The organism is Bradyrhizobium sp. 33ap4 (assembly GCF_032654765.1).
Classification (GTDB): Bacteria; Pseudomonadota; Alphaproteobacteria; order Rhizobiales; family Xanthobacteraceae; genus Bradyrhizobium; species Bradyrhizobium australafricanum.
In genome coordinates this window covers 1-54,105 of the sequence record NZ_JAUMTJ010000064.1, presented here as the reverse complement: position 1 = coordinate 54,105, position 54,105 = coordinate 1, and the positions used below count along the sequence as shown (strand labels likewise).

Here is a 54,105-nt window from a genome sequence, read left to right as displayed (position 1 = left end):
AAGCAAGTGCCCGGCGAGTGGATGACGCGAAAAGGGATTGACTAACCAAGGCCCGTTACAGAAGCCCGGATGGAGCGCAGCGAAATCCGGGGCCTGTATCCGCGGACAGGCCGCCCCAGATTACGCTTCACTCCATCCGGGCTACGGGACGTGGGTAGTCACACGCGACAGCCCTGCCGTCGCAGGGGCGCGCTGCCAAAATATCGAAAACAACCCCATGCAAAGGAGCCGGTGCGGCCGGCGAGGCGCATGCTGTAATCACGCATTCGGTGTCGTCCCTGCGAAAGCACGGACCCATAACCGCAGGGCCTCGTTGTTGCGAGGGCTGTGGCCCCAGCGCTGCAAGGCAATCCGCATTTGTGGGTACGGGTCCCGGCTCAAGGCCGGGACGACGATGTGGCGAGGTCCTGCTCTACTTCTTCCGTCGCGCCTGCTTGCGCCAGTCGGCGACGAATGACACGAACGCAGCGAGCGCCGGCGGCGGCTGGCGACGGCTCGGATAATAGAGGAACGGTCCGTCGAATGGCGGGCACCAGTCGTCGAGCACGCTGACCAGCGCACCGGATTTGACGCCGTAGCGGACATAGCCCTCGAACGTCGCCCAGTAGCCGACGCCGTCATGAACCGCACGCAGCGCGAGGCCGAGATGGGTCGCGGTCAGCCTGGCCGGCGGCGAAATCTTCACCACGCGGCCGTTCTTCTCGAACTCCCAATCGAACATCACACCGTTGCTGAAGCGGCTGCGGATGCAGGGGTGCGCCAGCAGATCTTTCGGATGCATCGGCCGGCCGTGCTTTGCGACATACGCGCTGGACGCCACGATCGCGTAACGTTGCGGCGCGCCAAGCGGAACCGCGACCATATCCTGTGCCAGGTGCTCGCCGTAACGCACGCCGGCGTCAAAGCCCTGCGCGACGATGTCCACGAACGCACTCTCCGCAACGACGTCGAGCTCGACCCGCGGATATCTGGCGAGGAACGGCGCGATCATCGGCGCCAGCACCAGATCGACCGCGGGCGGCGGCGCGTTGATGCGCAACCGCCCCGACGGCTCGGCGCGCAGGCCGCGCACCTCGGTGATCGCATCGGCGACGTTGACCATGGCCGGCGCGACACGGGCAAGCAGCAGTTCGCCGGCCTCGGTCAGCGCGACGCTGCGGGTGGTGCGGTTCATCAGGCGGACGCCGAGCCGCTCTTCCATGTCGCGCAGGCGCTGGCTGAGGCTGGAAACCGAGACGCGCTGCTCGAGCGCCGCACGCCGGAAATTGCGCGTGCGCGCCACCGCCACGAAGCCGTCGAGGTCGCGAAGGTCGAAATTCTGCATTGTTCGATATAGTGAACAAGCCATTCGTGATTGTCCAGCTTATCGGCGAAAGCTGGCCGGCCCATATCACCTCGGCATTTGGCGACGGATTTTCCGCCGCAAACGCTCGAGGAACATCCACATGGACACACGCAAACTCGGCTCAACCGGGCCCACCGTCGCGGCCCTCGGCCTCGGCTGCATGGGCATGTCCGAGGTCTATGGCCCGGCCGATCGCGGCGAGAGCATCGCCACCGTGCACGCGGCGCTCGATGCCGGCATCACGCTGCTGGATACCGGCGACTTCTACGCCATGGGCCACAACGAGATGCTGGTGCAGGAAGCCCTGAAGGACGTCGCGCGCGACCGGCTGCAGATCAGCGTCAAGTTCGGCGCGTTGCGCGGCCCCGCGGGTGAATTCGCCGGAATGGACACCCGACCGGCCGCTACGAAGAATTTTCTCGCCTATTCGCTGCAACGTCTCGGCACCGACTACATCGACATCTATCGCCCGGCACGTCTCGATCCCAACGTTCAGATCGAGGAGACGATCGGCGGCCTCGCCGATCTGGTGAAGTCCGGCTACATCAGACATATCGGCCTGTCCGAGGTCGGCTCCGACACCATCCGCCGTGCTCATGCCGTGCATCCGATCGTCGATCTCCAGATCGAATACTCGCTGATCGAGCGTGGCATCGAGCGCGATATCCTGACGACCTGCCGCGAGCTTGGCATCGGCATCACAGCCTACGGCGTGCTGTCGCGCGGGCTGATCAGCGGCCACTGGTCGAAGGAGTCCGGCAAGATCGGCAGGGACTACCGGCTGATGACGCCGCGCTTCCAGGGCGCGAACCTCGATGCCAATCTCGCGCTGGTCGAGCAGTTGCGCGCCGTTGCCGCCGAGATCGGGGCGACGCCGGCGCAGGTCGCGATTGCCTGGGTCGCGGCGCAGGGCAAGGAGATCGTGCCGCTGGTCGGCGCCCGCACCCGCAACCGTCTCGCCGAAGCGCTCGGCGCGACCAGGCTGACGCTGACGCAAGCTCATCTCGCGGCGCTGGCGAAAGCCTTCCCGCCGGATATCGCTGCCGGCACGCGCTATGCGGCCGAGCAGATGGCGCATCTCGACAGCGAGAAGCCGGCCAGCAGATAACGGCAGCAATCAGGTGCGATGGGCGCTGAGGTCAGTGATGACAGGCCCATCGCCATTGAGCGGGTTCTGCGGATCGCGCGCGTAGCGCAGGGTTTCGAACCGCATCGCGCGCGCATCCACCATCAGGAGGCGGCCGACCAGGCCCTCGCCGAAGCCGACGATCTCGCGGATCGCCTCCAGCGCCATCATCGATCCCAGGACGCCGGCGAGCGCGCCCATCACGCCGGCCTCGGCGCAGGCCGGTACCGTGCCCGGCGGCGGCGCCTCCGGAAACAGGCAGCGATAGGTCGGATTGAACACGCCGTCCGCATTCTTCTCGTGCGCGCGGATCGTGGTCAGCGAACCGTCGAACTGGCCCAGTGCGGCCGTGATCAGCGGCCGCTTCGCGAGGAAGCAGGCATCGGCGACGAGATAGCGGGTCTCGAAATTGTCGGAGCCGTCGAGCACGAGGTCGTAGTTCGCGATCAGCGCCATCGCATTGTCGGCGGTGAGCCGCATCGAATGCGCCTCGAACGTCACATGCGGATTGAGCGCATGGATCTGTGCCGCCGCGCTGTCGACCTTGCGCTTGCCGATATCAGACGTCGCATGGATGATCTGGCGCTGCAAATTGGAGAGCGAGACGATATCGTCATCGATCACGCCGAGCCGGCCGACACCGGCTGCCGCCAGATACATCAGCACCGGCGCGCCGAGGCCGCCGGCGCCGATCACCAGCACGGAGGCCTGCTTCAGCGCATTCTGGCCGGGGCCGCCCACCTCGCGCAGCACGATGTGGCGGGCATAGCGTTCAAGTTCGTCGGCACTCAGCATTGTCTCATCTATCCTACCCGTGACCCTCATGGTGAGGAGCGCGGCACGCGCGTCTCGAACCATGAGGCCCGGTCCGTGGCCCTCATCCTTCGAGACGCGGCTCTCGCCGCTCCTCAGGATGAGGGTTGACGCGCTCCCTGAACCGGAGCGCGGTTGTTGCCGACCAAGCAGATGTGCTTAATTGCCTGGACGTCAATGGTGTCAGTCATTCCCCCCGGATTTGTCATGAGATCGGTGCTTTCGGCAACATTGATGGCCGCTTCCATTGCGGTCACGGGGATGGGCATGGCGCAGGCCCAGATGACCCCGCCCTCGACGGCGGGGGCGAAACCGAAGACCGTGGCGACGGTGCCGATACGCCCCGGGCTGCAGAAGCCGGAGGATACCGCGGGCGCGATGGCGCAGGCCGAGCGGCTGGCGCTGCAATCCGACCTCGCCTGGGTCGGCGAATATAACGGCGCCATTACCGGCGACGTCAGCGAGCGCATGGTCAATGCGATCAAGGAATTCCAGAAGAAGCGCGGCGGCAAGCCGACCGGCGTGCTGAACCCGCAGGAGCGCGGCGTGCTCGCCGACACTGCGCGGCGGAAGCAGGAAGGTGTCGGCTGGCGGATCGTCACCGAGCCGGCCACCGGGGCGCGGCTCGGCATTCCGACCAAGCTGGTGCCGCAGCTCACCAGCGACGCTTCCGGCGCCAAATGGACCTCGCCGACCGGCACCGTCCAGGTGCTGCTGACCCGGCGCAAGGAAGCCAGTCCGACCACCGCAAAGCTTGCCGAGCAGGAAAAGAAGGAACCGGCCGGCCGCACCATCGACTACACCGTGGTGAAGCCGGATTTCTTCGTGCTGTCTGGCATGCAGGGGCTGAAGAAGTTCTATCTGCGCGGCACCTTGAAGGGCGACGAGGTCCGCATCCTCACCATCCTCTATGACCAGGCGATGCAGACCACCATCGAGCCGGTGGTGATCGCGATATCGAGCGCCTTCAACGCATTTCCGTCCGCCGTGCGGGCCGGTCCGCCGCCGCGCAAGACCGTCGAATATGCCACCGGCGTCGTGGTCAGCGACGACGGCGCCATCGTGACCGATCGCGTGGCGACCGACGACTGCATCGCGCTGACGATCCCGGGCTACGGCAATGCCGATCGGGTCGCCGAGGACAGGGATCACGACCTCGCGCTGCTGCGCATCTATGGCGTGCGCGGGCTGAAGCCGCTCAATATCGCAGGCCAGGCGACGCAGACCGCGCTCGACATCACCGGGATCGCCGATCCGCAGAACCAGGGCGGCGGAGCGGCCGCGAGCAGCGTGAAGGCTTCGGCCGCACAGATCGGCGGCGGCGATCAGGCGCTGTCGCCGGCGCCGGCACTCGGGTTCTCCGGCGCGGCGGCGCTCGACGGCGGCGGCAGGTTTGCCGGGATCGCGGTGCTGAAACCCGTCATCGTCGCAGGCCCCGCAAACGCGGCGCCGCCGGCGCAGGCCGCGCTGGTGCCGGCCGACACGGTGCGCAGCTTCCTGAAGGCGCATGGCGTCACCGCGTCGGGCGACTCGGCGGACGCCAAGGCGGCCGTGGTCCGCGTGATCTGCGTCAGGAAGTAGAGCTACCTCGCCCCGCTTGCGGGGAGAGGTCGGATTGCATCGCCAGATGCAATCCGGGTGAGGGGGTACAGGTCCATCAATGGACACCACCTCGTGGAGTGAGCCCCTCACCCCACCCTCTCCCCGCGAGAGCGGGGCGAGGGAGCCTAACCAACCTCACCTCAACGCAAAGCGCACCCCGGCGCGGGCGAGGCCGCCGGCAATGCCGACCGGGGTGCCGTCGGCGCGCCAGCAGGCTGCGCCCGACATCGTGCCGTCGGCGTGAAACTGGATCGCGTTCATGCCGCCGGCCACCGTCGGCACGACCTGCACCTTGTGGCCCTTGGCTGATAGCGCGGCGCGGACAGCCTCCGGCACCGCCGGCTCGACCTCCAGCGCATTGCCCTCGGTCCAGACCCGCGGCGCCTCGACCGCCTCCTGCAGGCTCATGCCGTGGTCGATCAGATTGATCAGCGCCTGCATCGCGCTCGGGAAGATGCGCTTGCCGCCGGGCAGGCCGAGCGCGTAGGCGAGCTTGCCGTCGCGCAGCGCCATCATCGGCGACATCGAGGTGGTGACGCGCTTGCCGGCGGCCAGCGACAGCGCGTGTCCCGGCCGCGGATCGAACAGGTTCATGTAGTTGTTCGGCACGGTGCCGAGGCCCGGGATCAGGATCTTGGCGCCGAACAGATTGTTGATGGTCTGGGTGGTCGCGACCACATTGCCCATCGCATCCGCCGCGGTCATGTGCGTGGTGTGCGCGCTTTCGAGCTGGGTGACGCCGGCGCTCCAGGCTTGCGCGCGGTCGGGATCGATCGCGCGGCGGCGCTCCTCGGCATAGGCCTTCGAGGTCAACCGCTCCACCGGCACGTTGATATAGGCGGGATCGCCGCTCGCGGCCGCGCGGTCGGCAAAGGCGATCTTCAGCACCTCGGCAAGATAATGGATCGTCTCGGTCGTGCCGAAGCCGAGCCGCGCGATGTCATAGCCTTCGAGGATGTTGAGCATCTGCGTGATATGCACGCCCGATGCCGCGGGCGGCGGAGGCCCGAGGATTTCCCAGCCGCGGTAGTCGCAGCGGATCGGCTGCCGCTCGACGGTCTTGTAGGTCGCGAGATCCTCCTGCGCGATGAAGCCGCCGCTCTTTTTCATGTAGTCGACCAGGATGTCGCCAAGCGGCCCCTGGTAGAGCGCGTTGTCGCCATGATCGGCGATGTATTTCAGCGTCTCGGCATATTCCGCCTGCACCACGCGCTCGCCGGGCTTCAGCGGCGTGCCATCAGGCAGATAGATCGCCGAGATCGGCTTGTCCTTCAGCATCTCCTCGGCGCCGTCGGTGATGCATTCATGCAAATAGGGCGTCGCCGCATAGCCGCGCGCGGCGTGCTTGATCGCGGGCTGCATCACATCGGCAAGGCTCATGGTGCCGAAGCGGCGCAGCGTTTCGCACCAGGCTTTCAGCGAGCCCGGCACCGCGACCGCTTTCGGCCCGTTCAAATTCTCGTTGCCGACGGTGTCGAACACGTCGTGCGCCGATCCTGGCTTCGAAGTGTAGGTGTCCGGCCGCACCGCGTTCGGCACCGTGCTCTGGCCGTCGATGAAGCGATGGCTGCCGTCGGCGAGACGAATATGCGCCATGCCGCCGCCGATGATGCCGACCATCATCGGCTCGACCACGGTCAGCGTGAACAAGGTGGCGATCGCCGCATCGATCGCATTGCCGCCGGCAGCCAACATCTCGGCGCCCGCGCTCGATGCCAGCGGATGATTGCTCACCACCATGCCGCGGCTGCTGGTGGCCGGCTGCTTCTCGCATTGAAAACTTGTCGCGGCGCGGTCGCGCCAGGCGTCATTCATCGACATGCCGTTCATCGCCATTGTGTTCTCGTTCTTGATGGAGCGATCGGAGCCATGTTCTCCGGCCGCGCGTGCACGGTCAAGGCGCCGCGATTTTCCTCGCGGCGGTATTCGCAAATAACGTCACGGCTTCGCGCGATCGCGCAACCAGGTCTCGCGCGTCACCTTCCACTTCTCCGCTCTGGATTCGCCATTGTGGTGCGGAAGCTCGACGAAGCCGACGAATTCGGCTCCGGTCTTCTGCTTGACCCGGCGCGAGCCGACGTTGGACGGCGCGTTGCAGACATGGAAGTGATCGAGGCCGAGCGCCAGGAAGGCGAAATCGTTCACCGCCGCGATCGCCTCGGTCATGAGGCCCTGATTCCAATACGGCTCAGCGAGCCAGAATCCGCGATTGCCCTTGCGGCCGTCGGCGCGCGGCCGGAAATTGATGTTGCCGATCGCCTCGCCATCGCGGGCACGCAACACCAGTGACCATTGATAGCTTTCCTCTCCGGCCGCGATCTTGTCGAGCTCGCGCCTGATAAAGCTTTCCGCGCCGTCGCCGGGATAAGGCCACGGCACCACCGTGGCGAGAGTCTTGATCACATTCCAATTGTTGAAGTGACTCTGGATCGCCGCGGCATCCGACAGCGCAAGCGGCCGCAGGATCAGGCGTGGCGTCTCGATGCGCGGGGTCTCGAACATTGTTACTTCTGGCACTTCGGGCACCAGAACGTCGAACGGCCGTTCTGGGTGAAGCGCCTGACAATACCTTCGCAGCCCGACGTACGGCACGTCTCGCCCTCGCGGTCATAGACCTGGAACGAATGCTGGAAATAGCCGAGATCGCCGTTGGTCAATCGATGGTCGCTGATCGAGGAGCCGCCGGCCTTGATCGCCTGGTTGAGCACCGAATGGATCGCGTCGACCAGCCGCCTAGCGTGGTCGGTCGGCTCGCCCCCGGCAACGCCCTTGCGTTGTCCGGACTTGGTCGCGAGCGTCGCGGCCAATCGCCGCGGCGACAGATGCGAACGAAACAGCGCCTCGCAGACATAGATGTTGCCAAGTCCCGCCACCACGCGCTGATCGAGCAGCGCGGCCTTCAGGCTGGTCTTCTTGTTGTGACAGGAGCGCGCCAGCATCGCCGCGTCGAACTCGTTGCCGAGCGGCTCGGGACCGAGCCCTTTCAGGAGCGGCTCATCCTCGATCGCGTTGCGCGCGATGATCTTCATATAGCCGAAGCGCCGCGGATCGTTGAAGACGACGGCCGCGCCCGACGACATGTGGAACACCACGTGATCATGCACGCGATCCTCGCTGCGCGGATGGTGGAATTGCCCCGGCGTCGCCGCGCCGTCCTGCTTCAGCACGCGGAACGAGCCCGACATGCCCAGATGCATCAGCAGCACGTCGCCGGAGTTCAGGTCCGCCATCAGATATTTGGCACGGCGGCCGAGCCCGGTGATGGTCCGGCCCTCCAGCCGGGCGATAAAGTCTTTTTGAAACGGAAACCGCAAATCCTTGCGGCGAGCCTCGGCCTTGAGGATCCTGGACCCCTCCATGGCCGGTTGCAGGCCGCGGCGGACGGTCTCGACTTCGGGTAATTCCGGCATGGCAGGCATTCACCTTTTGGAAGTGACGTGATAGCGCCATTGCGGCCGCCGCGCTATGGTTTGGCTGGAGCGTTTTTCGAGCGAAGCGGCTACCGGTTCGCGTGAAGAAAACGCGACCAAAAAGGGTAAGAGTTCTGAGTGATGGATCGGCCGGATCAAACCACCCATTTCGGCTTCAGGGATGTGCCCCTGGGCGAGAAGCAGACGCTGGTGAACGACGTGTTTCACAGCGTGGCGTCCCGCTACGACCTGATGAACGATCTGATGTCGGCGGGCCTGCACCGGGCCTGGAAGGACGTCATGATCACGATGCTCGATCCGCCGAAGGGCGACCGGCCGTTCGCGCTGCTCGACGTCGCTGGCGGCACCGGCGACATCGCGTTCCGGGCCGCCAAGACCGCGGGCGCGGGCTTTCATGCCACGGTCTGCGACATCAATGCCGACATGCTCGCCGTCGGCCGCGAGCGCGCCGCGAAGCAGCACCTCGATGACCGGGTGTCGTTCGTCGAGGGCAACGCCGAAACGCTGGGTTTTGCCGACCGCGCGTTCGACGCCTACACCATCGCATTCGGCATCCGTAACGTGCCGCAGATCGACCTCGCATTGCGCGAGGCCTATCGCGTGCTCAAGCCGGGCAGCCGCTTCCTGTGCCTGGAATTCTCCACCGTCGACGTGCCCGGCCTCGACAAGATCTACGATCTGTTTTCCTTCAAGGTGATCCCGCCGCTCGGCCGCGCCGTCACCGGTGACGCCGAGTCCTATCAATATCTCGTCGAGTCGATCCGCAAATTCCCGCGGCCGAACGCGTTCGCCGAGATGATCGGCGCCGCCGGCTTTGCCCGCGTGAAGTGGCAGAGCCTCTCCGGCGGCATCGTGGCGCTGCATTCGGGCTGGCGTTTGTGATCTCTGCACTGACCCACATCACGCGCCTCGCCCGCGCCGGTTTCGTGTTTGCGCGCGAGGGCGTGTTCGGCGTCGTCGATCCCGCGCTGGTGCCGCCGCCCGGGCAGCTCGCGCTGAAGCTGGCGCGGCTGATCGAGCGCCGCTCCGCCAAGTCAGGTCCGCGGTTGTCGCGCGCACTGACGCGGCTCGGACCGGCCTATCTCAAGCTCGGGCAATTCCTCGCCACCCGGCCCGACGTGGTCGGCGTGGCGATGGCGCGCGATCTCGAAGCCCTGCAGGACCGGCTGCCGCCGTTCGCGCAGGAAGCGGCCGAAACCGTCATCACGCAATCGCTGGAACGGCCGCTGCCGCAGGCCTTTGTGCATCTGGGCCCTGCGGTTGCCGCGGCCTCGATCGCGCAGGTGCATCGCGGCGAAATCGAGCGCGACGGGGTCCGGCATCAGGTTGCGGTCAAGGTGCTCCGGCCCAACGTCGCCGCGCGCTTCCGCCGCGACCTCAGCGACTTCTTCTTTGTCGCGCACAAGGCCGAGGCGCATTCCGCCGAGGCGCGGCGCTTGCGCCTGATCGAGGTCATCAACACGATGTCGCGCTCGGTCGCGATGGAGATGGATCTGCGGCTCGAGGCGGCCGCGCTGTCCGAGATGGCCGAGAACACCCGCGGCGATCCGGACTTCCGCGTCCCCGCGGTGGATTGGGATCGCACCGCGCACAGCGTGCTGACGATGGAGTGGATCGACGGCATCGCGCTGAACGATCACGTCCGGCTGGCGCAGGCCAAGGTCGATTTGCCCGATCTCGGCCGCAAGGTGATCCAGAGCTTCCTGCGCCACGCGCTGCGCGACGGCTTCTTCCATGCCGACATGCATCCCGGCAATTTGTTCCTCGACGAGGCCGGCCGGCTCGTTGCCGTGGATTTCGGCATCATGGGACGGCTCGGGCTGAAGGAGCGGCGCTTCCTGGCCGAGATCCTGCTCGGCTTCATCACCCGCGATTATCGCCGCGTCGCCGAGGTGCATTTCGAGGCCGGCTACGTGCCCGGCCACCATTCGGTGGAGAATTTCGCGCAGGCGATCCGCGCGATCGGCGAGCCGATCCACAACCGCACCGCCGAGGAAATCTCGATGGCGAAGCTGCTGACGCTTCTGCTCGAGGTCACCGGCCTGTTCGACATGCAGACGCGCCCCGAGCTGATCCTGCTGCAGAAGACCATGGTGGTGGTCGAGGGGGTGGCGCGCGGCTTCGACCCGAAGCTCGACATCTGGAAGATCGCCGACCCCGTGGTGCGCGAATGGATCACGCAGAATCTCGGCCCGGCCGGCCGCATCCAGGGCGCGATCTCAGGCGCGGGCGAGCTCGGCCGCATCCTCGCCAACTTGCCGTCGATCGCCAACCGCGCCGTCACGGTGCTCGAGCAGCTGGAGACCATGACGCTGGAGGGCCACATGCTGTCTTCGGACTCGATCGACGAAATGGCCCGCGCCGAGGCCCGCAAGGCGCGGGTGCAGACCGTCGGCCTCTGGGTCATTGCGATCGCCTCCATCGCGATCTTTTTCGCGATCCGGGCACACTGATTGCAATGCATGCACCATGTGATAGCATCGCTATCATATTTATTTGAGCATGATGCCTGAGGGCACGCCATGGCCAGCCTGACCATCCGCAAACTCGACGACACGCTGAAGGCCTATCTGCGGCTGCGCTCCGCCAGGAACGGCCGCTCGGTCGAGGAGGAGGTCCGGGTGATCCTCCGGGACCTCGCAGACGGCGGTACGGAGCCCTCCGAGGCGCCCGGCCCAGGTTCCGCGACAGTGGCAGCCCCTGCTCCACGGGCCGCCAGCGTGGCCGGCGAGCCGCGCGTCACCCTGATCATCGGCGGGGGGATTGCGGCCTACAAGGCGCTGGATCTGATCCGGCGACTCAAGGAACGGCACATCCAGGTCCGCTGCGTGCTGACCAGGGCGGCCCAGCAATTCGTCACCCCGCTCGCCGCCAGCGCGCTGTCGCATGAGCGCGTCTACACCGACCTGTTCGACGCCGAGAGTGAGTTCGACGCCGGCCATATCCGCCTGGCGCGGGACTGCGACCTGATCGTGGTGGCGCCGGCGACCGCCGACCTGATGGCCAAGATGGCGCAGGGCCATGCCGACGACCTCGCCACCGCCACCTTGCTGGCGGCCAACCGGCCGATCCTGCTGGCGCCGGCGATGAACCCGCTGATGTGGAACAATCCGGCCACCCGCCGCAACGTGCTGCAGCTCCGCCGCGACGGCGTCCACACCGTCGGCCCCAATGCGGGCGAGATGGCGGAAGCCGGCGAGGCCGGCGTCGGCCGGATGGCCGAGCCGACCGAGATCGCCGCCGCCGCCGACCGCATGCTGCGCCCGCCGCAGCCACGTCCGCTAGCCGGCAAGCGGGTGCTGATCACCGCGGGCCCGACCCATGAGGCGATCGATCCGGTCCGCTACATCGCCAACCGCTCGTCCGGCAAGCAGGGCTTTGCCATCGCCGCCGCCGCGCGCGCCGCCGGCGCCGAGGTGGTGCTGGTGACCGGCCCGGTCGAGCTCGACGACCCCCAGGGCATTTCGGTCATGCGCGTGGAGTCCGCGCGCGACATGCTGCACCGGGTCGAGGCGGCGCTGCCGGTCGACGTCGCGATCTTCGCCGCCGCGGTCGCCGACTGGCGGGTCGCCACCGAGGGCAGCCAGAAGCTGAAGAAGACCGCGGCCGGCATGCCGCCGCTGCAGCTGGTCGAGAACCCCGACATCCTCGCGACAATTTCCAAGCTGAAGGAGCAGCGGCCGCCGCTGGTGATTGGGTTCGCCGCCGAGACCGAGCATCTGATCGAGAACGCCAAGGCGAAGTTCGCGCGCAAGGGCTGCGACTGGATCGTCGCCAACGACGTCTCGCCGGCAACCGGGGTGATGGGCGGCGACCGCAACACCGTTCACCTGCTCTCGCGCGAGGGCAAGGACGTCACCGTCGACTCCTGGCCTGTCATGACCAAGGAGGAAGTCGCGACCGCGCTGGTGTCGCGCATCGCAAGAGCGTTTTCGAGCGAAGTGGTCACCGGTTCGCGTCAAGAAAACGCGACCAAACAAAAGGATTAGAGCATGATCCGATTCAATCGGATCATGCTCTAGAGCCGTAGGAACCGCATCGTGAGCGCCACCATCAAGGTCGAAGTCCATCAACTGCCGCACGGCGCCGATCTCCTGCTGCCGATCTATCAGACCGCCGACGCGGCCGGGCTCGACCTGCTCGCGGCGGTGCCGCAGTCGGCGCCGCTGCTGCTGCTCCCGGGCCGCTACGAGATGGTTCCGACCGGACTGACGATCGCGCTGCCGCCGGGCTACGAGGCGCAGGTGCGGCCGCGCTCCGGCCTTGCCGCCAAATACGGCGTCACGGTGCTGAACTCGCCCGGCACGATCGACGCCGACTATCGCGGCGAGATCAACGTGCTGCTGATCAACCACGGCCACGAGGTGTTCTCGATCCGGCGCGGCGAGCGCATCGCGCAGATGGTGATCGCGCCGGTCACACGGGCCGAGCTGGTTCCGGTCGACGTGCTGCCGGCGACCGGGCGCGGCAGCGGCGGCTTCGGCTCGACCGGACGCTAGTGCGCGACGACTTCACTCGAGCGGCGGCGCCACTTCACCTCGCCCCGCGTGCGGGGAGAGGTCGGAACGCATCGTCAGATGCGTTCCGGGTGAGGGGGAGTCTCCGCGAACGCAGCTATCACCGGATATGCGGAGACGGCCCCTCACCCCAACCCTCTCCCCGTAAGAACGCGTAAGAACGGGGAGAGGGAGCCAAGCGCCTTCGCATCGGAGAAGTGTGCGGACGAGCTCGGGAAGATCACGCTTCGTGCGCGCTCTCCGCACCAATACGGAGTCAATTCGCGTAAAATCCGCCCCACCCGGCGGCATTTTTTCACAGGGGATTCTGCGTTCACGGTCTGGACTCTTACTCGCCGAGTCCCGTTGGGACTATTCTGTCTTGATTCGAGCGCGACGGGGGGTCTTCGTCGGGCTGACTGGTCCTGCTTGGGCATGATCGGCGGACAAACGTCGTACGTTTGCCGTGAGGGAACACCGGTCTCCTCTTTTCCGGATCATGCCTTAAGGTTTGTGCGTTCTGGGGCAACATATGTCGGGCGTAGTCGCGGCAATGCGTCGAACCCTGCTGTCATGCACCTCACTGGCGCGCGACGGCATGATTGGGCTCGCCATCACCGCATTGCTGCCAGCCCGCACCGCGTTTGCCGCCGAGAGCCCGGTCGCCCAGGCGATGTCGGATCATTTCGGCTTCAATCACCAGGAGGTCGCGGTCCTCGCGACGTCGCTTGCGCTGGTCGGCTTCTCGGCCGTCGCCGCGATCCTCTTGATGCGCACCCGGGTCCGCGCGACGAGGAACGAGGAGCAGCTGCAGTCCGAGATCACCGACCTGCAGGCGCAATCGGACCGGCTGCGCGCGCTGCTGTTCGTCGAGCCGCAGGTCCTGATCTCCTGGGCCGCCGGCGACAACCGGCCGCAGATCTCGGGCGACATCTCGCTGGTGATGTCGCAGGAAGGCTCGCCGCAGCGCGTCCTCGCCTTCGGAACCTGGCTGCCGCCCGAGCCGGCGCTGCAGATGGATCACGCCGTCGACGCGCTGCGCGAGAAGGGCGAGGCGTTCCTGCTCAACCTCTCGACCTCGGCCGGCCGCGCCATCGAGGCGATGGGCCGCGCGATCGGCGGCCAGGCCATCGTGCGGATCCGCGAGCTCGGCGGCCTGCGCCGCGAGCTCGCCGAGTCCAACCTGCGCTACAAGGCGCTGCAGGAGGAAACCGAGCTGCTGCGCGATTTCGCCGCCGCCGCGCCATGGCCGATCTGGGCCAAGAGCCTCGAGGGCAATCTGCGCTATGCCAACGCGGCCTATGTCCGCGCTACCGAAGGCAAGAGCGTGTCGGATGCGCTGCAGCGCAATCTCGAACTGCTCGAAAGCGACCAGCGCGGCGAATTGACCCGCGCGCTGAACGACAATGCCAATTATGCCGCGCGGCTGCCGATCGTCGTCAGCGGCGAGCGGCGGATCTACGACGTGCAGGCGCTCAAGCTCTCCGGCGGCAGCGCCGGCATCGCGATCGACGCCAGCGAAGCTGCGGCGTTGCGCGCGGCGATCGCGCGGATGGTCGAAGCGCACCGGCGTACCCTCGACCAATTGTCGTCGGGCGTCGCGGTGTTCGATGCCGACCGGCGGCTCACCTTCTACAACGAGTCCTATCGGCGGCTGTGGGGCCTCGATCAGGCCTTCCTCGACGGCAACCCCGACGATTCCAGCGTGCTGGACCGGCTGCGCGCCAACCGCAAGCTGCCCGAGCAGCCGGATTTCCGCGCCTGGAAGGCCAAGCTGCACGAAGCCTATCGCGCGGTCGAATCCGAGACCTATACCTGGTTCCTGCCCGACGGCCGCGCCATCAGCGTGGTCACCACGCCGAACCTCGAGGGCGGCGTCACCTATCTGTTCGACAACGTCACCGAGAGCCTCGACCTCGCCCGCCGCTACGACCGCCTGACGCGGGTGCAGCGCGAGACCCTGGACAATCTCGGCGAAGCGGTCGCGGTGTTCGGCAGCAACGGCCGCGCGGAACTGTTCAACCCGCCCTTCGCCAAGATGTGGAAGCTGCCGGCCGACGCGCTGCAGGGCGAGCCGCATATCGAGGCGGTGGAAGCACTGTGCCGGCCGCTGTTCGACGACGCCCTGACCTGGCGGACGCTGCGCGAGCAGATCACCGCGATCGAGAACCGCGCCCAGGTCGCGCTCAAGCTCGAGCGCAAGGACGGCAGCGTGCTGAATTGCATGACCATCCCGCTGCCCGACGGCAAGACCCTGCTCGCCTTCCAGGACATCACCGACACCGAAAATGTTGAGCGGGCGCTGCGCGAGCGCAACGAGGCGCTGGAAGCCGCCGACCAGATGAAGGTGGATTTCGTCCACCACGTCTCCTACGAGCTGCGCGCACCGCTCACCACCATCATCGGCTTCGCGCATTTCCTCAGCGATCCCTCGACCGGACCGCTGACGCCGAAGCAGGCCGAATATCTCGACTACGTCACCAAATCGACCAACGCGCTGCTGGCGCTCACCAACAACATTCTCGATCTCGCCACCATCGACGCCGGCGCGATGAAGCTCGAGCTCGGTCCGGTCAATATCGGCCAGGCGATCGAAGCCGCCGCCGAAGGCATCCAGGATCGCCTCGCGACCGACCGCATCACCCTCAAGGTCGATATCGAGCCCGACATCGGCGCCTTTGTCGGCGACGAGCGGCGCGTGGTGCAGGTGCTGTATAATCTGCTCGCCAACGCGGTCGGCTTCTCGCCGCACGACGCCACCGTCACGATCAGCGCGCACCGCACCGAGCACAGCGTGGTGTTTGCGGTGACCGATGCCGGTCCCGGCATTCCGGCGGAGATGCGCGACAAGGTGTTCAACTGGTTCGAGAGCCATTCGCACGGCTCGCGGCACCGCGGCGCGGGCCTTGGCCTGTCGCTGGTCCGCTCCTTCGTCGAACTCCATGGCGGACGGGTGCGCGTCGATTCGACCGTAGGCCGCGGCACGACCGTGACCTGCGACTTCCCGATCGACCAGACCGCACACCGCAACGCTGCTGAATGACGGCGACCTCGACATTCTCGGTGGCGCTCGCGAACGAGACCGCGACAGCAGAGCTGATGGCCGACCTCGCGCTGCTGATCGGCGCCGGCGACGTCATCACGCTGTCCGGCGACCTCGGCGCCGGCAAGACCACGGCCGCGCGCGCGTTGATCCGTTACCTCGCCGCCGACGACGCGCTGGAGGTGCCGAGCCCGACCTTCACGCTGGCGCAGAGCTACGAGCTGCCGTCGTTTCCGCTCGTCCATGCCGACCTCTACCGCATCAACGACGCCGGCGAGCTCGAGGAGATCGGGCTGTCGCCGCTGCCCGACGACATCGTGGCGCTGATCGAGTGGCCGGAGCGCGCGCCCGACGCGATGCCCGCCGACCGCATCGATATCGCGTTCAGCCATCGCCCGGCGCTCGGATCGGCGGCACGCGCGGCCGAGATCACCGGCCATGGCAAGGGTGCGGCGAAGGTCGCGCGGCTCAACGAGCTGCGCCAGTTCCTCGACCGCGCGGGCTTTCTCAATGCCCGGCGCGAACGCATGCCGGGCGATGCCTCGACGCGCTCCTATGCGCGGCTGCGCAACGACGACGGCACCGTCATCCTGATGAACTCGCCGCGCCGTCCCGACGGCCCGGCGATCTACAGCGGCCAGTCCTACAGCGCAGCGGTGCATCTCGCCGAAGACGTCAGGCCGTTCGTCGCGATCGGAAACGGCCTGCGCAAGCATGGTTTCTCGGCGCCCGCGATCCGTCACATCGATCTCGGATCCGGCTTCCTCATCACCGAGGATTTCGGCGCCGAGGGCGTCATCGAGGGCGACCCACCGCAGCCGATCGCCGAGCGTTACGAGGCCGCCGTCGACATGCTGGCGGCGCTGCACCGCGAGGTGCTGCCGGAGCAATTGCCGCTGACGTCGGACGAGAGCTACGACATCCCGGTGTTCGACATCGACGCCTGGCTGATCGAGATCGGGCTGATGCTGGAATGGTACCTGCCAGACCGCGGCGCGCAGCCGAGCGAGGAGCTTCGCGCCGAATTTCTCGGGATGTGGCGCGGCCTGCTGGAGAAGCCCGCAGCCGCACCGCAGACCTGGGTGATCCGCGACTTCCATTCGCCGAACATCATCTGGCTTGCCGAACGCACCGGCATCCTGCGCGTCGGCGTCATCGATTTCCAGGACGCGCTGCTCGGCCCCGCGGCCTATGACGTGGTGTCGCTGCTGCAGGATGCCCGGATCGATGTGCCCGAGCAGCTCGAGCTGTCGCTCTTGACCCGCTACATCAAGGCGCGGCGCGCGACCGATGAAAGCTTCGATCCGGCCGGCTTCGCCGAGCTCTATGCGATCATGTCGGCGCAGCGCAACACCCGCCTGCTCGGCACCTTTGCGCGACTCAACCGCCGCGACGGCAAGCCGCAATATCTCAAGCACCAGCCGCGGATCTGGACCTATCTCGAGCGGTCGCTGGCTCACCCCGCGCTGACCAGCTTCCGCATCTGGTACAAAGCCAACGTCCCTCCTCCAGTACCGTAGTTTACGGGTTATTAGCCTCGCCTCCCCTAAGGTTGCGGAGCCCGCACCTGATCCATGGCGCGGCCGGATCTGGAGCGGGACCACACGATGGGGACGGAACGACGCAAGGGCGATCGTGTCACGTTTGAGCGCGGCATAGCAGCGCACATGATGGGCATCGACGGCACCTGGCGGCGCGACTGCACCATGGAAGACGTGTCGGAGACGGGCGCCAAGCTCTCCGTCGACGGCTCGGTCGAGGGCCTGAACCTGAAGGAGTTCTTTCTGCTGCTGTCGTCCACAGGATTGGCCTATCGCCGCTGCGAGCTGGCATGGGTCAATGGCGACCAGATCGGCGTCAACTTTCTCAAACAAGGCGACAAGAAGAAGAAAACCGCCAGACGCGGCACGCAAGCTGCCGACGTCTAGGCCAGGGTCGTCATTGCCGTCTTACGGCCGTCATGTCTCGTGACTATGGCGTCTGATTGATGTGCTTGCCGAATCGCCGTGATATGATCGGCGCATGAGAGATGATGACCGAGAATATCCGCAAGATGCCCGTCACTCCCCATAAAGCCATGGTGCTCGCTGCGGGCCTCGGCGTGCGCATGCGCCCCCTGACCAACACGATGCCGAAGCCGCTGGTCAGCGTCGCCGGCCAGCCGCTGCTCGACCATGTGCTCGACAAGCTCTCCGGCGCCGGCGTCAGCGAAGCGGTCGTGAACGTGCACTATTTGCCCGACCAGATCATCGAGCACGTCAAGCCCCGCAGCCGTCCGCGCGTGATCATCTCCGACGAGCGCGACCAGGTGCTCGGCACCGGCGGCGCGGTGGTGAAGGCGCTGCCGCTGCTCGGCGATGCGCCGTTCTATCATCTGAACGCGGACACGATGTGGATCGACGGCGTGCGCTCCAATCTGGCGCGGCTCGCGGAAACCTTCGATCCCGCGCGGATGGATATCCTGCTGCTGATGGCGCCGACCGCTACGAGCATCGGCTATGGCGGGCGCGGCGACTATTCGATGTTGCCGGATGGCGCGTTGCGCAAGCGGCGCGAGCACCAGGTGGTGCCGTTCGTCTATGCCGGCGCCGCGATCATGTCGCCTGCGCTGTTCGCCGACGCGCCGGCCGGCGAGTTCTCGCTGACCAAGATGTTCGACCGCGCCAACGAGCAGGAGCGGCTGTTCGGCCTGCGCCTCGACGGCGTCTGGATGCATGTCGGCACTCCGGACGCGATCCAGGCTGCGGAAGAAGCTTACCTGGAAAGCGTCGCGTAGGCGGCGCCTTCGTCAGCCATCGGCGTCGATCGCGAGCACCGCGAAGCTCGCAAGCCAGTGTTCACCCATATAGTCGCTGGCGATATGCGGCAGGCCGGCGTCGAGATGCCGGCGCGCGGCATCCTGCAGGATCGGACGGCGCGCATCGGCCGCCGGCAACGCACCGGCCAGCGCCCGCCAGCACCATGCGCGGCTGAGATTGAGCCCGTCGAGATGTGCCAGCTTGCCATCCGAGCGATCGGTGACCGTGGCGGGCCGGAACAGGGTTGCGGGTTCGCGCAGCTCGAGCCGCGGCAGGAAGCGGTCGAACCAGGGCAGGAAGTCACCCGGTGCCAGCAGCCGGCGCATGCACTCCGCTTCGATCAGCGCGGACGACTGGAAGTCATCACCGCTCGGCTCACCCCAGGCGGGGCAGTCCTGATCGGCGCCGTACCAGCGCAGCGCTGTGTCGCGCAACAGCGCACTGAGCGCATCGTCCTGTGTCACCGCGGCGTAGTCGGCTGCCATGCGCAGTCCGAACGCGGTGTTGAAATGGGTGCCGACCCGCACCGGATAGGTGGCGAGCGGCAGGAAATCGCGGTAGCGCTGCGCGAAGATCTCGGCGAGCGGAGCGATCCGATCGCGCCAGTTGGTGTTCTCGACGAGCGAGAGCTCTGCGGCGAGCTTCAACAGCCAGCCCCAGCCGTAAGGCCGCTTGAAGCCGCGCGCGGTCGGGGCGGCGAGATAGCTGCATTCGGCCGCGATCTTCTCCGCAACGAACTGCGCGTCGAACAGCGCGCGGATATCGTCCGCCGCCTCGGATGAGGGATAGCGGCGCAGCAACCGGGCAAGCATCCAGTAGCTGTGGACGCAGGAATGCCAGTCGTAGCTGCCGAAGAACACCGGATGCAGCTCGCGCGGCGTGCGCGCATCCTGCGGCCCCGCCAGCACGTGATCGGGCTTGTTCGGATATTCGCGCGTGACATGGCCGAGCGCGATGCGCGCGAAACGGACGGCGAGGTCTTCGGTCAGGATCGTCGCGCTCATGGTGAGGCATTCTCCTTGCGCTCGCGGCGAACAAGCATCTCGATCAGCCGCGGCGTCATATAGATCGGAAACTGCGTGGCGGCGAAGAACAACGCCGTCATCGGCGACACCGCAGCGCCCATCGCCGACCAGACCAGTCCGACATTGCGGTTGCCGAGAACGAGGCCGCTGGTCAGCCGTGCAGCCAGATTGCCCGGCGTGAGCAGCGCGCCACACAATTGCAGGGCAAGATTGCAGGCGAAGGCAAGGCCGACGCAGGTGAACGCGGCGGCCGGTTGCGCTTCGATCTGAGCACGCACCCCGGCCATGGTGGCGATCGCGAACAGCAGCAGCGAGGCCAGCACGAGCGCGTCGATGATGCGCGCATGCTGCACCAATCGTGCAGCGGCCTGACGGCGCAACAGCAACGCCAACGCGCCGGCGCCGCCAACCAGGAGGGCCAGCCGCGTCGCAAGCGCCAGCGGATCGAGCGCGAGACCGGCAAATCCCGCGGCGATCAGCGGCACGGTAACCGGCGCCAGCGCCATCGACAGCAGCGTCACGGCAAGCGGAATGGTCGCATCGAAGCCGAGCATGCGCGCGACGGCCGCCGTGCCGCTCGACGGTGGCGCACACACCGACAGCACCAATGCGACGATCAGCTCGGGTCGAAAGCCGGCGCCGCGCGCGGCAAGGCCGACTGCAAGCGGGCTCGCCAGCATGGCCAGCGCCGGCAACAGCAGCCAGACCAGCGGCCGCCGCAACGCGCGCCGGAACGCCGTGCCGTCGACCTGGAGGAAGGTGCCTAGCACCAGAACGAAGATCGCCGCCGCCATCAGCGGGCGGGCGCCGTCCGCCAAGGCGGGGAAAGCCAATCCTGCCAGCACGCCGATGATCAGCAGTGTCGGCCCGCTTGGCACCAGCCTCGCAAATCTCGCCAAATTCCTGGGTCCCGTCGTCATGTCCGACCAACGAGCATAAGCCGGGGCAAATCATTGTTGAAATCGATTATTCTTATAAGCATTATTGCTACGATGAATTTATCCGCCGTCGATCTCAACCTGCTGGTCGCCTTCGAAGCGCTGATGGAGGAGCGCCACGTCACCCGGGCGGCCGAGCGCATCGGGCTCGCCCAGCCGTCCATGAGCAGCGCGTTGCGAAGGCTGCGTGCGCTGTTTGCGGACGAACTGTTCCTGCGTGCCGGCGCGGGCATGCAGCCGACCGAAAAGGCGCTGGCGCTGGCCGGGCCGATCGGCGACGCGCTGCGGCAAATCCGGAGCGCGCTGGTGCCCGATCAGGGCTTCGATCCGGCGATCGCGCGACGGCGCATCACCATCGCCGCGACCGACTACGGCGATCTCGTCGTGGTGCCGGAATTGACCCGGCTGCTGCGCATCGAAGCGCCCGGCATTGACCTTGCGGTGCGCCCGCTCACCGATGCGACGGTGGCGCTGGCGAAGCTGGAGCGCGGCGAGCTCGATGCCCTGATCGGCGGGCACCTGCCGGACTCGCCGCGCTGTGTCCGGCACCGGCTGTTCGAGGAACGCTTCGTCTGCGTCCGCGATGCACGCGCGAACCGATCGGAGCGCCTGGATCTGAAAGATTACGCGACCCTGCCGCACGCGCTGTTCTCGGCGGCCGGCGGCGACGGCCTGCCGAGCGTGATCGACGCGCTGCTGGTGCGCCATGGACTGAAGCGACGGGTGGCGGTGACGCTTGCGCATGTGGTGGCCGTTCCGTTCGCCGTGGCCGGCACCGATCTCATCGCCACGATGGCCGAGCGCGTCGCCCGGCGCTTCACGCATCTGGCCGACATTGCCGTCGTCGCACCGCCGATCGACATCCCCGCCTTCGCGATCGACCTGATCCATACGAGCCGCGCTGCCCGGGATCCGGCGCTGCGCTGGTTCCTGGATGCCGCCGATCGCTGCGCCGGCCGATTGCGATATTGAGCGGTGACGGTTCTCCGTCAGGGGTGGCTAACGACGGCCGCCGCTCCCTATATTGGCGCCGGATTCGAATCAGGCAGCCCATGCGCGTCTTCAGTGTTCCCGTTTCTGCGCCGTTCCTGCGCGCCGTCATCTCGGCGCTGGTCGATGGCCGGCTGGTCGCGGGATTCGAGGCGCAGAGCGATCCGGCAAGGCTCGCCAACGCCACGCTGTATCTGCCGACCCGCCGTGCCGGGCGGCTGGCGCGGGAAATCTTCCTCGATGTGCTCGAGTCGGACGCCGCCGTGCTGCCGCGCATCGTCGCGCTTGGCGACATCGATGAGGACGAACTCGCCTTCGCCGACCAAAGCGAGGACGTCGGCGGCGCCGCGCCGCTGGAGATTCCGCCAAGGCTGGGCGAGCTCGAGCGCCGGCTGACGCTGGCGCATCTGGTCGCCGCCTGGGCGAAGACGCCGGTATCGGCGCCGCTGGTGGTCGGCGGGCCGGCCTCGACGCTGCAACTCGCCGGCGATCTGGCGCGGCTGATGGACGACATGGTGACGCGCCGCGTCGACTGGCGCGCGCTCGACCGCCTGGTGCCGGACCAGCTCGACAAATACTGGCAGCACTCGCTCGACTTCCTGCGCATCGCGCGCGACGCCTGGCCCAGCTACCTCAAGGAGATCGGCCGGATCGAACCCGCCGCGCGCCGCGATCTGCTGATCGAGGCGGAGGCGGCGCGGCTGACCGCGCACCACGCGGGCCCGGTGATCGCGGCCGGTTCGACCGGCTCGATGCCGGCGACGGCGAAATTCCTGCACGCGGTGGCGAAGCTGCCGAACGGTGCCGTGGTGCTGCCCGGGCTCGACACCGATCTCGACGAGGACTCCTGGGACACGATCGGCGGCGACCGCGGCGACGACGGCAGGTTCGTAACGCCGCCCTCGTCGAACCATCCGCAATTCGCGATGCACGCCTTGCTCGACCGCTTCGGCATCAAGCGCCGCGACGTCGAGAGCCTTGCCGAGCCGGCGCCGCTCGGCCGCGAGGTGCTGGTGTCGGAGACGATGCGTCCCTCGACCGCGACCGCGCAGTGGCACGACCGGCTGGAACGGCCGGAGATCGTGGCGCGGATTTCCGCCGGGATGACCAACCTCACCGTGGTCGAGGCGCCCAATCCGGAAATGGAGGCGCTGGCGATCGCGGTTGCGATGCGCGAGGCGCGGCATCTCGGCAAATCGGCCGCGCTGGTGACGCCGGATCGCGCGCTGGCGCGCCGCGTGATGGCGTCGCTGACGCGCTGGAAGCTCGAGTTCGACGATTCCGGCGGCGATGCGCTGATCGAGACGCCGGCCGGCGTGTTCGCCCGCCTGACCGCGGAGGCGGCGGCCAAGGGGCTGGAGCCGCCGACGCTGCTCGCGCTGCTCAAGCATCCGCTGTTCCGGCTCGGCGGTTCGCGCGGCGCGCTGCGGCGCGCGATCGAGGTACTGGAGATCGCGCTGCTCCGCGGCACGCGGCCGCAAGCCGGGACCGGCGGCCTCGCCCGCGACTTCGCGCGCTTCCGCGCCGAGCTGGTCAAACTGCACGGCGGCGAGACCTCGTCGCTGCACGCCATGGAGCCGCGCGCCCGGCTGCGTGACAACGAGCTCAACCGGGCGCAGGACCTGATCGCCAGATTGCAGGCGGCGCTGGCGCCGCTCGAAGGCATGGCGTCGTCAAAACCCCATGATTTCGCGGAGCTGGCCGCGCGCCACCGCGAGGCCCTGATCGCGCTGTCCGGCGACCAGAACGGCGTTGCCGTCGTGTTCGAGGAGCGCGCCGGTGCGTCGCTGGCGTCTGCGTTCGACGAGCTGCTCGCCAAGCAGCAGCCGAGCGGGCTGATGACGCCGCTCGCCGATTATCCCGAGGTGTTCCAGACCGCGTTCGCCGACCGCATGGTGCGGCGGCCGGAATCGGCGCGCGCGCAGCTCAACATCTTCGGCCAGCTCGAAGCACGTCTCACCGAATCCGATCGCGTCATCCTCGGCGGCCTGGTCGAGGGCGTCTGGCCGCCGGCGCCGCGGATCGATCCGTGGCTGAGCCGGCCGATGCGGCATGAGCTCGGGCTCGATCTTCCCGAGCGCCGCATCGGGCTTTCCGCGCACGACTTTGCGCAGCTGCTCGGCCATCACGAGGTGATCCTCACCCACGCCGCAAAGGTCGGCGGCGCGCCGGCGGTCGCCTCGCGCTTCCTGCACCGGCTCGAAGCGGTCGCGGGCGAGGCGCGCTGGAAGGCCGCGACATCGGCCGGCAAAACTTACGTGAAATATGCCGCCGAGCTCGACCGGCCCGACAAGGTCGAGCCGATCCCGCAGCCGGAGCCGCGGCCGCCGCGCGAGGCACGTCCGCTGAAGATGTCTGTCACCGCGATCGAGGACTGGCTGCGCGATCCCTACACGATCTATGCGCGCTACATCCTGCGGCTCGATCCGCTCGACCCCGTCGACATGCCGTTGTCGGCGGCCGATCGCGGCTCGGCGATCCACGAGGCGCTCGGCGAGTTCACGCAGGTCTATGCCGACGCGCTGCCTGCCAACACCCTGCTCACGTTGCGCGAGATCGGGGCCAAATATTTTGCGCCGCTGATGGAGCGGCCCGAGGCGCGAGCGCTGTGGTGGCCGCGCTTCCAGCGCATCGCAACATGGTTTGCCGAATGGGAGCAGGCCCGGCGCGGCCAGATCGAGGCCATCAAGGCCGAGATCCGCGGCGAGATCGGCATCCCGCTCGACGATGCCAGGACCTTCACGCTCTCGGCGCGCGCCGACCGCATCGAGCGGCGCGATGACGGCAGCTTTGCGATCCTCGACTACAAGACCGGCCAGCCGCCGACCGGCAAGCAGGTGCGCATGGGCCTGTCGCCGCAGCTCACCCTGGAAGCCGCGATCCTGCGCGAGGGCGGCTTTGTCGACATCCCGGCCGACTCCTCGGTCGGCGACCTCGTCTATGTCAGGCTGAGCGGCAACAATCCGCCGGGAGAGCAGCGTTCGCTGGAGCTGAAGATCAAGACCAACGACACGCCGCAGCCGCCCGATGAGGCCGCCGACAGCGCGCGGCGCAAGCTCGAGGCCCTGATCCGCGCCTTCGACGACGAGCAGCAGGCCTACACCTCGCTGAACCTCTCGATGTGGGCGAACCGCTACGGCGCCTATGACGACCTCGCACGCATCAAGGAATGGTCCGCCGCCGGCGGCCTGGGGATCGAGGAATGGTGAAGGCGCCCCGTCCGATTCCGCCCGCCGTGCGCGACGCGCAGGCGCGCGCGTCCGATCCGAAAGCGTCGACCTTCGTGTCGGCCAACGCCGGCTCGGGCAAGACCCATGTGCTGGTGCAGCGCGTCATCCGCCTGCTGCTGTCGGGAGTGCCGCCGGAAAAGATCCTCTGCATCACCTTCACCAAGGCGGCTGCCGCGAACATGGCCGAGCGCGTGTTCACGACGCTCGGCCATTGGGTGACGCTCGACGACGCCGGGCTCGACGCCGCGATCCGCGAGGCCGGCATTGCCCATCCTTCCGCCACGTTGCGGCGCGAGGCGCGCAAACTGTTTGCCTGCGCGCTGGAGACCCCCGGCGGCTTGAAGGTGCAGACCATCCACGCGCTGTGCACCCGCCTGCTGCAGCAGTTTCCGTTCGAGGCCAACGTGCCGGCGCGCTTTGCCGTGCTCGACGACCGCGACCAGAACGAGATGATGGAGCGCGCCAATCTCGCGGTGTTCCTCGAAGCCTCGCGGATTCCCGACAGTCCGATCGGCCGCGCGCTGCGGACGGCGATGGCAAATGCCGCCGACGTCACTTTCAAGGAGGTGGTCCGCGAGGCCTGCCTCAGCCGCGACCATTTCATGGCCTGGACCGATGCCGCCGGCAACGCCGCGGCCGCCGCAGCGCAGATGTCGGCCGCGCTCGGCGTCTCCGCCGATGATCGCATCGAGGAGGTCGAGCGCGAGATCGTCGACGGGCCGAACCTGCCGCGCGCGAGCTGGAAGGAGATGGCGACGCTGCTCGATACCAGCAGCAAGGCGGATCAGAAGCAGGCCGAACGGCTGCGGAGCGCGCTGACCTTCACCGGTGCAGCGCAGGTCGACGAATATCTCGGCGTCTTCCTGACCGATGAACGCGCCCCGCGCGCGTCTGTCGTCACCAACAGTTTCATCAAGAAGAATGCGGTCGCGGGCCGTCGGTTCGAGGCGGAGATCGACCGTCTCGGTCCGTTGATCGAGCGCCGCCGCGCCGTGGTCGCGCGCGACCGCACCGAGGCGCTGATCCACATCGCGACCGCGGCCGCCGCGCACTACCGGCGCGAGAAGGTGGAACGCGGCCTGCTCGACTATGACGATCTGATCGACAAGACGCTGGCGATGCTCGACCGCGTCTCGTCGGGCTGGGTGCATTACAAGCTCGACCGCGGCGTCGATCACGTGCTGATCGACGAGGCGCAGGATACGAGCCCGCGGCAATGGGACATCGTCGCGCACATCATCTCGGAATTCACCTCCGGCGCCGGCGCGCGCGACGGCCTGGTGCGCACCGTGTTCGCGGTCGGCGACGAGAAGCAGTCGATCTTCTCGTTCCAGGGCGCGGCGCCGCGCGAATTCGACCTGCGCCGGCGCGAGCTGAAGCGGCGGTTCGAGGAAGCCGGGCTGAAATTCGACCCGGTGTCATTCACCTATTCGTTCCGCTCGGGGCCGGTGATCCTGCATTCGGTCGACCATGTGTTCCGCGAGCAGGAGATCTTCCGCAGCATTCATGCGATCGAGAACGGCTACCCGATCCACAACGCGATGGCCGATGCCGGCCCCAGCCAGATCGAGCTCTGGGATCTCGCCGTGGCCGACGATCGCCAGGATATCGAGGGCTGGCGCGCGCCGTTCGACGGCGTGTCGGTGACCAGCCCCGAGGTGAAACTGGCGCGTCGCATCCAGGCCGAGATCAAGGGCCTCGTTGCCAGCGGCACCATGACCGGCAGCACCGGCGGACGGCGGCCGCTCAGCTACGGCGACATGCTGATCCTGGTGCGGCGGCGCGGCAACGCCTTCGACGCGGTGATCCAGGCGCTGAAGCACGCGGGCATCCCGGTCGCCGGCGCCGACCGGCTGAAGCTGACCGAGCACATCGCGATCATCGACCTGATGAACCTCGCCGATGCGCTGTTGCTGCCGCAGGACGATCTCGCGCTGGCGGTGGCGTTGAAGAGCCCGCTGTTCGGCCTAGACGACGACGATCTATTCAAGCTGGCGTACCAGCGTCGCGGCTCGCTGCGCGAGGCACTGGCCGCGCAGGCACCCACCGATGAGCAATTTTCGGCCGCGCTGCGCCGTCTCGAACAATGCGAGCGCCGCTTCACCCAGGAGACGCCGTTCGCGTTCTACGCCTGGCTGCTCGGCGGCGATGGCGGGCGGGCGCGCATCCTGCGCCGGCTCGGCCATGAGGCGAACGACGCGCTCGACGAGTTCCTCGAGCTTGCGCTGAGCTACGAGCGCAAGGCGCCGGCCTCGCTGCAGGGCTTTGTCGCCTGGCTGCGCGCCGCCGACACCGAAGTGAAGCGCGACATGGAGATTTCGCGCGACGAGGTCCGCGTCATGACCGTGCACGGCGCCAAGGGCCTCGAAGCGTCGGTGGTGTTCCTGGTCGACACCACGACCTCGCCGTCGGACACGCAGCGGCTGCGGCTGATCCATCTGCCGCAGGGCAACGCCGCGCCGAACGCGCCCGGCGTCGTGGTGTGGGCCGGCAAGAAGGCCGAGGATCCGCCCGGCGTCGCCGAGGCGCGCAAGGCGATGCTCGGCGACACCGAGGACGAGTATCGCCGCCTGCTCTATGTCGCGATGACCCGCGCCGCCGACCGGCTGATCGTCGGCGGCTGCATGCCCGGCAACATGAACACGGTGCGGAAATCGTCCTGGTACGATCTGATCACCAAGGGGCTCGCCAATTCCGGGCTCAAGCTCGAGGAGCTGGAGACGCCAGGCGGCAAGGTGATGCGCTATTCGCGGCCGGATGACGTCGCCGATCTCACCGGTGCGACTGCGTCGGCGGCCGCGGTGCCGATCGCATTGCCGTCCTGGCTGCGGGCTCCGGCCGTACCGGAAGCATCGGCGGCGAGCATGCTGCGTCCGTCCGATCCGGCTGATGACGACAGCCATCCGATCCGAACCGGCGAATCGGTGCAGCTGCGCGCCCGCGCCCTGCAACGCGGCACGCTGGTGCACCGGCTGCTGCAGTCGCTGCCCGACGTCGCCCTCGAGCGGCGGCGCGCCGCCGCGCTCGGCTACCTCGCGCGCAATGCCGACGGCTGGAACGAACAGGAGCAGGTCGCGCTCGCCGATCAGGTGCTCGGCCTGATCGCCGATCCGCGCTTTGCCGCCGTGTTCGCGCCCGGCAGCCGCGCCGAGGTCTCGATCGTCGGGCGGCTGGAGCGGCCGGGCCAGCCGAAGGCGCTGGTGTCGGGCCAGATCGACCGCCTGGTGGTGACGCCGACCGACGTCCTGATCGTCGATTTCAAGACCAACCACGCTCCGCCCAGGACGGCAGCCGAGGCGCCCAGGGGCTACGTCCGGCAGCTCGCGCTGTACCGCGCGGTGCTCGCCAGGCTTTATCCCCAGCTGCCGGTGCGGGCCGCCCTGCTCTGGACCGAAACGACTGAAATCATGGAGATTTCCGCCCCCGCGCTGGACGCCGCCCTGGCATAAGTTCATGTCGGCGTGAGCAAGCTTGACCCGGCAAGGGGGCGTTCATAGGTTTGACCCATGCTCCCGGGCGCGATTCCCAACCGCGCCCTTTTGTCTCAACCGAACGAGGTACTCACATGGCCGTTGGCAAGGTTTCTGACGCCGATTTCGAAGCCGAAGTGCTCAAGGCGACCGGGCCGGTGGTCGTCGACTTCTGGGCCGAGTGGTGCGGCCCCTGCCGCATGATCGCGCCCGCTCTCGATGAGATTTCCGGCGCGATGGGCGACAAGGTCAAGATCGTGAAGCTCAACGTCGACGAGAGCCCGAAGACGGCGTCGAAGTATGGCGTGATGTCGATCCCGACCCTGATGATCTTCAAGGGCGGCGAGATGGCGTCCCGTCAGGTCGGCGCCGCGCCGAAGGCCAAGCTGCAGCAGTGGATCACCGCTGCGGTCTGATCCCGCTTCTTCTGATTAATAAATTCGTGCACGGCCGGCGGATTCGCCGGCCGTTTGCGTTGGGACCGTGTGTGTTGCGTTTGAAGGTCCCGGCACTTGCCCTCCCCGCGTCAAAAGCCCGCTTCCAGGTCCACGCCGCTCGTTGCGATGGAGGCGCGCTCGGTCGATGCCATCCCGCGCGGGAAGGAGTGGCAGTACGAACCCAAGTGGGACGGCTTCCGCTGCCTGCTGAAACGCGAAGGCCGCAAAGTCGACCTGCGCTCGAAATCCGGCGAAGATCTCGGCCGCTATTTCCCGGAGCTGGTCGCCGCGGCGCTGAGCGTGAAGGCAACGTCATTCGTGCTCGACGGCGAGATCGTGGTGCCGCACGGCCGAACGTTCTCCTTTGACGATCTCCTGCAGCGCATCCACCCTGCCGCCAGCCGGGTGACGCGGCTGGCACAGGAAACGCCCGCCTTGTTTCTGACGTTCGATCTCTTGGCCGCGCCAACCATGAAGAAGCTTTCCGGCCAGCCTTTGAGCAAACGACGACCGCAGCTCGAGGCGTTCGCCAGGTCGCAATTGAAATCCAATTCCAGCTTTCGGCTGTCTCCCGCGACGACAAGCTACGCGCTTGCCGGGAAATGGCTGGCGCGATCCGGCGGCGGCTTCGACGGCGTGATCGCCAAGCGCCTGGACCTGCCCTATCAGGCCGGCAATCGCGACGGCATGCAGAAGATCAAAAGGTTCAGGAGCGCCGACTGTGTGGTCGGCGGCTTTCGCTACGCCACCAACAGGATCGGCGACCGCCAAGTGGTCGGCTCGCTGCTGCTCGGCCTCTATGACGACGATGGCTTGTTGCATCATGTCGGCTTCACCTCCGCAATCAGGCAACAGGACAAGGCGGCGCTCACCGACCGTCTCGAGCCGTTGATTGCAAAGCCCGGCTTTACCGGGAATGCGCCGGGCGGCCCGAGCCGGTGGTCGACCGAGCGCTCGGCGCAATGGTGTCCGCTGAAGCCGAAGCTCGTGATCGAGGTCTGCTACGACCATTTCAGTGGCGATCGTTTCCGCCACGGCACCTCGATCCTGCGCTGGCGTCCGGACAAGGCGCCGAAGCAATGCTCGTTCGAGCAACTGAAGCAGAAGGCGGCCGACCCGATGAAGCTGTTGAGGGGATAACGGCACTGCCGTTGCGGTGCAGCGAATAGGAACCCGGACAGGCAGTCGATGTTGAGGGATCAAATGGCCCTCAGGAGGGACCCATGTCGAACCCCAGATCAACCGCGCAGGTCGCGGGACATCCTATCCATCCGATGCTTATTCCATTTCCAGTCGTATGCTTTGTTTTGACCTTCGTTGCCGATCTCGCTTTCTGGAAGACGGGCACTGACTTCTGGGCCAGCGCCTCGCTCTGGCTGCTTGGCATCGGCTTGATCATGGCCGCGCTCGCCGCCATCGCCGGCGTGATCGATCTCCTCGGAGACGATCAGGTCCGCAATCTTTCCGATGCATGGCAGCACGCCGGCGGCAATGTCATCGCGGTGCTGATCGCGCTCTACAACTGGTATTTGCGCTTCGAGCACGGCGCATCCGCCATCGTGCCGACCGGTCTCGCGCTATCGTTCATCGTGGTCCTGATCCTGCTGTTCACCGGCTGGAAGGGCTGGGAGATGGTCTATCGCGAGCATGTCGGCGTCTCGGATGAGGCGCATATCCATTAGGCAAGTCAGCGAATCCATCCCGTCGCCAGCGCCGAGGCGAGTTCGGCCTGGCCGTGCTGCCGCGCCAGCGCCGCCATTGCTGCGTGGTCGTAGGGGATGTGGCGGAAGGTGACATCCCAGCCACCATCGACCTGTTCGAGGATCGCATAGCGCGCATCGGGCGAACCGGCCTCGACGACATGCGGATGCGGCTTGCCGGCGCGATAGCCGGGCGAGCCGACGCTGCCGGGATTGACGATCAGCCGGCCGTCGCGAAGTCGCATGGCGCGCGCGGTATGCGTGTGTGCGCAGAGGATCAGCGATTGCGGCACGCCGGCCGCTCTCGCCTCGATCGCTTCCAGCGGGGACATGCAGACTTCGCCGCCCGGCAGCACCGTCTCGAGCCAGTAGGTCTCGTCATTCTGGGGCGTTGCATGACAGAGGAAAACTTCGTCGCGATAGATCGAATTCGCCGGCAGCGTGCGCAGCCAGTCGAGATGCCGCGGCTCGAGCTGGGTATAGGTCAGCCGCTCCCAGGAGCCCATTTTCTCATGCGGGCGGTCGATCAGGTAGCGGTCGTGATTGCCGAGCAGATGGACCGCATCGAGCGCCATCAGCGTATCGATGGTGGGCCGGGCGTCGAGCGGCCCGCTCACCATGTCGCCGAGGTCGACGATGTCGGAAATGCCCTGCGCGCGGATGTCCGACAGTACGGCTTCGAGCGCGAGATGGTTGCCGTGGATGTCGGCGATCGCAGCAAAACGCATGATGCTCGTCCTCCCTCATGCGCACCGCATCCGGGACGCGTCACCTGTCATGCAGGAGGCGTGCCGTTGGCCGCAAGCACGGGACCGGCCAGATACAGCGAGCCCGTGATCAGGATCCGCGGCGGCACCTCATAGGCCAGCGCAGCAAGCCGCCGCAAGGCGGCGGCGACGCCATCAGCGATCTCGACCCGCATGCCGAGAGCTCGCGCGGCGTCCGCCAGTCTGTCCGGCGCCATGCCGTTGTCGCGGCCGGGCACCGGGACCGCGATGATGTGGCGGGTCAGTCCGGCGAAATTGGCGAGGAATGCGTCGGCATCCTTGTTGGCCATCATCCCGACGATCACCACCAGCGGCCGCGACACGCGCTCCTCCAGATCGCCGAGCGCAGCCGCCGCGACGCGGCCGCCCTCGGCATTGTGTCCGCCGTCGAGCCAGACCTCGGAGCCCTGCGGCCCCTGTCCGACGAGAGTGCCGGAAACCAGTCGCTGCATTCGCGCCGGCCATTCCGCATTGACGATGCCGGCTTCAAAGGCCGCGATGTTGAGCTTGAATGCGTCGATCGCGCGCAGGGTCGCGATCGCAAGGCCCGCATTGTCGAACTGGTGCCGGCCGAACAGTTTCGGCGCGGCGAGATCCAGCAGGCCGCGCTCGTCCTGATAGACCAGCCGGCCGCGCTCGACGCCGACATGCCATTGCTGGCCGGCCGCATGCAGCGGCGCGCGCATGCGGTTCGCCTGCGCCTCGATCACGGCCATCGCATCCGGCGCCTGCTCGGCACACACCACCGGCACCTTGCGCTTGATGATCGCGGCCTTCTCGCCGGCGATCGCCATCAGATTGTCGCCGAGGAATTCCATGTGGTCCATGCTCACCGGTGCGATCACCGAGGCGAGCGGCGCCTCGACCACATTGGTCGAATCGAGCCGGCCGCCGAGCCCGACTTCGAGCAATGCGACGTCGGCCGGATGCTTGGCGAACAGGCAGAACGCCACCGCCGTTTCCATCTCGAAGATGGTGATGGGACTATCGGCGTTGATGCGCTCGCAGTGCTCGAACGTCTCGCGCAGCTCTTCGTCGCCGACCAGCTTGCCGCCGCCGACGGCGCCCAGCCGGTAGCATTCGTTGATCCGCACCAGATAGGGCGAGGTGAAGACGTGCACGCGCAGGCCGGCGGCTTCGAGAATCGCGCGCAGATAGGCGATGGTCGAGCCCTTGCCGTTGGTGCCGGCGACATGGATCACCGGCGGCAGCTTGCGCTCGGGATGATCGAGCCGCTCCATCAGGCCGCGCATGCGATCGAGGCTGAGATCGATGCGCTTGGGATGCAGCGCCGATATCCGCGCGATCAACGCCTCAAACGAGGCTTGCGATGGGACGGCGCTCGCGGTCACGCGTGCGGCGCGGCCGGCACCGTCTCCGGCGCCGTGACGATCTGGGCCGGCTCGATGACCGCGGCCGTGGGCTTCGATGCGGATTCGAGCGCCGGCGCCTTGGTCAGCAGGCGGCACAGCCGCGCCAGCGTGGCCTTCATCTCGTGGCGGTGCACCACCATGTCGACCATGCCATGCTCGCGCAGATATTCGGCGCGCTGAAAGCCGTCCGGCAGCTTTTCGCGGATGGTCTGCTCGATCACGCGCGCGCCGGCAAAGCCGATCAGCGCACCGGGCTCGGCGATCTGGATGTCGCCGAGCATCGCATAGGACGCGGTGACACCGCCGGTGGTCGGATTGGTCAGCACCACGATGTAGGGCTGGCGCGCCTCGCGCAGCATCTGCACGCCGACGGTGGTGCGCGGCATCTGCATCAGCGACAAGATGCCTTCCTGCATCCGCGCGCCGCCGGATGCGGCGAACACGATGAAGGGCGACTTCTTCTCGACCGCGAGTTCGAGCCCGCGCACCATGGCTTCACCGGCGGCCATGCCGAGCGAGCCGCCCATGAAATCGAAATCCTGCACGGCGACCACGACGCCGGCACCTTCTAACTTGCCGTAGCCGACCTTGATCGCGTCGTTCAGCCCGGTCTTGGTGCGGGCGTCCTTGATGCGGTCGACATATTTGCGCTCGTCGCGGAATTTCAGCGGATCCGCCGTCACCTCGGGCAGCGCGACGTCGAACCAGGTCTCGTTGTCGAAGATCGACTTCAGGCGCGCCACCGCGCCCATGCGCATGTGGTAGTTCGAGCCGGGGATCACGAACTGGTTGGCCTCGACGTCCTTGTAGAACACGAGCTGCCCGGAATCCGGGCACTTGATCCAGAGGTTTTCCGGCGTCTCGCGCCGCAGGATGTTGCGGATCTTCGGCCGGACGACGTTGGTGAGCCAATTCATGGTTCGCTCCGAAATGCGGATCGGTTCCGCACCAGCTGGATATATGGCGGGCCGGGCGAGCCCGGCAAGCCGCCATCGGCGGCCTTGTTGCCGCAAAATGTGTCTTATTCAGCGGCCTGCTTGGCGCCCCGGACCCCCTGCGCCAGCGCCGACACCAGGTCCGCCACCGCGCTCACGGTCTTCGGCGTCGCACGGCCCTCGGCATCGAGGTTGGCGCGCACCACATCGACGATTGCGGTGCCGACCACCGCGCCGTTGGCGTTCTCGGCGATCGCGCGCGCCGTCTCCGGGGTGCGGATGCCGAAGCCGACGCAGACCGGCAGCTTGGTGTGCCGCTTGATGCGGGCCACGGCTTCCGCGACCACCTTCGAATCGGCCGTCGCGGCGCCGGTGATGCCGGTGATCGAGACGTAATAGACAAAGCCCGAGGTGTTGGCGAGCACCGCCGGCAGCCGCTTGTCGTCGGTGGTCGGCGTCGCCAGCCGGATGAAGTTCAGCCCGGCCTTCATCGCGGGGATGCAGAGCTCGGTATCTTCCTCCGGCGGCAGGTCGACGATGATCAGGCCGTCGACGCCGGCGGTCTTGGCGTCGGCCAGGAAGCGGTCGACGCCGTAGATGTAGATCGGATTATAGTAGCCCATCAGCACGATCGGCGTGGCGTTGTCCTCCTTGCGGAAGTCGCGGACCATCGCCAGCGTCTTGCGCAGCGTCATGCCGCCCTTGAGCGCGCGCAGACCGGCGGCCTGGATCGACGGGCCATCGGCCATCGGGTCGGTGAAGGGCATGCCGATCTCGATGACATCGGCGCCGGCCTTCGGCAGCGCCTTGAGGATGTCGAGCGAGGTCTTGGCGTCGGGATCGCCGGCCATCACGAAGGTGACGAAAGCGGAGCGGCCCTGCTGCTTCAGCTCGGAGAAACGTGCGTCGATACGGGTGGTCACTTCTTCCTCGCCTTCAAGATGTCGCCGACCTGCGGCACGTCCTTGTCGCCGCGGCCCGAGAGGTTGACCACCATCAGGTGATCCTTCGGTCGCTGCGGTGCGAGCTCGGACAGTTTCGCGATGGCGTGCGCCGATTCCAGCGCGGGGATGATGCCCTCGAGCCGCGACAGCAGCTGGAATGCGGCCAGCGCCTCCTCGTCGGTCGCCGAGAGATATTTCACGCGGCCGGTCTCGTGCAGCCAGGCGTGCTCCGGGCCGATGCCGGGATAATCGAGGCCGGCCGAGATCGAATGCGCTTCCTCGATCTGGCCGTCGGCGTCCATCAAGAGATAGGTGCGGTTGCCATGCAGCACGCCGGGACGGCCGCCGGCCAGCGAAGCGGCATGCAGCTGCGTCAGTCCGTGACCGGCAGCCTCGACGCCGAAAATCTCGATCAAGGGATCGTCGAGGAACGGATGGAACAGGCCCATCGCATTGGAGCCGCCGCCGATGCAGGCGATCAGCGAATCCGGCAGGCGGCCCTCGGCCTCCTGCATCTGCTTGCGTGTCTCGTGGCCGATGATCGACTGGAAGTCGCGCACCATCATCGGATAGGGGTGCGGACCCGCCACCGTGCCGATGCAATAGAAGGTGTTGTGCACGTTGGTGACCCAATCGCGCAGCGCGTCGTTCATCGCGTCCTTCAGCGTGCGCGCGCCCGACTGCACCGGGACGACCTTGGCGCCCAGCATCTCCATGCGGATCACGTTCGGCTGCTGCCGCTCGACGTCGACCGCGCCCATATAGACCACGCATTCGAGCCCGAACCGCGCGCACAGCGTCGCCGTCGCCACGCCATGCTGGCCGGCGCCGGTCTCGGCGATGATGCGCTTCTTGCCCATGCGGCGCGCGACCATGATCTGGCCGAGCACATTGTTGACCTTGTGCGAACCGGTGTGGTTGAGCTCCTCGCGCTTCAGATAGATCTTGGCGCCGCCGAGATGCTCGGTGAGCCGCTCGGCGAAATAGAGCGGCGAGGGCCGGCCGACATAATCCTTCAGATAGACATTCATCTCGGCCTGGAACGCCGGATCGGCCTTGGCGTCGGCATAGGCTTTTTCGAGATCGAGGATCAGCGGCATCAGCGTTTCCGCAACGAAGCGTCCGCCGAAAATGCCGAAATGCCCGCGCTCGTCGGGACCGCTGCGGAAGGAATTGGGCAGGTTTGGATTCATCGAACCATCAGTTCTTCTTGCCGGCTTGCGGCGCTGTTTCCGTTCCCTCGCCCCGCTCTTGCGGGGAGAGGGCTGGGGTGAGGGGTTTCTCCAATTGCTCGATCATCGTTGCAGCGCCCCTCACCCGCCCGCGCGTTGCGCGGTCGACCTCTCCCCGTGAACGGGGAGAGGTGAAGAATGCTGGATTGCGCGCGCGGCGCGGATGAAGGCGCGGATCAATTCGGGATCCTTGACACCGGGCGTGCGCTCGACGCCCGACGAGACATCGACGCCGCCGGCGCGCGTGACGCGGACGGCTTCAGTGACGTTGTCGGCGTTGAGCCCGCCGGAGACCATGTAGGGCAGCGCAAGATCGAGATTTTCCAGCACGTGCCAATCGAAGGGCGCGCCGAGGCCACCCGGCCGCGTGGCATCCTTCGGCGCGCGGGCATCGAACAGGATGCGATCGGCGACACCGGCATAACCCGGCAGCGGCGCAAGGTCGGCCGACGTCTCGACCGGCAGCGCCTTCATCAGCGGCAGGCCGAACTTCGCCTTGATGTCGCGCAGCCGCGCCGTGGTCTCCTTGCCATGCAATTGCAGGATATCCGGCCGCAGCGTCTCGACGATGTTTTCCAGGATCGCATCGTCGGCATCGACGGTGAGGGCGACCTTGACGGCGCGGCCCTTGGCGCGGCTGCCAAGCTCGCGCGCGGTCTCGAGGCTGATGTGACGCGGCGACGGCGGAAAGAATACGAACCCCACCATATCGGCACCGCCTTCAAGCGCGACGTCGAGCGTCTCGCGCGTGGACAGGCCGCAGATTTTGACGAGCAGGGGCATGGTCTCGAAACGGGTCTCAAAACGGGTTGTCGGGCGACCGGAACCGGGGTGAACCCTGGTCCGGTGGGGCGGGTTCTACAACGTCGCGCCCTGCTTGTCTCGCCCGGCGGCCCCGTAAAAGCCGAGTTGCGCCGGGGCCGGACGGCGCTGCGCGTCGTCCCGGGAGGCGGCGGCCTTGAGGTCGGCGAGCTCGGCGCGGACATGGCGGGCGTCAGCCTCGTGCTGCCGGGCCGCGCGGCGCCAGCGCCCTTGCTTGAACCAGGTTCCGATGCCGCCCGCGATCACGCCCAGGATCGCGGAGGCGATGATGACGACGAACAACGGCAGCGTGACCGCAACCGTCGGGGTCACCGAATTGAAGGGATCAAACGACACCGTCACCCAGTGACGGTTAGCGACTGCAAAAATGATGAAGATCAGACCGAGCGGAACGACGACCACTGCCGTGAAGAACTTTCGCATGACCATCTCTCGCAGCGATGGAGCAAATGCGGGCATATCGCCCGCAACACGGCAACGCCTGACGTCGCGCCTTAGGCGTCGGCCTTAAGCATCAGCCTTGGGCGCATCGACCTTGGCGGCGCCCGCCTCGGTCACGTCGCGGTTGAGGCGCTCGCGCATTTCCTTGCCGGTCTTGAAGAACGGCACGCTCTTCTGGTCGACCGGCACATGCTCGCCGGTGCGTGGATTGCGGCCGGCGCGCGCCGGGCGGTGCTTCACCGAGAATGCGCCAAAACCGCGCAACTCGACACGGTCGCCACGTGCCAGCGCTGCGACGATTTCATCGAGAATCGCATTCACAATGTTCTCGACATCCCGCTGATAGAGGTGCGGGTTGTGCTCGGCGATACGCTGAACAAGTTCGGATTTGATCATCGAAAGTGGGATCCGGGCTCTTGCGGAAACCCATTTCCGTGAAAATGCCGTGCACTGTCAAGACGCTAAATCGATTTAGGGCGTCGTGAAATCACGTGACAAATAGCCCAATTGGGGCATGCGGCGATTCCCGCAAAGCGGGAATAGCCTGACGAGCACGCCTTTGGCAGCCGATCAGTTGGTTCCAGCCGGGCTCCACAGCGCCAGCATGCCGTCAAGCCCGAACCGGTCGACCGCCTCGGCCACGCCGCCCTGCTCGATCCGCCGCGCGATCGCACCAAGACCGAACGCATCGAGCGTCACGGACGCCGCCGTGCGCAGGAAGGTCAGATCGCCGAACCGCGGATTAAGCTTGTAATTGCGCACCGGCAGGTCGCTTTTGACCTTCTTCTCGGCAACCAGCCAGGCGATCGCGGTCTTCTCGTCCCCCAGCTGATCGACCAGCTTGAGATCGACCGCCTGCCGGCCGGTGAAGACGCGACCGTCCGCGACCTTCTCCAGCAGGTCATCGTCCATGCCGCGCCGTTGCTTCACCAATCCACGGAACCATGCATAGGAGTCCTTGACGAGACCGTCGATCGCGGCACGGGCCTCCGGGCTGGTCGGCTCGAAGCCGTTCGGCGCGGCCTTCAGCGGGGAAGATTTGATCTCCTCCATCTTCACGCCGACAGTCTTGAGCAATTCCGAAACGTTCGGATATTGGAACAGAACGCCGATCGAGCCGACCAGCGAGGTCTGCTGGGCGACGATATGATCGGAGGCGATCGCCGTGATGTAGCCGCCCGAGGCGGCCAATCCCTCGACCACGACGACAAGCGGCTTCTTCGCCTTCAGCTGCATCAGCGAGTCGTAAAGCTGCTCGGAGCCCGCGGTCGTACCGCCGGGCGAATTGATGTGCACGACAACAGCCGCATAGCTCGACTTTCCGAGCCGCTCCAGCGCCTCGACGCGATCCTGGTCGCTGCGGATCAGTCCGTCGATATTGACCCGCGCGATCGTGTTCGACGTCGAAAAGGTGCCGCGCCCGCCGGCGGCGATCACGCCCACGCCGACGATGGCCGCGATCGCAATGACCGCGGCGGCGACGCGCCAAAACGTCAGTTTGCGCCTGATGCGGCGACGATCGACGATCACGTCCGAATCCAGCGACATCCGATCTCTCCAGAAATGGTCAGCGCGCAATCCGCGCGTTTTGCAGTCGCAGCGTCACTATCAGCTTAGCCAAATACATCAATTGCGACGCAATATGAAGAAAACAAGGCCCGGTATTCGGAGGCACTCGTAGCCCGGGTGCACGTGCGCTTCATCCCAGCCGCGCCCTAACCTCCCCTTGAAAAGGGGAGGTCGCTTTGCTCGCCAGAGCAAAGCGGGTGGGGATCAGCTCTCTCCATGAGCAGCATCGCCTGTGGCTGACCCCCATCCCGTCCTTCCACCTTTCAGGTCCTTTCAGGGGGAAGGGGAAGACAAATCCGTAGCCCGGATGAAGCGAAGCGTAATCCGGGAGGCTTCAGCAGCACGGATAGAAAGTCCCGGATTTCGCTTCGCTTCATCCGGGCTACGGATGCCCCAAAGCAAAGGGCCCCGGCTTGCGCCGGGGCCCCGATTGTTCGCCTCAAATCGCGCGAACGCTTACTTGTCGGTGCCGCGGTTCTTCAGCGCGGTGCCGAGGATATCGCCAAGCGTCGCACCCGAATCGGAGGAGCCGTACTGCGCGATGGCTTCCTTCTCTTCGGCGACTTCCAGCGCCTTGATCGAGACCTGCACCTTGCGGGCCTTCTTGTCGAACTGGATGACGCGGGCATCGACCTTCTCGCCGACGGCGAAGCGCTCGGCGCGCTGGTCGTTGCGGTCGCGGGCCAGCTCGGACCGCTTGATGAAGGTGGTGAACTCGGTGCCCGAAATCCGGACCTCGATGCCGCTCTCCTTCACTTCGAGCACTTCGCAGGTCACGACCGCGCCCTTCTTGACGTCGCCCGGCTCGGCGAAGGGGTCGCCTTCGAGCTGCTTGACGCCGAGCGAGATGCGCTCCTTCTCGACATCGACATCGAGCACCACGGCCTTGACCATGTCGCCCTTCTTGAAGTTGTCGATGACCTGCTCGCCCGGAAGCTTCCAGTCGAGGTCGGAGAGGTGGACCATGCCGTCGACATCGCCCTCGAGACCGAGGAACAGACCGAACTCGGTCTTGTTCTTGACCTCACCCTCGACCACCGAACCGACCGGGAACTTCTCGACGAAGACTTCCCAGGGATTGCGCATGGTCTGCTTGAGACCGAGCGAGATGCGGCGCTTGACCGAATCCACTTCCAGCACCTGCACTTCGACTTCCTGCGAGGTCGAAACGATCTTGCCGGGGTGCATGTTCTTCTTGGTCCACGACATCTCGGAGACGTGGATCAGGCCTTCGATGCCCGGCTCGAGCTCGACGAACGCGCCGTAGTCGGTGATGTTGGTGACGCGGCCGGTGAAGCGGGCACCCAGCGGGTACTTGCCTTCGATGCCCTGCCACGGATCATCCAAGAGCTGCTTCATGCCGAGCGAGATGCGGTGCGTCTCGTGGTTGATCTTGATGATCTTGACCTTGACGGTCTGGCCGATGGTCAGCACCTCGGTCGGGTGGTTGACGCGGCGCCAGGCGATATCGGTCACGTGCAGCAGGCCGTCGATGCCGCCGAGATCAACGAACGCACCGTAATCGGTGATGTTCTTGACCACGCCGTCGATCACCTGACCCTCTTCGAGGTTCTGCACCAGCTCCTGGCGCTGCTCGGCGCGGGTCTCTTCGAGAACCGTGCGGCGCGACACCACGATGTTGCCGCGGCGGCGGTCCATCTTGAGGATCTGGAACGGCTGCGAATTGTTCATCAGCGGCGCAACGTCGCGGATCGGACGAATGTCGACCTGCGAGCGCGGCAGGAAGGCCACCGCACCGTCGAGGTCGACCGTGAAGCCGCCCTTGACCTGGTTGAAGATGACGCCGTTGACCTTTTCGTTGTTCTGGAACGCCTTCTCGAGCTTGCCCCAGCTTTCCTCGCGGCGCGCCTTGTCGCGCGACAGCACGGCTTCGCCCAGCGCATTCTCGATACGGTCGAGGAACACCTCGACTTCGTCACCGACCTTGAGATCGCTTTCACGGCCGGGGCCGGCGAACTCACGCAGCGCAACGCGACCTTCGGTCTTCAGGCCGACGTCGATGACGGCCATGTCCTTCTCAATTGCAACCACCTTGCCCTTGATGACCGAGCTTTCCTGCAAATTGCCGCCGGCAAAGGACTCATCAAGCATCGCCGCGAAGTCATCGCGGGTGGGAGTATAGGAAGACGCAGAATTCGAAACCATTTGTTCTCCAGATGCGGGATCTCGCCGGCCGTTCGGGTTGATGGGCGCACCGTGCGTGAAGTGTCGGGGTTCCGCAAACCCTGACGACCGCTCATTGCAGGAGGTGCAACAGCGGGCCGGCAGCAAGACTGCACGTTCGGTACGTATGATTGATCCGGAGCCTGAAACGAAAATATCGACTGCAAGACCTGGGAGCGGGCGTTCCTCCAGATGCGGCGTTGGTTTCGTTTGAGATTGGTTCAAACCCATCGCCGGCCCGCTCAGACACGGCCTCGACATCGTCGATGCTGCTCCGAACGGCGCTGATATAGCCCTGCATGCGACTTTCGGCAAGCAGGAAATGCCCCATTTTGCTGGGTTTTCGGGCCGAGAGCGACGCGACGGCCCGCGATTCTAGCGCCTGGCGCGCGCGGCCTCGACGATGGCGATGGCGGCACGCACGCCGGCCTCGATATCGAGGTTCGAATTGTCCAGCGTGTGGGCGTCCGGAGCCGGCCGCAAGGGTGCAATCGCCCGGTTCTTGTCTCGCTCGTCGCGCTTGAGGATGTCGGCGAGCACCGCCTCTTCGTCGGCGTCCTCGCCGCGGGCGCGCGCCTCCAGCGTGCGCCGCCGTGCCCGCACGCGGGGGTCGGCGACCACGAAGATCTTCACGTCGGCATCCGGGCAGATCACGGTGCCGATATCGCGTCCGTCCAGCACCGCACCGGGCGGATCGGCGGCAAACTGGCGCTGGAAGTTCACCAGCACCTCACGAACCTGCGGAATCGCCGACACCACGGAGGCGGCATCGCCGACCTTCTGGGTCTTCAGGATCGGATTGCCGAACTTTTCGGGGTCGAGCTCGAGCGCCGCGGCCACGGCCAGCACCTCGTTGCTGAGCTCGGCACCAGCTTGAATCATCGCATAGGCCACCGCACGGTAGATCACGCCGGTGTCGAGATGACGATAGCCGTAGTGGTGGGCGAGCCGCTTGCCAAGCGTGCCCTTGCCCGAGGCGGCGGGTCCGTCGATGGCGATGATCATGCGAAATCAGCTCCGAGCGCGCGCATCATCGGGATGAAATCCGGAAAACTGGTGGCGATGAAGGCGGTATCGTCGATTTTCACCGGCCGATCGGAGGCGCAGCCCATCACCAGCGCCGACATCGCGATGCGATGATCCATATGGGTGGCAACGAGGCCGCCGCCTGGAACATGGCCGCGGCCCTCGACGATCAGATCGTCGCCGGAGACCTCGACCTTGACGCCGTTGACCCGCAGCATGTCGGCGGTGGCTTCAAGGCGGTCGGATTCCTTGACGCGCAGCTCCTGCAGGCCGCGCATGATCGTGGTGCCCTCGGCGAAGGCGGCCGCGACCGCCAGCACCAGATACTCGTCGATCATCGACGGCGCGCGCTCCGGCGGCACTTCGACACCCTTCAGCTTCGAGGCGCGCACACGCAGCTGCGCCATCGGCTCGCCGGCATCGCCGCGCACATCGCTCTCCTCGATCGAGGCGCCCATCTCGCGCAGCGTGGTGAACAGGCCGGTGCGCAGCGGATTGGTCATCACGTCTGAGAACACGACATCGGACCCTTCGACGATCAGTGCGGCCACGATCGGGAATGACGCGGAGGACGGATCGGCGGGCACCACGACGTTGGCGCCGTGCAGCTCGGGCTCGCCGTGCAGCGAGATTCGCCTGCCGTGGCTGCCTTCCTGCTCGGAGGATATCTCGGCGCCGAAATGCTTCAGCATCAGCTCGGTGTGGTCGCGGCTTGCCTCCTGCTCGATCACCGTCGTGATGCCGGGCGCGGAGAGCCCCGCCAGCAACACCGCGGACTTGATCTGGGCCGAGGCGACCGGCGTCTTGTAGACGATCGGCACCGGATAGCGGGCGCCGTGCAGGGTGAGCGGCAGCCGGCCGCCCTCCCTTATGTCGCTGGTTCGGGCGCCCATCAGCTCCAGCGGGTCGAGGATGCGGCGCATCGGCCGCGAGCGCAGCGAGGCGTCGCCGTCGAAAATGGCGGCGATCGGGCAACCGGCCACCGCGCCCATCACCAGCCGGCAGCCGGTGCCGGAGTTGCCGAAATCGAGCGGCGCGGCAGGCTGGGCGAAGCCGCCGACCCCGACGCCGGACACCGACCAGGTAAACGGCGCCGACCGCTCCACTTTGGCGCCGAGCGCGCGCATGGATTTGGCGGTATTGAGGACGTCCTCGCCCTCCAGGAGGCCGGAAATGCGGGTTTCGCCGACCGAAAGCGCCCCCAGGATCAGGGCGCGGTGGGAAATCGATTTGTCGCCGGGAACGCGGACCGTGCCGGCCAGGGGGCCGCACGCGCGCGAGTCCAGCGAGGTCGGGGTGTCAGAATGGGCCAAGATTGTGTCCTCTCGCGTCGCGGCAGGTATCACATAGGCAACACCGCGTCACGCGCCCGTCAAATGCGCGCAGACCGCTATTGACAGCGGCTCCTCAACTAGCCAAGTGAAGCTCCGTTTTTCAGGAAAATTCTGGGATTACCACGTGGCCAAGTCCGAGCTCGGAACCAAGCGCATTTGCCCGACCACGGGCAAGAAGTTCTACGACCTCAACAAGAATCCGGTGATCTCGCCCTATACCGGCGAAGTCGTGCCGATCGCGCCGATCGCCCCGCCGCGGGGCCGTGGCGCCACCGTCAGTTCGCCTGCGACCGCAGCCGACATGCCGGAGCCCGCCGAGGCCGAGGAGATGGTCTCGCTCGAGGAGGCCGATGCCGAGGAGAACACCGGGAAGGTCAAGGCCCAGGTTCCCGAATCCGAGGACGATATCGAGGTCGATGAGACCATCGACGACGATGACGACGACGATTCGACCTTCATCGCCGACGAGGAAGAGGGCGATGAGGACGTGACCGACATCATTGGTGACGTCGGAGGCGACGAAGAGACTTGAGATCGGCGCCGATCTATGATCAACGGTGCTGCCGCGCGAGTCGTCCAGGCCGCGCGGACCGGGATCGATCCCCCAGGATCATCCCAACTGGATAAGGGGCCATAGCTCAGCTGGGAGAGCGCTTGCATGGCATGCAAGAGGTCGGCGGTTCGATCCCGCCTGGCTCCACCAGCCTTCGCGAGCTTCGGCTCGGCAAGCCCGAATAGTCCATCGTAGCGAAGTGAGCGAAGGCTGCCGCGGCGTAGCCCAAAGGGCGGAGCCGGGCTCTCTCCGAAATCCGAATGCGTTAGCATCCACCCCATCAGCCGTGTGTTGGGGGGAACAGATGAAATACGTTTACATTCTCGAGAGCCTTGATTGCCTGCACTTCTATGTCCGGATTACCGATCTGCGGGCTAGACTGGCTAAGCACAATGCCGGGGAAGTGCCCCATACATCCAAATTTGGACCGTGGCGGCTCAAGACCTACGTCGCTTTCAGCGACGAGAAGCAGGCCGTCGCTTTTGAAAATATCTGAAGTCCGCATCCGGCCGCGCCTTCGCCAAGAAGCGCCTCTAACCGCCCCGACCGCCCCTACTCCCCCAGCACCGCATTCAGCCGGTCGCGCAGCGCGACGATCTCGTCCTTCATCGCCATCAGTTCGCCGACGGTGCAGTCCGAGGCCGCGAGGATCGACTGCGGCACGGCCTTGGCCTTTTCGCGCAGCGCGTGGCCCTGCGGCGTCAGCGCGATCAGCACCACCCGCTCGTCCGCGGTGCTGCGGGTCCGTTTGATCAACTCCGCCGCCTCCAGCCGCTTCAAGAGCGGCGTCAGCGTTCCGGAATCCAGGAACAGGCGCTCGCCGAGGTCCTTCACCGCGACGTCGTCGCGCTCCCACAGCGCCAGCATCACGAGATACTGCGGATAGGTCAGCCCGAGCCGGTCGAGCAGCGGCTTGTAGACGCGGTTGAAGGCGTGCGCGGTCGAATAGACCGCAAAGCAGATCTGATTGTCGAGCCGCAGCGCCTGATCCGCGGCCGTCGGTTTCCTGGCCATGATTCCCATCGAATCCATCTCGTTTCCGGGTCATTCTGGGCTCACGGGACCGCGGATTCAATTGCGAACAATTAAATGTGAGACCGCATATTTTATATTGTGCGCAATCTATTTGCGTGCAATACATGCGTCATCGAATTCAAGCCCAACCCACCAAGGGAGACCACGATGTCTGTGAACGTGCTCTACAAGACCAGCGCCAAGGCAACCGGCGGCCGCGACGGCCATGCGGCGACGCTCGACGGCGCACTCGACGTCAAGCTCACGACCCCGAAGGAGCTCGGTGGCGGCGGCGGCGCCGGCAACAATCCGGAGCAGCTGTTCGCGGCCGGCTATGCCGCCTGCTTCATCGGCGCGATGAAGTTCGTGGCCTCGCAGGGCGGCCCCAAGGTTCCCGCCGACGCCTCGGTGACCTCGACGGTCGGCATCGGCCCGCGCTCGGAAGGCGGCTTCGGCCTCGCCGTCGAGCTCGCGGTGTCGCTGCCCGGCCTTGCGCGCAACGATGCCGAAGCGCTGGTCGAGAAGGCCCACCATGTGTGCCCCTATTCCAACGCGACCCGTGGCAATGTCGACGTCAAGCTGAGCGTCGTCTAATTCCACATCACGCAATGGTCCGCCGCAACACGTGGCGGACCATTGCTCTTTCAGCGGCTGGTTCGCTTGGCGAACGCATGCGCCGCCTGCTGCATGGGCCTGCGCCGACGGAAGCATTGCTGCCCCGGCTGAAGACCGTTAGCTCTGGGACCCTCGTTATCTGATCCCAACTGAGCGAAGGTTGCTTCCATGAATACCCCAGCGGCTACGGGCGCGATGACCGGCCTGCGCGTGATCGATCTGACGCGCGTGCTCGGCGGTCCGTATTGCACCCAGATTCTCGCCGACCACGGCGCCGACGTGATCAAGGTCGAGCCGCCCGCCGGCGACGAGGTGCGAGACTGGGGTCCTCCCTTCCACGAAGAAGACGCGGCCTATTTCGTCGGCATCAACCGCAACAAGCGCTCGATCGGCCTCGACCTCGCTTCCGAGGGCGGACGCGCGGTGCTGATGAAGATGCTCGAGACCGCCGACGTGCTGATCGAGAATTTCAAGCCCGGCACGCTCGACAAATGGGGCATCGGCAACGACGTGCTGCGCGCGAAATTTCCGCGCCTCGTGCATTGCCGGATCTCCGGCTTCGGCGCCGACGGCCCGCGCGGCGGCAATCCCGGCTATGACGCGATCATCCAGGCGATGACCGGCATGATCGCGGCGACCGGCTCGCCGGAGAGCGGCCCGATGCGGATCGGCGTGCCGCTGGTCGACATCACCACCGGGCTCTACGCCACGATCGGCATCCTGATGGCGCTGTCGGAGCGGCAGCGCTCGGGGCTCGGCCAGTTCATCGAGACGACGCTGTACGAGACCGGGCTCGCGATCATGCATCCGCACACCGCGAACTACTTCATGCACGGCAAGCCGCCGTCGCTCACCGGCAACGAGCATCCCAACCTCGTTCCGTACGCGATCTTCCCGACCAAGACCGACAACATCTTCATCGGCGTCGGCAATGACGGAACCTTCCGCAAGCTCGCCAAGGAGATCGGCAAGCCCGAGCTCGGCACCGACCCGCGCTTTGCCCGCAACAAGGAGCGCATCGCCAACCGCGATGCGCTCCGCGTCGAGCTGGCCGCGGTGTTCAGCCAGCACGAGGCCGAGCAGCTGTGCAACCGGCTGCTCGCCGCCGGCCTGCCGGCTGGCCCGGTGCAGAAGATCGACCAGGCGCTGACCAACCCGCACACCATTCATCGCGGCGACGTCATCGAGAAGGATTGGTACAAGGGCGTCGCCTCGCCGATCCGCCTCGAACGCACCAAGCCGAACCTGCGCCGGACGCCGCCGAAGTTCAGCCAGCACGCCGCGGAAGTGCTCGGCGAGTTCGGCTACTCGAAGGACGAGATCAACGGCCTGGTTGAGAAGGGCGTGGTCTGCGGTCCCCAGCGCAAGCGCTAAAGGCGTTTTCGAGCCTGTCCCGCACGCGATGCGGGATGCGCACCGGTTCGCGTCAGGACAAAGCTGGAGCGTCGGCCCGTATCGAACCGGCCGACGCATCAACACTGCGGTGCAACGTCGCGTTTGGCGCTGCACCGCACGGAGCCGGCTGCGGTCTTCGCCTTTTTTACCGCTTCCCTTCGCTTCGGCTTCCCCCCTACCATGACTTTCGTTTATACGGTCATTTGAACGTCATCCGGCGCTGATAACGCGCGCAACGAAAGATGATGTTCCAATTGGGAGGGGTTTTGATGTTCTTTCGACGACTAGGCGCTGCCGCGGCAGCCGCTGCCGCGCTTGCATTCGCGTCGCCCGCGTTCGCGGTGACCGAGATCCAGTGGTGGCACGCGATGACCGGCGCCAACAACGACGTCATCGTCAAGCTGGCCAACGACTTCAACGCCTCGCAATCCGACTACAAGGTGATCCCGACCTACAAGGGCGGCTACGCCGACACCATGAACGCCGGCATCGCCGCGTTCCGCGCCGGCAACGCGCCGCATATCATGCAGGTGTTCGAGGTCGGCACCGCGACGATGATGGCCGCCACCGGCGCCGTCAAACCGGTCTACAAGCTGATGGCCGACGCCGGCGAGAAGTTCGATCCGGGCGTCTATCTGCCCGCGATCACCGGCTACTACTCGACCTCCAAGGGCGAGATGCTGTCGTTCCCCTTCAACTCGTCGTCGACGGTGATGTGGATCAATCTCGATGCGCTGAAGAAGGCCAACATCGCGGAGATTCCGAAGACCTGGCCGCAAGTGTTCGACGACGCCAAGAAGCTGAAGGCAGCCGGCTATAACACCTGCGGCTTCTCCGGCTCGTGGGTCACCTGGGTCAATCTCGAACAGCTCTCGGCCTGGCACAATGTGCCGCTCGCCAGCAAGGCCAATGGCCTCGACGGCTTCGACACCGTGCTCGAATTCAACGGCCCGCTGCAGGTCAAGCATCTCGAGAGCCTCGTCGAGCTGCAGAAGGACAAGACCTACGACTATGCCGGCCGCACCAACACCGGCGAAGGCCGCTTCACCTCGGGCGAATGCCCGATCTACCTGACCTCGTCGGCCTTCTTCGGCAACGTCAAGGCGCAGGCCAAGTTCAACTTCACCGCGGCGCCGATGCCGTATTATCCCGACGCCAAGGGCGCGCCGCAGAACTCGATCATCGGCGGCGCCTCGCTCTGGGTGATGGGCGGCAAGTCGGCCGAGGAATACAAGGGCGTGGCCAGGTTCCTGACCTTCCTCTCGGACACCGACCGCCAGGTCTGGATCCACAAGGCCTCGGGCTATCTGCCGATCACCAAGGCCGCCTATGCCAAGGCCAAGGAAGAAGGCTTCTACAACGACCAGCCCTATCTCGAGACCCCGCTGCTCGAGCTCACCAACAAGGAGCCGACCGCGAATTCCCGCGGTCTGCGCCTCGGCAACATGGTGCAGCTGCGCGACATGTGGTCGGAGGAGATCGAGCAGGCGCTGGCCGGCAAGAAGACCGCCAAGCAGGCGCTGGACGCCGCCGTCGAGCGCGGCAACCAGATGCTGCGGCAGTTTGAAAAGACCGCCGTCCGCTGACATGATGCCTTCGGGCATGAACCGGACAAGCGCGAAGCGGTTTTCCACCATGCCCAGACGACAAGCTAAGGCGCGATGACGATCCAACCTCATCTCATCGCGCTTTAGGGCGATCAACCGGCGGGCCGCATCCGCGGCCTGCCCTTCTTCCGAGCCCATGCAAAAGCAAGCGATTTTCCAGTCAAAGCTGTTGCCTTACGCGCTGGTTGCCCCGCAACTCGCGATCGTCCTGATCTTTTTCTACTGGCCGGCCCTGCAGGCGGTGATCCAGTCCTTCCTGCTGCAGGACGCCTTCGGCCTCTCCACCAGCTTCGTCTGGTTCGAGAACTATCTCGAGCTGTTCAAGGACCCGGCCTATTTCGCGGCGATCGTCCGGACCTTCGTGTTCTCGTTCGCGATCGCGGTCTCATCGCTGTCCTTCGCGCTGCTGCTCGCGGTGATGGCTGACAGGCCGCTGCGCGGCTCGACGCTGTATCGCACGCTGCTGATCTGGCCCTATGCGGTGGCCCCGCCGGTGGTTGGCGTACTCTGGGTGTTCATGCTGCACCCCTCGCTCGGCGTGCTGTCGCGCTATCTGCGCGCCATGGGCATCGACTGGAATCCGCTGCTCGACGGCGATCAGGCGGCGGCCCTGATCATCCTCGCCGCGGCCTGGAAGCAGATCTCCTACAATTTCCTGTTCTTCCTCGCCGGGCTGCAGAGCATCCCGAAAAGCGTGATCGAGGCCGCCGCGATCGACGGCGCCCGGCCGATGCGGCGGTTCTGGACCGTGATCTTCCCGCTGCTGTCGCCGACCATCTTCTTCCTCTTGGTCATCAACATCGTCTACGCCTTCTTCGACACTTTCGGCATCATCGACACCATGACCCGCGGCGGTCCCGGCAAGGCGACCGAGACGCTGGTTTACAAGGTCTATACGGACGGCCTGCTCGGCGGCAATCTCGGCTCGTCGGCGGCGCAGTCGGTCATCCTGATGGTCATCGTCGTCATGCTGACGGCGATCCAGTTCCGCTTCGTCGAACGCAAGGTGACCTACTGATGGTCGAGGCGGAAGGCTTCCAGCGCTATCTGGCTCACGCCATCCTGTGGATCGGGATCGCGATCGTCGCCTTCCCGGTCTATCTCGCGCTGGTCGCCTCGACCCAGGACAACGCCGTGATCGCCAACGGCCAGATGTCGCTGCTGCCCGGCGGCCATTTCCTCCAGACCTACTACCAGACGCTGTTTGTCGGCACGAGCGGCTCGACCCGCGAGCCGGTGCTCCACATGATGCTGAACTCGCTGGTCATGGCGCTCTTGATCGCGGTCGGCAAAATCGCGATCTCGATCATCTCGGCCTACGCGATCGTGTATTTCCGGTTTCCGTTCCGGATGGCGATCTTCTGGATCATCTTCATCACGTTGATGCTGCCGGTCGAGGTACGCATCTATCCGACCTACAAGATCGTCGCCGATCTGCATCTGCTCGACAGCTATGCCGGCCTGTCGCTGCCGCTGATTGCGTCGGCCACCGCGACGCTGCTGTTCCGCCAGTTCTTCATGACCGTGCCGGATGAATTGCTGGAGGCTTCGCGGATCGACGGCGCAGGCCCGTTCCGCTTCTTCTGGGATACGCTGCTGCCGCTGTCGCGCACCAACATGGCCGCGCTGTTCGTGATCCTCTTCATCCTCGGCTGGAATCAGTACCTCTGGCCGCTGTTGATCACCACGCGCGACGACATGCAGACCATCCAGGTCGGCATCCGCAAGATGATCACGACGACGGACGCGCTGACCGAATGGCCGATTGTGATGGCGACCGCGTTGCTCGCGATGCTGCCGCCGGTGTTCGTCGTCGTCGTGATGCAGAAACTGTTCGTGCGCGGATTGGTGGAGACGGAAAAGTAATGGCTAACGTCACGCTGCGCAGCGTCCGCAAGACCTATCCCGGCGGCTTCGAGGCCATCAAGGGTGTCGATGTCGACGTCGGCGACGGCCAGTTCTGCGTGCTGGTCGGCCCATCCGGCTGCGGCAAGTCCACGCTGCTCCGCATGGTCGCGGGGCTCGAGACCATCACCGGCGGCGAGATCGACATCGGCGGCCGCGTCGTGAACCAGGTCGAGCCTGCTGATCGCGACATCGCGATGGTGTTCCAGAACTACGCGCTCTATCCGCATATGAGCGTCTACAACAACATGGCCTACGGCCTGCGCAACCGCGGCATGGCCGAGGCCGAGATCAAGACCCGCGTCGAGGAAGCCGCGCGCGTCCTCGAGCTCTCGCCGATGCTGGAGCGCAAGCCGCGCCAGCTTTCCGGCGGCCAGCGCCAGCGCGTCGCGATGGGCCGCGCCATCGTGCGCCAGCCGAAAGTGTTCCTGTTCGACGAGCCGCTGTCGAACCTCGACGCCAAGTTGCGCATCGCGATGCGGGTCGAGATCCGCAAACTGCAGCGCCGGCTCAACACCACGTCGATCTACGTCACCCACGACCAGCTCGAGGCGATGACGCTCGCCGACATCCTCGTCGTCATGAACGGCGGCCAGGTCGAGCAGGTCGGCAATCCGCTGGACATCTACCAGAAGCCGGCGACCACCTTCGTCGCCTCCTTCATCGGCGCCCCGCCGATGAACCTGATGCCGCTGCGCGCGGACGAGCTGAAGCCCCAGATCACGGGCGCCGACGGCGCCGGCATTGTCGGGATCCGGCCGGAGGATTTCGTGATCTCGAGCGAGACCGCATCCGGCGGCGTCGCGCTCGGCCTCACCGTCGAGGCGATCGAGCATGTCGGCGCCGAGACCTTCGTCTACGGCAGCCGCCAGCGCGAGGAGCAGGGCGTTGCCGCCAATCCGGGCGAGCTGCCGCCCGGTGAGGTGATCGTCCGGGTTCCCGGCGTCTCGGGTCCCGCCATCGGCGAGCGGATCCGGGCCGTCGCCCCCCGCGACAAGCTGCATCTTTTTACCGCCGATGGCCGCAAGCGCGTCGGGGAGTAACCGATCGGGAAGAATTTACCCCCATGTTGCGGGCGTTTAGGCTGGTTTCGGGGCTGCTTGAACGCTATCCAGATCGCCCCCATATCCCTCACTGACCGGAGGCCAGACGGCCCGCCGGTTGCATGGGGCGCCGCAAGGGCCCCTCAAAGTCGCTTCGAGAGGACTTTGTAATGTCTCGTGTTCCATCGTTGTCCAGTCCGTTCCTTCTGGGATTCGACGAGATCGAGCGTGCGCTCGACCGCGTCGTGAAGGGCGCCGACGGCTATCCTCCGTACAACATCGAGCGGTGCGACCGTACCAACGGGCAGCCTGAGCGGCTGCGCATCACGCTGGCGGTGGCGGGCTTCACCCGCGACCAACTCGATGTAACTATTGAGGAAAATCAGCTCGTCATCCGCGGCCGCCAGCAGGACGACAAGGCCCGGCAATACATCCATCGCGGCATCGCCGCGCGCCACTTCCAGCGCACCTTCGTGCTGGCGGAGGGGATGCATGTGCTGGGCGCGGATCTGAAGAACGGGTTGTTGTCGATCGACCTGGCCAGGCCGGAACCTGAACGGGTCATTAAGACAATCGCTATCAATGAGCACGAATAATAGAAACAACGAGCGGACTCGACCGCTTATCTGACTGAGGAGTCGAGACCATGAGTGAACTGAGTACCACCACCATCGAATCCGAGAGCGTCACGCCGGAAGCGCTGGCCCATCTGGGCGAAGGTCATATCGCCTACGTGAAGCAGGTCCGCTCCGAGGACGTGCCGGATCTCTTTCCGCAAGCGCCGAAGATCGCGCCGGGCCTCAAGCTGTTCGCACTGCACGCCGCCGACGGCACGCCGATCATGCTGACCGACAGCCGCGAAGCCGCGGTCGCAAATGCGTGGAGCAACGAGCTGCAGGCCGTCAGCGTCCACTGACGCAAATCTACGGCTGAATTCAGCATCCGCGAATTCAATGCGCGGGCCTGCTTCGTCACCGAGGGGGCCTGCGCATTTTTTATGGCGATGAGGTCGACGTGGCGAGCATCGGGCCCATGCTGAGCTGCACCTCGCCGGGCACGTTGTAGTCGCGCATCAGCATGCGGTTGTTGCGCAGCCCGCAGGCTTCCCGCTGCACCACGAACATCCAGAGCGCATGGCCGGCCTCCCGCACCAGGAGGCGCCGTGCCTGTTGTGTTGACGTCGATGTTTCAGCGCGCGGATGGGCGGCATCGAACTCGCGCAGCCTGGCGAGTGCCTGTTCCAGCGCGCGGCCCATGCGGCCGAGCGCACTCGCCCTCTCTTCGGCGAGCTCGTAAGCGAGAACGTCGACGGGAACGCGATCAAGGCGAAAATCGCGGGACATCAGTCATCCCTGGTTCGTTGCGCGCGTCCGTCTTCCGGTGTCATCGGCTGGTTGTCAATAGGTGCTCGTGTCGTCGATCGCCAAGCGAAAGCTCGCTCAACTTGAGCAATTCATTGCACAGGCTTGGGCAGCGGACCATGGCCGCAGCTCCATTTCGCTCTGTGCATTTCCGTGCTGTAATAACTTCCTGCGAGAAGCACTGCGACAAGGAATTTCCAGCACGAATTATTCGCCGCCAAATCGATTGAAGGAGATGCGAACATGCAGAAGAGCTCGCTGATCAATCTCGTTGCTTCGGTGTCGATTTCCGTCCTCGCGACAGGTGTCGCGATTTCCGCGCAGGACAAGTACAGCCTGCAGGTGCCCAACGGGCTCGCGTTCTCCGAGTTCAGGGGATACGAGGACTGGCCGGTGATCGCGATCAGCGAGAACGAAGGCGTCATCGCCGTGATCCTGGGCAATCCGGTGATGATCGGCGCTTACCGGGAGGGCGTGCCCGGCAATGGCAAGCCGTTCCCGGATGGCGCCAAGATGGCGAAGATCCATTGGATCCCGAAGAAGCAGGAGGCGTATCCCGGTCAACCGACGGTGCCGGGTGCGCAGCATGACGTCGACTTCATGGTCAAGGACAGCAAGAGGTTCGCAGACAGTGGCGGATGGGGATACGGCGCGTTCGAGTATGACGCGGCGTCAGATGTGTTCAGGCCCGCCACCACGGCGGACAATCCGCCCCAGGAAAACGACGCGAAGTGCGGCCATGCGTGCCACACGGTGGTACAGAATCGCGACTACGTCTTCACCGAGTACGGCAAGAGGTAGACATCGGATCGCACGGGCTAGCGTTGCACCAGCCGCGCGCGGATGTCCGGCTTCAGCACCTTGCCGACCTTGGAACGCGGCAGATCGTCCCAGACCTCGATCTGCTTCGGCGTCTTGATGCTGCCGATCTGCTGCTTGACGAAGGCGGCGAGCCCGCTCGCATCGACAGTGTGGCCGACGCGCGGCTGCACCACGGCGACGATCCGCTCGCCCCATTTGTCGTCAGGCAATCCGATGACGGCGCAATCCTGCACCGCCTCGTGGGCGCGCAACGCGTTCTCGACCTCGATCGAATATACGTTGAAGCCGCCGGTGATGATCATGTCCTTGGCGCGATCGACGATATAGAGATAGCCGTCGCCGTCGATGTAGCCGATGTCGCCGGTGTGGTGCCAGCCATGCGCCGAAGCCTCGCGCGTGGCCTCGGGGTTCTTGTAGTAGCCTTCCATCACCAGCGAGCCGCGTACCACAATCTCGCCGCGCGATCCCGCCGGCAACAGCTTGCCGTCGCCATCCATGATGCCGGCCTGCACCAGCGGGCCGATCCGCCCGGCCGACGAGAGTCGCTCCATCGCGATGGTGCCGTCCGGATTGTAGTGATCGGCGGGCGGCATCATCGAGATCATCATCGGCGCCTCGGTCTGGCCGAACAGCTGCGCCATAGGCCAAGTCGGAGGCCAAGCGGTCTTAGGAAGACAACTATAACACTCAACTCCTTGGCTCACAGAACGACATGGCTA

The 54,105-nt window shown here is 66.0% G+C and carries 49 protein-coding genes and 1 tRNA gene; 28 read left to right on the top strand and 22 right to left on the bottom strand.

Annotated elements, in window-relative coordinates:
* Positions 1-412 precede the first annotated feature (412 nt).
* Entirely contained in the window at positions 413-1,324 is a 912-nt protein-coding gene (locus Q2M23_RS35630; RefSeq protein WP_316398522.1) for a LysR family transcriptional regulator, read from the bottom strand.
* 121 nt (positions 1,325-1,445) lie between these two features.
* Here Q2M23_RS35630 and Q2M23_RS35625 point away from each other — a divergent pair, with 121 nt between their 5' ends.
* Positions 1,446-2,453 (top strand): aldo/keto reductase, encoded by a 1,008-nt coding sequence (locus Q2M23_RS35625; RefSeq protein ID WP_316398521.1) that lies wholly within the window; start codon positions 1,446-1,448, stop codon positions 2,451-2,453.
* Positions 2,454-2,462: 9 nt separating this feature from the next.
* Here Q2M23_RS35625 and Q2M23_RS35620 read toward each other — a convergent pair whose 3' ends face one another.
* Positions 2,463-3,266, bottom strand: coding sequence for a molybdopterin-synthase adenylyltransferase MoeB (locus Q2M23_RS35620; protein ID WP_316398520.1), 804 nt, complete (start codon positions 3,264-3,266; stop codon positions 2,463-2,465).
* Between the two features lie 225 nt (positions 3,267-3,491).
* Here Q2M23_RS35620 and Q2M23_RS35615 point away from each other — a divergent pair, with 225 nt between their 5' ends.
* Positions 3,492-4,865, top strand: a complete 1,374-nt coding sequence (locus Q2M23_RS35615) for a peptidoglycan-binding protein (protein ID WP_316398519.1) — start codon at positions 3,492-3,494, stop codon at positions 4,863-4,865.
* A gap of 156 nt (positions 4,866-5,021) precedes the next feature.
* Here Q2M23_RS35615 and ggt read toward each other — a convergent pair whose 3' ends face one another.
* The 3 genes from ggt to mutM all read right to left on the bottom strand — a co-directional run bounded on the left by ggt (position 5,022) and on the right by mutM (position 8,296).
* Positions 5,022-6,701 (bottom strand): gamma-glutamyltransferase, encoded by a 1,680-nt coding sequence (gene ggt, locus Q2M23_RS35610; protein WP_316398524.1) that lies wholly within the window; start codon positions 6,699-6,701, stop codon positions 5,022-5,024.
* A gap of 123 nt (positions 6,702-6,824) precedes the next feature.
* Complete coding sequence (locus Q2M23_RS35605; RefSeq protein WP_253638175.1) at positions 6,825-7,388, bottom strand: GNAT family N-acetyltransferase; 564 nt, start codon at positions 7,386-7,388, stop codon at positions 6,825-6,827.
* 2 nt (positions 7,389-7,390) lie between these two features.
* Positions 7,391-8,296: a bifunctional DNA-formamidopyrimidine glycosylase/DNA-(apurinic or apyrimidinic site) lyase gene (gene mutM / locus Q2M23_RS35600; protein ID WP_057020428.1), complete on the bottom strand. Its 906-nt coding sequence runs from the start codon at positions 8,294-8,296 to the stop codon at positions 7,391-7,393.
* A gap of 141 nt (positions 8,297-8,437) precedes the next feature.
* On the opposite strand from mutM, the gene ubiE reads away from it, so the two are divergent.
* The 8 genes from ubiE (at position 8,438) to Q2M23_RS35560 (ending at position 18,632) form a co-directional block, all read left to right on the top strand.
* Complete coding sequence (ubiE, locus tag Q2M23_RS35595) at positions 8,438-9,199, top strand: bifunctional demethylmenaquinone methyltransferase/2-methoxy-6-polyprenyl-1,4-benzoquinol methylase UbiE (protein ID WP_057020427.1); 762 nt, start codon at positions 8,438-8,440, stop codon at positions 9,197-9,199.
* On the top strand, positions 9,196-10,770 hold the full coding sequence (gene ubiB, locus Q2M23_RS35590) for a 2-polyprenylphenol 6-hydroxylase (RefSeq protein WP_076833825.1): 1,575 nt from the start codon (positions 9,196-9,198) through the stop codon (positions 10,768-10,770). Before ubiE ends, ubiB begins: the two co-directional genes overlap by 4 nt.
* Positions 10,771-10,839: 69 nt before the next feature.
* Positions 10,840-12,306, top strand: coding sequence for a bifunctional phosphopantothenoylcysteine decarboxylase/phosphopantothenate--cysteine ligase CoaBC (gene coaBC, locus Q2M23_RS35585; RefSeq protein WP_076833822.1), 1,467 nt, complete (start codon positions 10,840-10,842; stop codon positions 12,304-12,306).
* A 51-nt stretch (positions 12,307-12,357) separates the two neighbouring features.
* Complete coding sequence (dut, locus tag Q2M23_RS35580; protein WP_076833820.1) at positions 12,358-12,816, top strand: dUTP diphosphatase; 459 nt, start codon at positions 12,358-12,360, stop codon at positions 12,814-12,816.
* 529 nt (positions 12,817-13,345) lie between these two features.
* Complete coding sequence (locus tag Q2M23_RS35575; RefSeq protein WP_057020424.1) at positions 13,346-15,856, top strand: sensor histidine kinase; 2,511 nt, start codon at positions 13,346-13,348, stop codon at positions 15,854-15,856.
* Positions 15,853-17,376: a tRNA (adenosine(37)-N6)-threonylcarbamoyltransferase complex ATPase subunit type 1 TsaE gene (gene tsaE / locus Q2M23_RS35570; protein WP_229192685.1), complete on the top strand. Its 1,524-nt coding sequence runs from the start codon at positions 15,853-15,855 to the stop codon at positions 17,374-17,376. Before Q2M23_RS35575 ends, tsaE begins: the two co-directional genes overlap by 4 nt.
* 87 nt (positions 17,377-17,463) lie before the next feature.
* Positions 17,464-17,784, top strand: a complete 321-nt coding sequence (locus Q2M23_RS35565; RefSeq protein ID WP_028337556.1) for a PilZ domain-containing protein — start codon at positions 17,464-17,466, stop codon at positions 17,782-17,784.
* 125 nt (positions 17,785-17,909) lie between these two features.
* Positions 17,910-18,632, top strand: coding sequence for a nucleotidyltransferase family protein (locus Q2M23_RS35560; protein WP_316398523.1), 723 nt, complete (start codon positions 17,910-17,912; stop codon positions 18,630-18,632).
* 12 nt (positions 18,633-18,644) lie between these two features.
* On the opposite strand, the gene Q2M23_RS35555 is transcribed toward Q2M23_RS35560, so the two are convergent.
* Together Q2M23_RS35555 and Q2M23_RS35550 are read right to left on the bottom strand one after the other, a co-directional pair.
* The gene (locus Q2M23_RS35555; RefSeq protein ID WP_229192687.1) at positions 18,645-19,658 is read right to left on the bottom strand and encodes a DUF2891 domain-containing protein; all 1,014 of its coding nucleotides are present in this window, start codon (positions 19,656-19,658) and stop codon (positions 18,645-18,647) included.
* Positions 19,655-20,578 (bottom strand): hypothetical protein, encoded by a 924-nt coding sequence (locus Q2M23_RS35550; RefSeq protein WP_316398518.1) that lies wholly within the window; start codon positions 20,576-20,578, stop codon positions 19,655-19,657. The genes Q2M23_RS35555 and Q2M23_RS35550 overlap by 4 nt, the downstream gene beginning before the upstream one ends.
* A gap of 93 nt (positions 20,579-20,671) precedes the next feature.
* Here Q2M23_RS35550 and Q2M23_RS35545 point away from each other — a divergent pair, with 93 nt between their 5' ends.
* The 6 genes from Q2M23_RS35545 to Q2M23_RS35520 all read left to right on the top strand — a co-directional run bounded on the left by Q2M23_RS35545 (position 20,672) and on the right by Q2M23_RS35520 (position 30,426).
* Positions 20,672-21,589, top strand: a complete 918-nt coding sequence (locus Q2M23_RS35545) for a LysR family transcriptional regulator (protein WP_316398517.1) — start codon at positions 20,672-20,674, stop codon at positions 21,587-21,589.
* Positions 21,590-21,669: 80 nt separating this feature from the next.
* Positions 21,670-24,816, top strand: a complete 3,147-nt coding sequence (addB, locus tag Q2M23_RS35540; RefSeq protein ID WP_316398516.1) for a double-strand break repair protein AddB — start codon at positions 21,670-21,672, stop codon at positions 24,814-24,816.
* Positions 24,810-28,286, top strand: a complete 3,477-nt coding sequence (gene addA / locus Q2M23_RS35535; protein WP_316398515.1) for a double-strand break repair helicase AddA — start codon at positions 24,810-24,812, stop codon at positions 28,284-28,286. Before addB ends, addA begins: the two co-directional genes overlap by 7 nt.
* A gap of 116 nt (positions 28,287-28,402) precedes the next feature.
* Complete coding sequence (trxA, locus tag Q2M23_RS35530) at positions 28,403-28,723, top strand: thioredoxin (RefSeq protein WP_016847387.1); 321 nt, start codon at positions 28,403-28,405, stop codon at positions 28,721-28,723.
* Positions 28,724-28,819: 96 nt separating this feature from the next.
* Positions 28,820-29,884, top strand: coding sequence for an ATP-dependent DNA ligase (locus tag Q2M23_RS35525; RefSeq protein ID WP_316398514.1), 1,065 nt, complete (start codon positions 28,820-28,822; stop codon positions 29,882-29,884).
* 83 nt (positions 29,885-29,967) lie between these two features.
* Positions 29,968-30,426 carry a DUF2231 domain-containing protein gene (locus Q2M23_RS35520; RefSeq protein WP_076833804.1) on the top strand — a complete coding sequence of 153 codons (459 nt, stop codon included), beginning with the start codon at positions 29,968-29,970 and terminating at the stop codon, positions 30,424-30,426.
* 5 nt (positions 30,427-30,431) lie between these two features.
* Here Q2M23_RS35520 and Q2M23_RS35515 read toward each other — a convergent pair whose 3' ends face one another.
* The 12 genes from Q2M23_RS35515 to aroA all read right to left on the bottom strand — a co-directional run bounded on the left by Q2M23_RS35515 (position 30,432) and on the right by aroA (position 43,050).
* The gene (locus Q2M23_RS35515; RefSeq protein WP_076833802.1) at positions 30,432-31,172 is read right to left on the bottom strand and encodes a metallophosphoesterase family protein; all 741 of its coding nucleotides are present in this window, start codon (positions 31,170-31,172) and stop codon (positions 30,432-30,434) included.
* Between the two features lie 47 nt (positions 31,173-31,219).
* Positions 31,220-32,464: a bifunctional folylpolyglutamate synthase/dihydrofolate synthase gene (locus Q2M23_RS35510; protein ID WP_233475501.1), complete on the bottom strand. Its 1,245-nt coding sequence runs from the start codon at positions 32,462-32,464 to the stop codon at positions 31,220-31,222.
* 95 nt (positions 32,465-32,559) lie between these two features.
* On the bottom strand, positions 32,560-33,501 hold the full coding sequence (gene accD, locus Q2M23_RS35505; protein WP_316398513.1) for an acetyl-CoA carboxylase, carboxyltransferase subunit beta: 942 nt from the start codon (positions 33,499-33,501) through the stop codon (positions 32,560-32,562).
* Between the two features lie 104 nt (positions 33,502-33,605).
* On the bottom strand, positions 33,606-34,442 hold the full coding sequence (trpA, locus tag Q2M23_RS35500) for a tryptophan synthase subunit alpha (protein ID WP_076833796.1): 837 nt from the start codon (positions 34,440-34,442) through the stop codon (positions 33,606-33,608).
* Positions 34,439-35,656: a tryptophan synthase subunit beta gene (trpB, locus tag Q2M23_RS35495; protein ID WP_057020413.1), complete on the bottom strand. Its 1,218-nt coding sequence runs from the start codon at positions 35,654-35,656 to the stop codon at positions 34,439-34,441. The genes trpA and trpB overlap by 4 nt, the downstream gene beginning before the upstream one ends.
* 120 nt (positions 35,657-35,776) lie before the next feature.
* The gene (locus Q2M23_RS35490) at positions 35,777-36,478 is read right to left on the bottom strand and encodes a phosphoribosylanthranilate isomerase (protein WP_316398512.1); all 702 of its coding nucleotides are present in this window, start codon (positions 36,476-36,478) and stop codon (positions 35,777-35,779) included.
* Between the two features lie 75 nt (positions 36,479-36,553).
* Positions 36,554-36,940 (bottom strand): lipopolysaccharide assembly LapA domain-containing protein, encoded by a 387-nt coding sequence (locus Q2M23_RS35485; RefSeq protein WP_253588354.1) that lies wholly within the window; start codon positions 36,938-36,940, stop codon positions 36,554-36,556.
* 84 nt (positions 36,941-37,024) lie between these two features.
* The gene (locus Q2M23_RS35480; protein WP_016847379.1) at positions 37,025-37,354 is read right to left on the bottom strand and encodes an integration host factor subunit beta; all 330 of its coding nucleotides are present in this window, start codon (positions 37,352-37,354) and stop codon (positions 37,025-37,027) included.
* Between the two features lie 174 nt (positions 37,355-37,528).
* Positions 37,529-38,506 (bottom strand): signal peptide peptidase SppA, encoded by a 978-nt coding sequence (gene sppA / locus Q2M23_RS35475; RefSeq protein ID WP_168856666.1) that lies wholly within the window; start codon positions 38,504-38,506, stop codon positions 37,529-37,531.
* Positions 38,507-38,983: 477 nt separating this feature from the next.
* Entirely contained in the window at positions 38,984-40,693 is a 1,710-nt protein-coding gene (rpsA, locus tag Q2M23_RS35470) for a 30S ribosomal protein S1 (protein ID WP_028337539.1), read from the bottom strand.
* A 393-nt stretch (positions 40,694-41,086) separates the two neighbouring features.
* A complete protein-coding gene (cmk, locus tag Q2M23_RS35465; protein ID WP_057020410.1) occupies positions 41,087-41,716 on the bottom strand; it encodes a (d)CMP kinase in 630 nt (209 codons plus the stop codon).
* Entirely contained in the window at positions 41,713-43,050 is a 1,338-nt protein-coding gene (gene aroA / locus Q2M23_RS35460; protein ID WP_316398511.1) for a 3-phosphoshikimate 1-carboxyvinyltransferase, read from the bottom strand. The genes cmk and aroA overlap by 4 nt, the downstream gene beginning before the upstream one ends.
* A 145-nt stretch (positions 43,051-43,195) precedes the next feature.
* On the opposite strand from aroA, the gene Q2M23_RS35455 reads away from it, so the two are divergent.
* From Q2M23_RS35455 to Q2M23_RS35445, 3 genes are all read left to right on the top strand, one after another.
* A complete protein-coding gene (locus Q2M23_RS35455; protein ID WP_057020408.1) occupies positions 43,196-43,603 on the top strand; it encodes a TIGR02300 family protein in 408 nt (135 codons plus the stop codon).
* 95 nt (positions 43,604-43,698) lie between these two features.
* Positions 43,699-43,774: transfer RNA gene (locus tag Q2M23_RS35450), tRNA-Ala, on the top strand.
* Between the two features lie 154 nt (positions 43,775-43,928).
* On the top strand, positions 43,929-44,120 hold the full coding sequence (locus tag Q2M23_RS35445) for a GIY-YIG nuclease family protein (protein ID WP_076833793.1): 192 nt from the start codon (positions 43,929-43,931) through the stop codon (positions 44,118-44,120).
* Positions 44,121-44,176: 56 nt separating this feature from the next.
* Here the strand turns inward: Q2M23_RS35445 and Q2M23_RS35440 are convergent, their stop codons facing one another.
* Positions 44,177-44,638 carry a MarR family winged helix-turn-helix transcriptional regulator gene (locus Q2M23_RS35440; RefSeq protein WP_057020441.1) on the bottom strand — a complete coding sequence of 154 codons (462 nt, stop codon included), beginning with the start codon at positions 44,636-44,638 and terminating at the stop codon, positions 44,177-44,179.
* A 168-nt stretch (positions 44,639-44,806) separates the two neighbouring features.
* Between Q2M23_RS35440 and Q2M23_RS35435 the strand changes: the two genes are divergently transcribed.
* From Q2M23_RS35435 to Q2M23_RS35400, 8 genes are all read left to right on the top strand, one after another.
* The gene (locus Q2M23_RS35435) at positions 44,807-45,232 is read left to right on the top strand and encodes an organic hydroperoxide resistance protein (RefSeq protein WP_076833862.1); all 426 of its coding nucleotides are present in this window, start codon (positions 44,807-44,809) and stop codon (positions 45,230-45,232) included.
* A 189-nt stretch (positions 45,233-45,421) separates the two neighbouring features.
* Positions 45,422-46,627, top strand: a complete 1,206-nt coding sequence (locus Q2M23_RS35430) for a CaiB/BaiF CoA-transferase family protein (protein WP_316398510.1) — start codon at positions 45,422-45,424, stop codon at positions 46,625-46,627.
* A gap of 290 nt (positions 46,628-46,917) precedes the next feature.
* A complete protein-coding gene (gene ugpB / locus Q2M23_RS35425; RefSeq protein WP_316398509.1) occupies positions 46,918-48,234 on the top strand; it encodes a sn-glycerol-3-phosphate ABC transporter substrate-binding protein UgpB in 1,317 nt (438 codons plus the stop codon).
* Between the two features lie 157 nt (positions 48,235-48,391).
* Complete coding sequence (gene ugpA, locus Q2M23_RS35420) at positions 48,392-49,273, top strand: sn-glycerol-3-phosphate ABC transporter permease UgpA (RefSeq protein WP_057020405.1); 882 nt, start codon at positions 48,392-48,394, stop codon at positions 49,271-49,273.
* Complete coding sequence (gene ugpE, locus Q2M23_RS35415) at positions 49,273-50,121, top strand: sn-glycerol-3-phosphate ABC transporter permease UgpE (protein WP_316398508.1); 849 nt, start codon at positions 49,273-49,275, stop codon at positions 50,119-50,121. Before ugpA ends, ugpE begins: the two co-directional genes overlap by 1 nt.
* Entirely contained in the window at positions 50,121-51,203 is a 1,083-nt protein-coding gene (locus Q2M23_RS35410) for a sn-glycerol-3-phosphate import ATP-binding protein UgpC (RefSeq protein ID WP_316398507.1), read from the top strand. Before ugpE ends, Q2M23_RS35410 begins: the two co-directional genes overlap by 1 nt.
* A 170-nt stretch (positions 51,204-51,373) precedes the next feature.
* A complete protein-coding gene (locus Q2M23_RS35405) occupies positions 51,374-51,799 on the top strand; it encodes an Hsp20 family protein (RefSeq protein WP_057020402.1) in 426 nt (141 codons plus the stop codon).
* 50 nt (positions 51,800-51,849) lie between these two features.
* Positions 51,850-52,119, top strand: a complete 270-nt coding sequence (locus Q2M23_RS35400; RefSeq protein WP_016843536.1) for a DUF1150 family protein — start codon at positions 51,850-51,852, stop codon at positions 52,117-52,119.
* A 79-nt stretch (positions 52,120-52,198) separates the two neighbouring features.
* Here Q2M23_RS35400 and Q2M23_RS35395 read toward each other — a convergent pair whose 3' ends face one another.
* Positions 52,199-52,546, bottom strand: a complete 348-nt coding sequence (locus Q2M23_RS35395) for a DUF6665 family protein (RefSeq protein ID WP_057020400.1) — start codon at positions 52,544-52,546, stop codon at positions 52,199-52,201.
* Between the two features lie 261 nt (positions 52,547-52,807).
* Here Q2M23_RS35395 and Q2M23_RS35390 point away from each other — a divergent pair, with 261 nt between their 5' ends.
* Entirely contained in the window at positions 52,808-53,365 is a 558-nt protein-coding gene (locus tag Q2M23_RS35390; RefSeq protein ID WP_316398506.1) for a cytochrome P460 family protein, read from the top strand.
* A 17-nt stretch (positions 53,366-53,382) separates the two neighbouring features.
* Here Q2M23_RS35390 and Q2M23_RS35385 read toward each other — a convergent pair whose 3' ends face one another.
* Complete coding sequence (locus Q2M23_RS35385; protein ID WP_316398505.1) at positions 53,383-54,027, bottom strand: AMP-binding enzyme; 645 nt, start codon at positions 54,025-54,027, stop codon at positions 53,383-53,385.
* Positions 54,028-54,105 lie beyond the last annotated feature (78 nt).

Bases quoted from the DNA above. Each gene is read 5' to 3' on its own strand.
- ugpE (WP_316398508.1), top strand. From the start codon at position 49,273: ATGGTCGAGGCGGAAGGCTTCCAGCGCTATCTGGCTCACGCCATCCTG.
- Q2M23_RS35385 (WP_316398505.1), bottom strand. From the start codon at position 54,027: ATGGCGCAGCTGTTCGGCCAGACCGAGGCGCCGATGATGATCTCGATG.
- ugpA (WP_057020405.1), top strand. From the start codon at position 48,392: ATGCAAAAGCAAGCGATTTTCCAGTCAAAGCTGTTGCCTTACGCGCTG.
- Q2M23_RS35390 (WP_316398506.1), top strand. From the start codon at position 52,808: ATGCAGAAGAGCTCGCTGATCAATCTCGTTGCTTCGGTGTCGATTTCC.
- trxA (WP_016847387.1), top strand. From the start codon at position 28,403: ATGGCCGTTGGCAAGGTTTCTGACGCCGATTTCGAAGCCGAAGTGCTC.
- ugpB (WP_316398509.1), top strand. From the start codon at position 46,918: ATGTTCTTTCGACGACTAGGCGCTGCCGCGGCAGCCGCTGCCGCGCTT.
- accD (WP_316398513.1), bottom strand. From the start codon at position 33,501: ATGAATTGGCTCACCAACGTCGTCCGGCCGAAGATCCGCAACATCCTG.
- Q2M23_RS35555 (WP_229192687.1), bottom strand. From the start codon at position 19,658: ATGAGCGCGACGATCCTGACCGAAGACCTCGCCGTCCGTTTCGCGCGC.
- addB (WP_316398516.1), top strand. From the start codon at position 21,670: ATGCGCGTCTTCAGTGTTCCCGTTTCTGCGCCGTTCCTGCGCGCCGTC.
- tsaE (WP_229192685.1), top strand. From the start codon at position 15,853: ATGACGGCGACCTCGACATTCTCGGTGGCGCTCGCGAACGAGACCGCG.
- Q2M23_RS35400 (WP_016843536.1), top strand. From the start codon at position 51,850: ATGAGTGAACTGAGTACCACCACCATCGAATCCGAGAGCGTCACGCCG.
- Q2M23_RS35575 (WP_057020424.1), top strand. From the start codon at position 13,346: ATGTCGGGCGTAGTCGCGGCAATGCGTCGAACCCTGCTGTCATGCACC.
- addA (WP_316398515.1), top strand. From the start codon at position 24,810: ATGGTGAAGGCGCCCCGTCCGATTCCGCCCGCCGTGCGCGACGCGCAG.
- cmk (WP_057020410.1), bottom strand. From the start codon at position 41,716: ATGATCATCGCCATCGACGGACCCGCCGCCTCGGGCAAGGGCACGCTT.
- Q2M23_RS35605 (WP_253638175.1), bottom strand. From the start codon at position 7,388: ATGTTCGAGACCCCGCGCATCGAGACGCCACGCCTGATCCTGCGGCCG.
- Q2M23_RS35560 (WP_316398523.1), top strand. From the start codon at position 17,910: ATGCCCGTCACTCCCCATAAAGCCATGGTGCTCGCTGCGGGCCTCGGC.
- mutM (WP_057020428.1), bottom strand. From the start codon at position 8,296: ATGCCGGAATTACCCGAAGTCGAGACCGTCCGCCGCGGCCTGCAACCG.
- Q2M23_RS35510 (WP_233475501.1), bottom strand. From the start codon at position 32,464: ATGCGCGGCCTGATGGAGCGGCTCGATCATCCCGAGCGCAAGCTGCCG.
- Q2M23_RS35430 (WP_316398510.1), top strand. From the start codon at position 45,422: ATGAATACCCCAGCGGCTACGGGCGCGATGACCGGCCTGCGCGTGATC.
- ggt (WP_316398524.1), bottom strand. From the start codon at position 6,701: ATGAATGACGCCTGGCGCGACCGCGCCGCGACAAGTTTTCAATGCGAG.
- Q2M23_RS35515 (WP_076833802.1), bottom strand. From the start codon at position 31,172: ATGCGTTTTGCTGCGATCGCCGACATCCACGGCAACCATCTCGCGCTC.
- Q2M23_RS35485 (WP_253588354.1), bottom strand. From the start codon at position 36,940: ATGCGAAAGTTCTTCACGGCAGTGGTCGTCGTTCCGCTCGGTCTGATC.
- ubiE (WP_057020427.1), top strand. From the start codon at position 8,438: ATGGATCGGCCGGATCAAACCACCCATTTCGGCTTCAGGGATGTGCCC.
- Q2M23_RS35435 (WP_076833862.1), top strand. From the start codon at position 44,807: ATGTCTGTGAACGTGCTCTACAAGACCAGCGCCAAGGCAACCGGCGGC.
- coaBC (WP_076833822.1), top strand. From the start codon at position 10,840: ATGGCCAGCCTGACCATCCGCAAACTCGACGACACGCTGAAGGCCTAT.
- Q2M23_RS35630 (WP_316398522.1), bottom strand. From the start codon at position 1,324: ATGCAGAATTTCGACCTTCGCGACCTCGACGGCTTCGTGGCGGTGGCG.
- Q2M23_RS35480 (WP_016847379.1), bottom strand. From the start codon at position 37,354: ATGATCAAATCCGAACTTGTTCAGCGTATCGCCGAGCACAACCCGCAC.
- Q2M23_RS35565 (WP_028337556.1), top strand. From the start codon at position 17,464: ATGGGGACGGAACGACGCAAGGGCGATCGTGTCACGTTTGAGCGCGGC.
- Q2M23_RS35520 (WP_076833804.1), top strand. From the start codon at position 29,968: ATGTCGAACCCCAGATCAACCGCGCAGGTCGCGGGACATCCTATCCAT.
- rpsA (WP_028337539.1), bottom strand. From the start codon at position 40,693: ATGGTTTCGAATTCTGCGTCTTCCTATACTCCCACCCGCGATGACTTC.
- Q2M23_RS35620 (WP_316398520.1), bottom strand. From the start codon at position 3,266: ATGCTGAGTGCCGACGAACTTGAACGCTATGCCCGCCACATCGTGCTG.
- Q2M23_RS35625 (WP_316398521.1), top strand. From the start codon at position 1,446: ATGGACACACGCAAACTCGGCTCAACCGGGCCCACCGTCGCGGCCCTC.
- trpB (WP_057020413.1), bottom strand. From the start codon at position 35,656: ATGAATCCAAACCTGCCCAATTCCTTCCGCAGCGGTCCCGACGAGCGC.
- Q2M23_RS35405 (WP_057020402.1), top strand. From the start codon at position 51,374: ATGTCTCGTGTTCCATCGTTGTCCAGTCCGTTCCTTCTGGGATTCGAC.
- Q2M23_RS35615 (WP_316398519.1), top strand. From the start codon at position 3,492: ATGAGATCGGTGCTTTCGGCAACATTGATGGCCGCTTCCATTGCGGTC.
- Q2M23_RS35440 (WP_057020441.1), bottom strand. From the start codon at position 44,638: ATGGCCAGGAAACCGACGGCCGCGGATCAGGCGCTGCGGCTCGACAAT.
- Q2M23_RS35445 (WP_076833793.1), top strand. From the start codon at position 43,929: ATGAAATACGTTTACATTCTCGAGAGCCTTGATTGCCTGCACTTCTAT.
- Q2M23_RS35490 (WP_316398512.1), bottom strand. From the start codon at position 36,478: ATGCCCCTGCTCGTCAAAATCTGCGGCCTGTCCACGCGCGAGACGCTC.
- Q2M23_RS35545 (WP_316398517.1), top strand. From the start codon at position 20,672: ATGAATTTATCCGCCGTCGATCTCAACCTGCTGGTCGCCTTCGAAGCG.
- Q2M23_RS35395 (WP_057020400.1), bottom strand. From the start codon at position 52,546: ATGTCCCGCGATTTTCGCCTTGATCGCGTTCCCGTCGACGTTCTCGCT.
- sppA (WP_168856666.1), bottom strand. From the start codon at position 38,506: ATGTCGCTGGATTCGGACGTGATCGTCGATCGTCGCCGCATCAGGCGC.
- Q2M23_RS35410 (WP_316398507.1), top strand. From the start codon at position 50,121: ATGGCTAACGTCACGCTGCGCAGCGTCCGCAAGACCTATCCCGGCGGC.